The organism is Pedobacter sp. N36a (assembly GCF_014472395.1).
Lineage (GTDB): Bacteria > Bacteroidota > Bacteroidia > Sphingobacteriales > Sphingobacteriaceae > Pedobacter.
In genome coordinates this window covers 461,370-519,040 of record NZ_JACSZW010000003.1, presented here as the reverse complement: position 1 = coordinate 519,040, position 57,671 = coordinate 461,370, and the positions used below count along the sequence as shown (strand labels likewise).

Below are 57,671 nucleotides of genomic sequence, written 5' to 3'. Positions count from 1 at the left end.
GGGTTACCAGGTATCCGTTTCAGGAAAAGACAGAACTCCTGCTTTTATTTCTGATCAAGCTTTAAGAGAGTACCATTTACCTCCTTTTAAAGCGGCAATTGATGCAGGTGCGAAAACCATTATGATCAATTCTGGCATCATTAACGGTGTTCCTGTTCATGCCAATTACCATATCCTTACGGAATTATTAAAAGAAGAATTGAACTTCAAAGGTCTAGTAGTGACCGATTGGGGCGATATTGAAAACCTTTACAAAAGAGATCGCATTGCGAAAGACGACAAAGAAGCAATTATGCTGGCTATTAATGCTGGTATCGACATGTCGATGATCGCTTATAACTACGAGACTTTCTGCGACAACCTTTTGGCGCTAGTGAAAGAAGGAAAAGTCAAAGAATCTCGTATTGATGATGCTGTAAGAAGAATTTTATGGGTAAAATATGAATTGAACCTATTTGAAAAACCGACTACAAACCCTAAAGACTACCCGAAATTCGGTAGCAGGGAATTTGAAAACGCAGCTTATCAAACCGCAGCAGAATCAATTACTTTATTGAAAAATACAGATCAGATCCTACCATTGGCGAAAGGAACAAAAATCCTGGTTGCTGGTCCGAATGCCAATTCTATGAGAACCTTAAACGGTGCCTGGACTTACTCATGGCAAGGGGAAAAAGTAGAAGAATTTGCAGCTAAATACAACACTATCCTGAAAGCTTTACAAAATAAAGCAGGAAAAGAAAACGTGACTTACTTCCCAGGTGTCAGCTACAAAATGGATGGCAAATATTATGAGGAGTATGCGGATAAAATGGAAGAAACCATTGCTGCTGCAAAAGATGCGGACGTGATTGTGCTTTGTCTTGGAGAAAACTCTTACACAGAGTCTCCAGGTAATATGAACGATTTATACCTATCCGATTTACAAACAGAACTGGCGCATAAATTAGCAGCAACTGGTAAAAAAGTAATCCTGGTATTGAATGAAGGGCGCCCACGTGTGATCAGCAAATTTGAAAAGAAAATGAGCGCTGTTGTACAGACTTACCTTCCGGGTAACTTCGGTGGTGATGCCCTTGCGGATGTATTGTATGGTGTAGTTAATCCTTCAGGAAAACTGCCATATACGTACCCACAATTCCCTAACGCCTTGTTTACCTATTACCATAAACCATCAGAAAATAAAGGCACCACAGAAGGTGTTTACAATTATGATGCAGATTACAACCCTCAATACGTATTCGGAGCTGGTTTAAGTTATACCACCTTCAAATATGACCAGTTGAAATTGAGCAGCAATACCCTGAAAAAAGGAGAAACGCTGACCGTTACTGTAAATGTAAGCAACACAGGTAAAGTAGCTGGTAAAGAAAGTGTATTGCTGTTTACTTCAGATTTATACGCAACCTTAATCACTCCAGATGTGAAACGTTTGAGAGGATTTGATAAAATCGACCTGAAAGCTGGAGAAACGAAAACAGTAACTTTTAAAATTCAGCCCGAAGATCTGGCCTTCATCAACACCGAAAGCAAAGCGATCACGGAAGAAGGAGAATTTACCCTTCAGATTGCGGATCAGAAAATCAATTTTAACTACATCCCTTAATTAGCCATATTATCTATGAGATTATTAAATTTAAGCGTGATTGCTGCACTGGCCTTGAGTTCATGCGCCAGTAAGAAAGAGGCACCAGTAACTACAGGTGTAGAATCATGGATCACGAGCGGCGACCGTTCTGCCCTATTGGAAAAGCAGAAAACGCCATTACATTTCTCTACAGCGATGAATAACCACATCAATATTGTAGTAGATGAACAGCAGACTTTCCAAACTATGGATGGCTTTGGCTATACCTTAACTGGTGGTAGTGCTACCCTGATGAACGGACTTCCAACTGCTGAGAAAAAGGCAATGTTAAAAGAGATTTTCTCTACGGATGGAAATGGCATCGGCATTAGTTACCTGCGTTTGAGTGTTGGTGCTTCAGATTTAAGTGCGGAAACCTTCACTTATAATGAAATGCCTAAAGGACAAACTGACCCTGAACTGAAAAACTTCTCTATTGCAAAAGAGATGACAGACCTGGTTCCAATGTTAAAGGAAATCATTGCCATCAATCCAAAGATTAAAATCATGGGCTCCCCATGGACAGCACCAACCTGGATGAAAGACAATCAAGCTTACCGCGGTGGTAGTTTAAAGCCAGAATATTATCAGGCTTATGCCAGATATTTCGTAAAATATATTGAGGCAATGAAAGCACAAGGCATTGTTATTGATGCGTTAACGATCCAAAACGAGCCGTTACATCCGGGCAATAACCCAAGTATGTACATGACACCGCAAGATCAAGCCAACTTCGTGAAGACTGCTTTAGGTCCGGTATTTAAAGCTGCAGGCATCAAAACTAAAATTATCATTTATGACCATAATGCAGACCGTCCGGATTATCCAATTACGATCTTAAAAGATCCGGAAGCTAACCAATATATCGATGGTTCCGCATTTCACTTATATGGCGGACAAATCTCTGCCCTATCACAAGTGCATGAAGCCTTCCCTAATAAAAATATCTATTTTACTGAGCAATGGGTAGGTGGCCCCGGTGATTTCGCCAAGGACCTAAAATGGCATGTGGAGACCTTAATGATTGGTGCCCCAAGAAACTGGAGTAAAACCGTATTGGAATGGAACCTGGCAGCAGATCCACAATACCGTCCATTTACACCAGATGGTGGCTGTACCAGCTGTTTAGGTGCAATTACCGTAGATGGTAAAACCTGGAGCAAAAACATCGCCTTCTATTCTATCGGCCAGACTTCTAAATTTGTACCGACTGGTTCTGTACGTATCGCTTCAAATCAAGACGACAAAATCCAGAACGTAGCTTACAAAACACCAGAAGGAAAACTAGTATTAGTGACGATGAACAACAGTGACGAAGCACAAACCTTCAACATTAAATACAATGGTCAGGTGGTGAGTACAACACTTGCCGCAGGTGCTGCTGGAACTTATATCTGGAACAGCAAGCCAAGAGCTAAATAATATGGGCTATAGGCCTATTTTAATAGGCCATACCATCATCAAATCAGTTTAGGGGGTGTATCATTTAATTATGGCCAGCCCCCTTTCTGTATCCGCCGATGTGATCAGCCTCGGTTAGGTTGTCCTTACTTGTGTGTTTTTTGGCAGGCCAATTGCAGTAGGCTATGCGTATCAAACCATAAAACAATGAACAAATATCTCTTATTATTTGCAGGATTGACCGCCATGATGGCCTCCTGTAACAGTAATCAGGCAGATAAAACATTAACAGATTCTTCTGGAATGATTGCAGTCGACACCAGCTTTACCGCAACAAACGAAAAGCCTAAACGTTCCATTAACTGCTATCAGTATATTAAAAACAAAGATACCGCCTCCATGCAACTGCGAACCAATGGAGAAGAAATCACTGGTTTTCTGGACTACCACATTTGGGAAAAAGATGCCAATAAGGGCACGCTTTCCGGAGAAATGAAAGGCGATACGCTCCTTGCAGAATATACTTTTGACTCAGAGGGATTAAGGTCTGTGAGAGAAATTGTGTTGCTTAAAAAGGATGATAAATTCTACGAAGGCTACGGGCCGGTCAAAGAAAAAAATGGAAAATACAGGTTTGAGAACCGCGCACAGCTGAAGTTCGACAATAATGTTGTCTTTAGTCCTAAACCTTGTCAATAAGCCTTAAAGGGCATAAAAAAACCCAATAAGTGAAGACTATTTAAAACGCATCAGCTTATTGGGTTTTACCGCAGCAGAACTGCCTAGATATTACATATTTTCAAACTTTTCCCAGAAGCCGTCCACCGGAAGCTTTGCGAAGATGTTGACAGGTTCCTTTTTTACCGGATGAAGAAACTGCAATCTGCGGGCATGAAGGCATATACTGCCTTTTCTACTCCCTCTTGGGTAACCATATTTGTTATCCCCTACAATCGGACATCCTAATGTAGAAAGCTGTACCCTAATCTGGTGAGACCTTCCGGTTAGCGGATCTACCTCAATCAGGTAATAACCATTCAGTTCTCCAATCAAACGATAGCTGAGTTCCGCACGCTGACTGCCAGCTACTTCTACATGATGCGGTGTCACCACATTCTTTTGTGGATTCTTAACCAGCCAATGCACTAAAGTTCCAGAAATCTGCGCTGGCTTATTTCTCACCACTGCCCAATAAGTTTTCTTTACCTCTCTGTTTTTGAAAAGAGCATTCATCCGTTCCAGGGCTTTACTTGTTTTTGCGAACAAGATGACACCACTAACCGGGCGGTCTAAACGATGTACTACTCCAAGGAAAGCACTATTTGGCTTATTATAGGTTTTGGCCAGGTACTTTTTTACCTTTTCATCCAGAGGCTCATCCCCTGTTTCATCTACCTGTACAATATCACCTGCGCGTTTACTGATCGCAATCAGGTGGTTGTCTTCATAAAGTATATCTTTTGCTGTTATTGGCATCTGTAGGTGTGGAGCTGGTTAAAGCCCAGATTATAAAACTTAATACTGCTCTTTTTCGTTCGGGAAATCACTCGACTTCACATCTTTAATATAAGACTGTGCGGCATTTAAAATACCATCGTAAAGGTTTACATATTGGCGTAAGAAACGAGGTTTAAACCCTTTCGTTAAACCAATCATATCATTTACCACCAATACTTGTCCGTCACAATCCGTTCCTGCACCAATTCCTATCGTAGGGATGATTAAAGATGCTGAAACTTCTTTCCCCAATTTCGCTGGGATTTTTTCCAATACTACGGCAAAACATCCCGCTTCCTGTAAAGCAAGCGCATCTGTTTTCAATTTCAAAGCTTCCGCTTCATCTTTGGCCCTTACCGTGTAGGTACCGAACTTATATATAGACTGGGGAGTTAAGCCCAAATGTCCCATTACAGGAATTCCAGCAGTAATGATTCTTTGTACAGATTCAACGATTTCCGTTCCACCTTCCATCTTCACGGCATGAGCACCAGATTCTTTCATAATTCTGATGGCAGAAATTAAGGCTTCTTTAGAATTGCCCTGGTAAGATCCAAATGGAAGATCTACCACGACTAAAGCACGTGAAGCACCTCTAACTACCGATTGCGCGTGATAGATCATTTGATCTAAGGTAATCGGCAAGGTAGTTTCATGACCCGCCATTACGTTGGAAGCTGAATCTCCAACCAATAAAACATCTAAACCAGCATCATCTAGGATGGTTGCCATAGAGTAGTCGTAAGCAGTTAACATCGCGATCTTTTCACCATTTTGCTTCATTGCTTGCAAAATATGGGTCGTGATCCGTTTTACTTCTTTATTTACAGACATCTTTTTTTATATTTTAATTTGGGCAAAATTACTTTTTACATCTGAAATAAAATGAGTTTAATTGTTTTTGTGACAGAATGTGAAAAAAATCCTTGATTTAAAACCTCAAAAATGTATCTTTGTATCCCGAAATGAAGGGGTTACTTAACAGCACATTTGTTAACTACAGAAGTGATATCAAAATCACGCATGATCCATCGTTTTTCTCTTTTTTCACCATAATTTCTCATTTTTATACACACAATGACTAACTACACCAAGTTACCTGCAATCTTGTTATTGGCTGATGGCACCGTTTACTACGGAAAAGCTGCGGGAAAAATCGGCACAACGACCGGAGAAATCTGTTTCAATACAGGAATGACTGGATATCAGGAAATTTTCACTGATCCTTCTTACTTCGGACAGATCATGGTTACCACCAATGCACATATTGGGAATTATGGAATCCACAGAGAAGAAATTGAGTCTGACAGCATCAAAATCGCAGGTCTGGTTTGTAAAAACTACAACATCGGATTTAGCCGTAAAGAAGCATCAGAATCTATTCAGGACTATTTTCAGAATGAAAACATTGTAGGAATTTCAGATATTGACACTCGTGCTCTAGTGCGTCACATCAGAAATAAAGGAGCAATGAACGGCATCATCTCTTCAGAGATCACAGATCTTGAAGAATTGAAAGCTAAATTAGCAGCAGTTCCATCTATGGACGGTCTGGAATTATCTTCTCAGGTATCTACTAAAGAACCTTATTTCTATGGCAACCCAGATGCAACTTATAAAATTGCAGCACTAGACCTTGGAATTAAAAAGAATATCCTTCGTAACTTCGATGAAAGAGACATTTTTATTCAAGTATTCCCAGCTAAAACCAGCTTTGAAGAAATGAATAAATGGGGTGCAGACGGATATTTTATCTCTAATGGCCCTGGTGATCCATCTGCTATGCCTTATGCAATTGACACTGTAAAACAAATTCTTGCAGCCGATAAACCATTGTTCGGAATCTGCTTAGGTCACCAGTTATTAGCGGAAGCTAATGGTATTGGTACCATGAAAATGTTTAACGGACACAGAGGATTAAACCACCCGGTTAAAAATATCATCAAAAACCACTGTGAAGTAACTTCTCAGAACCATGGTTTCGGTGTAATTGCTGAAGAGGTGAAAAAATCTGATAAAGTAGAGATCACCCACTTGAACCTGAACGACCAAAGTATCGAAGGTATTCGTGTGAAAGGTAAAAAAGCATTTTCTGTACAATATCACCCGGAGTCTTCTCCAGGTCCACATGACTCTCGTTACTTATTTGATGATTTTATTGAGATGATCAAAGGCGAATTGGCCTGGTAATTAGAGACAATTCTCTTCAAAACATCATTTTACCGTTATATTCGAAGGTTTAGCAGGATTAGGTTTTCTAATCTTCTAAACCTTCTTACATTTATAGTATGGACAACACCAATGCCATCATTAGTGTAAAGAATCTCGTAAAAAAATACGATGACTTTACCGCAGTACAAGGCATCAGCTTCGATGTGTATGAAAACGAAATCTTTGGACTTTTAGGTCCGAATGGAGCCGGAAAAACGACCACTTTAGAAATCATAGAAACCCTTCGCGGGAAAACTTCAGGAGAGATCCTAGTGGATGGTTATGATGTCGATAAAGAAGCCAATAAGATCAAAAGAATCATTGGCGTACAGTTACAGGCTGCCGGATACTACCCTAACTTAAACCTGGTGGAATTAATGGAGCTGTTTTCCGGACTATATGGCGTAGACATCAATCCGATGGAAATGCTGGAAAAGGTGAACCTGCAAGACAAGGCGAAAGCCAAATACAAAGCCCTTTCCGGTGGACAAAAACAACGATTTTCTATTGCCACCACCTTAATTAATGCCCCAAAAATTATCTTTCTGGACGAGCCAACTACTGGTTTGGATCCACAGGCCAGACGTAACCTTTGGGACTTGATCATTGAGATCAGAAAAAACGGGACTACCGTAGTTATCACTACGCATTATATGGATGAAGCAGAACAATTGTGCGACCGCGTTGCTTTTGTAGAACGTGGAGAAATCATAGCATTAGACACGCCAGACAACCTGATAGACCAGTTGATCAATACTGGTTTTGAAAGAAAAAAAGAAGTTAAGAAAGCCAACCTCGAAGATGTTTTCATCCAACTGACTGGTAAAGAATGGCGCGAAGACAATTAATAAGAACATGAGCAAACCTTACAATCATACTAAAGCTACCATGGCACTTGCGAAAGCAAGTTTCCGTTCGATCATGCGTAGCCCATCGGCCGTGGTATTTACACTGGCTTTCCCACTGGTTTTTATCCTGGTATTTGGATTTCTTGGCAAAGGGGGCATAAAAGTAGATCTGGCCATTGCACCAGGTTCAGACCTTCACAATCCGATCATGGTGGCACTAGAAGAAAATCCGGTAGTACACCTGATCAGGGATAAAGATGCAGCAGAAATTAAAACAGACCTGGAGAAGGGCAGCATTGATGGCCTCATCCACGTGAAAAAAAATGCAGCAGAAAAACCTGCCTACCTAGCAAAGGTGGAATATACTTCCGCTTCTATAGATAAAGGGAATGTCCTGAAATCAGTGATCCATAACCTGATGTACAACTTAAATTCTAAAGATATGATGCCAACTGTGGCAGAATTGAACGAGAGCACTGTACAAGGCCGTATTTACCGTACCATCGACTTTATTCTACCTGGACAGCTTGGTTTCTCTCTATTGAGTACCGGCGTATTCGGAACTGCATTCGTATTTTTCAATTTACGTCAGACCTTAGTGATCAAACGTTTTTTCGCCACACCAGTGAGGAAATCCAGCATTGTTTTTGGTGAAGGAATTGCCAGAATCGGATTCGCTTTATTGGGTGCCATATTTATTATCATGATTGGTCATTTCTTTTTCCATTTCACTTTGGTAAATGGCGCAATTACCGTCATCAATATGTTGATCCTGGCCATCATCGGCCTGATCGTATTTATGGGTTTTGGATTTGTAGTCTCAGGAATTGCTAAAAGTGAAAGTACCATCCCTCCTATTTCCAACATTATTACCTTACCGCAATTCTTATTGTCGGGTACCTTTTTCTCTATTGATGCTTTCCCTGAATGGTTACAGCCCATCAGCAGAGCATTACCACTTACCTACTTAAACGATGCGATGAGAAAAGTTGCTTTTGAAGGTGCAGGACTATGGGATGTAAAACACCAGATTCTGATCATGATCGTATGGGGCATCGGAATTTATGCCCTAGCCGTCAAAGTATTTAAATGGGAATAACTGACCTGTAAAATCTAAAAACAGATTTTCAAATCTTTTCAAAATAAAACATACTCAGCGTTCTTCCGAAAGGGGGAACGCTTTTTTTGTGAGTAAACCTGTCGGAGCAAGGCAAAAATATGCAATAATTTCAAGCTGAATTCTCCTAAATCCATCACCAGAATAAGCTCAAAAAAAGCAAAAAAACGGCCCTGCCATAAAGAAAAATAAAGGCAATAGCCAGCTGAACCTCAACCTTTTATCACTAAAATAATCCTATTAGGAATATTAAAAACATGTTAGTAATTTCCTTATAAATTAACGAACAACAAAAATCTTTAAAAAAATGAAAAAACTAGCTGCAGAATTTATTGGAACCTTTTGGCTGGTTCTTGGCGGTTGCGGAAGCGCCGTACTGGCCTGAAATTTTCCCGGCGCCGGCATCGGCTTCCTAGGCGTTGCCCTGGCTTTTGGCTTAACGGTATTGACAATGGCTTATGCTGTTGGCCACATCTCAGGTGGACACTTTAATCCTGCTGTATCCGTAGGATTATGGATGGGCGGCCGTTTTGATGGCAAAGACTTGATTCCTTACCTCATTTCACAAGTTTTAGGCGGCATTTTAGCCGCAGCTGTACTCTATGTGATCGCTACAGGCAATGGCAGCGAAATCGGGACTTTTGCAACGAACGGTTACGGAGAACATTCGCCCGGCAAGTACAGCATGGTTGCCGCACTTGTTTGTGAGGTAGTCATGACCTTTATCTTTTTACTCGTTATTCTGGGCGCTACAGACGACAGGGCTCCTAAAGGCTTTGCTGGTTTGGCGATTGGATTGAGCTTAACGCTAATCCATTTAATCAGTATTCCTGTGACGAATACTTAAATCCTGCCAGAAGTAACAGTCAGGCGCTATTTGTAGGTGGAGAAGCAGTAAGTCAATTATGGCTGTTCTGGGCAGCCCCAATTGCTGGCACCATACTCGCCGGATTAGTCTATAAAGCCATTTTTGCCGCTAAACCATAACTAATCCTTTTTTTAAGTCGCTATAAACTAATTATATAACATTTTAAAAGCCGTAATTAAATTAATTACGGCTTTTTTGTGTTTAATTTTTAACTTTGGATATCGCCATAGTAATTGTAAGATTTACACTAAGGCTGACTAACAAAATAAAATCCAATAAAAATGAGTTTAATAATTGATGTTCATGCCAGACAAATCCTCGATTCAAGAGGGAACCCTACTATTGAAGTAGATGTAATGACCGAAAATGGCGTTCTTGGTCGTGCTGCAGTACCTTCTGGTGCTTCAACAGGTATGCATGAAGCGGTAGAGCTTCGTGATAACGACAAGTCTGTGTACTTGGGTAAAGGTGTTTTAAAAGCCGTTGCCAACGTAAATGATAAAATTGCTGATGAATTAAGAGGTGTTGATGTATTTGAACAAAATGCAATTGACAACTTAATGATCAAGCTTGACGGAACAGACAACAAAGCAAACTTAGGCGCAAATGCGATTTTAGGTGTTTCTTTAGCGGTTGCTAAAGCAGCAGCTCAGGAGAGCCGTCAGCCTTTATACCGTTATATCGGTGGTGTGAATGCGAACATTCTACCTATCCCGATGATGAACATCGTGAATGGTGGTTCTCACTCTGATGCACCGATCGCATTCCAGGAATTCATGATCATGCCAGTTGGCGCGTCATCATTCTCTGAAGCATTGAGATGGGGAACAGAAGTTTTCCATAACTTAAAAGCAATCTTACATGGCCGCGGTCTTTCTACTGCGGTAGGTGATGAAGGTGGTTTTGCACCAACATTCGACAGCACAGAAGATGCAGTGGAAACCATTATTCAGGCGATTGAAAAAGCAGGTTACAAAGCAGGAGAGCAAATCTTCTTAGCATTTGACTGTGCGGCTTCTGAATTCTTCGTGAACGGTAAATATGACTATACTAAATTTGAAGGTGAAAAAGGCGCAATCCGCACCAGTGCTGAGCAAGCAGAATACCTTGCGCAGTTAACGGAAAAATACCCTATTATCTCTATTGAAGATGGTATGGATGAGAATGACTGGGATGGATGGAAAATGTTAACAGACAGAGTTGGCGACAAAGTTCAGTTGGTTGGTGATGATTTATTCGTAACTAATGTCACTCGTTTACAAGACGGTATCGACAAGAAAACTGCAAACTCTATCTTAGTAAAAGTAAACCAAATCGGTACTTTAACAGAGACTATCAATGCAGTTAGCCTGGCACAAACCAATGGTTATACTTCTGTAATGTCACATAGAAGTGGAGAAACTGAAGATACTACGATTGCAGATTTAGCAGTAGCTTTAAACTGTGGTCAGATCAAAACAGGTTCTGCTTCACGTTCAGACAGGATTGCAAAATACAACCAATTGTTACGTATTGAAGAAGAATTAGGTTCTGCAGCACGTTTCATCGGTAAAGATTTTAAATATTTCAAAAAATAATTGAATAGAATCATCAGCCTTTCGGCTGGATTACATTGTTTTTAGCAGGATTGCTGAACAAAATAATTCTTTTCGTCCTCAAAATCTTTTGAAGAAAAGATTTATGGGTACTCAAATGACCTTTATTTTGTGCGCATGTAAAAAAAACTGCAAATCATACCATAGGACATCCGGAGCGTTAAACCTTCGGATGTTTTTATTGTTTTTAAGGCTGCCGGCTTTTGTTTTTCCGGGTTTATCACATTCTTATGCACATTATGTTCATATTTTCATAGGTTTGTACTTTCATATCTTTATATCTTTGTATCATGGAACGTTTACTGGAACTTATACGCAATAAATACTTCCTGTCTGTGGCGGCCTTTATCGTGTGGATGTTGTTTTTCGACAGGAATGACATGGTATCTCAATACGAATTCCGGTCTGAGGTGCACAAACTTCAGGAAGAAAAGGATTTCTATGAAAAGGAGACTGCGCAGGTAAAGAAAGACTTGAGCGAACTCAGCACCAATTTAAACATGGCAGAGAAGTTTGCACGCGAGAAATACTTCATGAAGAAAGACAATGAGGATGTTTTTGTGATTGTAAAAGAAGCGCCTAAGAACTAATACCCGAATTTAGGCAGGGTGAGTTTGTATTTGACCACTACCACCCTGAATATAAAGATAAAGGCAATCACGGAGATATTGGCCATATCATCTTCCATTTTAAAATGCTTGAGTCCAAAATAGAGAGAGCCGCCCAAAATACAGGCAGTGGCGTAGATCTCCTTTCGGAAAATCAATGGGATCGTATTTAAGAACGTATCTCTGATCACCCCACCGAAACATCCGGTAATAGTTCCTAATGCGATACAGATCCCTGGACTCAATCCAAATGCAATCCCTTTTTGAATACCCAGCATGGTAAATAAGCCCAATCCAAGGGAATCAAACAGGAATAGTGTAATTTTAAATTTTCTGATGTGCGTTTTAAAGAAAATAGTCGCCAGAGAAGTGAACAAAATCAGCAGACAATAATTGATATCCCGCATCCAGGCCACCGGTGTATCGCCCAGCAGCATATCCCTTACTGTACCGCCTCCAATGGAAGTCACGAATGCGATAATTAGCACGCCAAAAGGATCGAGTCTGCGTTGCATAGCCGCAAAAGAGCCCGAGATTGCAAAGGCAACCGTACCCAATACCTCAATGGTTTCCATTGTACCAATCTGCATATCCTGTGGGAATTAAATTTCGCCGTTTCTCTTTCTGAAAAACCACTCCAAGCTAAGCAATAAGATGATCATCGCAAACAACCATTTAAAATTTATCAGGGCTTCATATTTCAGCTCTTCATAACTCAGCGTTTTAATGTTTTCGTTCTTTTCAATATCCTGCTGGATTTTCAAAAGATCTGAAGGCATATATAGCTTTCCATTGGTCTGGACAGCCATACTATTCAGCAATTGGTGGTTGGCAATGGTTTGCTGATATTCAGCAATCATCGCGTTCACATAGAAAGCCCCCTGAACCTGATGTTTCTTGTCGCCGAGTGTAGTGCTGGCTGTAAACGTGTAATTCCCCGCAGGTAACATCCCCGCATCCAGCTGATAACCAGCCGCTGTTCTTGAAAAAAGAAAATTATAAACCTTTCCTTCTTCATTTTTTAACTGCAGGCTCACCTCTGGTGTATTCATTGCTGCGTAGCTATCATTGTACAGCACCGCATTGATCAATACATGCTCATTTTCTTCAAAAGTGCTTTTTGAAGGGTAGACTTTGAACTTACGCTTATCATCTTTCACTGCCAGATATTGCACTGTTTTAGCAATCAGATCGTCCAATACCGGGGTCGTCAAACCATCTTTTGCTGCTGATAATTTCCAGCGCCATAGCCCTTCCCCGATCAGGTAACCGCCTTTGCGGCCATTGTCATTCACAAAAAATAACAGAGGCGCCTCCGTTTTAATTTTTCCGATCCGCTGTTTCAAAGCTACAAAGCCAGTTCCATTGATCACCACCTGGCCAAAAGGAGCCAGTAATGGATCAAAATCATTGATTACTTTAGCGGCAGCCGCATCAATATCGAAAGTCGTAAAAGCTGTATTCACAGTAGGAAAAGCTTCCTGAATTGCACTGTTGGCTCCATTAATGCTGACCAATTTTTGCAGCGCATTAAAGCGGTTAATATCCGATTGTGCCCCAACAATATACCAGGCCGGAACAGTGCTCTGCTGCAATTTACCCATAAAAGCAGCTCCTGTTCGCTGCACATCCGGCAATTGATATAAGATCAATAAACCATAATCATTCGGATTCAGTCCGTTTAAGTCCTCTCCTACAACCACTTTTAGCTCATAATTTTTATTGGCACTCAATGCCTGCCTGATCACCGTGAGGTCTGGATGTACCCCACCGGAAGCAATCAGTACCTTCTGACCTGCATCGATCACCTCTATAAAAATCTGCTGTGTATTGTTTTTCTCTGATACCTCATTGGCCAATGGGCTCAGCTGAACCATATATTTTTGCAAACCCAATTTATTGGCCTTCAGTTTTACGGGAATCGAAGCCGCAAAAGCATTGCTGCTGATGGACACCGGCTGCTCCGCTACCTGTTTCCCGTTTTCAAATACTTTCAATTTTGCCAGTTCGCCCTTACTTTCAAAAGCCTCAACCTGCACTTCTATCGTAAAATCATTGTTAAGATAAACCAGGTTATTGTGGTTCACATTTGCTACCCTCAGATCTCGTTTTGGAATCGTATCTCCCAAAGCGATGGTGTATACTGGTGCTTTTAATTTGTTTAAATCATACAACGGACTCCCACCACGATTAAAGATGCCGTCTGAGGCCATAATGATCGCACCGACGTTCCTATTCAGGTATTCATCATTTAATCGGTTAAACAGCACCGTAGCGTTGCTCAGCTTGCCTTTATTACTAAAATCAAAGCCTGTTTTTACACTATCACTAAAATGATAAACTTTTACCTCATAGTTTCCGGAGAGTTGGTCCCTTAATTTCTGTAAGTCCGCTTCATACTGCTGTTTGTTAAAACCGGCTGGCTGCACATGGTCTACAGAAAGCGAATTGTCCTGCGCAATAATGATCGATGGTTTCTCCAGCTGATAACTTAAACGCTTCATCAATGGCAAAAACAGCAGGGCACAAATCACCGCCACCACAACCGCCCTCAATGAAGCCAGAAAGCCTCGCAATCTGGGATCCAAATGCGCAGTTTTACGATAAGCGACATAAGCAAACAGCAGTCCTAATAAAAGACAGCCCACCAAAGTCAGTATCGTATAAAAATTAAAAGAATTGCCCATAAGTATAAAGCTAAGATGCTAATTTTTAAAAAACAAAATCAAATTATTTAACAGCAAAGCCCATCACCTTACAGATTTTTACGCACAAAAAAGGAGTATCTGTGTGAAGGCCTAGGAAATTTTGCCCTTTCAGGCAAAAGGTTCCAGCCAGAACACCGATACTCCTTTTTAAAAGTATTTTGAGCTTCGAAAAGAAAACCTTTACAACATACCTCCGCAAACCGACAATACCTGTCCTGTTACGTAAGCACTCATGTCAGAAGCTAAAAACACGCAAACATTTGCCACATCTTCTGGCTCTCCTGCTCTTTTCAAAGGAATTCCTTCTTCCCATCCTTTTACTACTTTAGGATCCAATACCTCAGTCATTTCTGTACGGATAAAACCTGGCGCCACCACATTCGTTCGAATGTTACGTGAACCCAGTTCTTTCGCTAAAGATTTAGAAAAACCGATGATACCCGCTTTAGAAGCTGCATAATTCGCTTGTCCCGCATTGCCTTGAACACCTACTACAGAGCTCATATTGATGATAGAACCTTTACGGGCTTTCATCATCACTTTAGAAGCAGCTTTAGAAATGTTAAACACAGATTTAAGGTTTACATTGATCACATCATCCCAGTTTTCTTCGCTCATGCGCATTAGTAAACCATCTTTAGTAATTCCTGCGTTGTTCACTACAATATCTAAAGTACCGAAGTCGGCCACAACATCATTGATCAATTGATCTGCTTCAGCAAATTTCGAAGCATCTGAGCGGTAGCCTTTCACTTTGGTACCGAAGCTTTGCAGCTCTTGCTCTAATGCCTCACCTTTTTCAACGGAAGACAGGTAAGTAAAAGCAACGTTTGCACCTTGCTCCGCAAATTTCTCCGCAATCTTACGGCCGATTCCTTTTGAAGCACCGGTGATCAATGCTGTTTTTCCTTCTAATAATTTCATTATAAATATGTTTGGTTAATATGATTGTAACAATTAAACTGCTGGCTCCTGCTGACTCAAGCAATGAAAGCTGCCCAATCCCCAGATAATATCTGTAGAATCGATGCCTACTACCTTTCTATCCGGGAAAACGTCCTGAATAATTTTCAATGCTTTCTCGTCATTCACATCCCTGAAAGTAGGAACGATCACTGCCGCATTGGCAATATAGAAATTTGCGTAAGAAGCTGGCAAGCGTGTATCCTCATGAATTACTGGCGAAGGCATTGGCAATTTCACAATATTCAAAGGCCTGCCATCCAATAAGCGCATTTCTTTTAGTGCTTCCAGGTTTTCCTGTAAAAGGATATAGTTTTCATCCAAGGGATTGCTTTCTACTACTGTTAATACGGTATCTTCATTTACAAAACGGGTAATGTCATCGATATGACCATCAGTATCATCGCCAACAATACCATCACCTAGCCAAAGGATTTGCTCAGCACCATAGAACTCCATTAAATAGTGTTCTATCTGTTCCTTTGTCAGATGAGGATTTCTGTTATCATTTAACAGGCAAGCGGTAGTGGTTAAGATTGTTCCTGCACCATTAAATTCAACCGAACCACCTTCCATTACAATTTCAGGAAGGTATAGCGGCAACTCATAATGCTGGGCAATTTTGGTTGGGATCACATCATCCAGGTCGAATGGCGGATATTTGCCACCCCAGGCATTATAACCCCAATCTACTATTGCTTTCTGATCTTTTGCTGCATTCAATAAAAATGCAGGACCATGGTCTCTGCACCAGGCATCATTAGTCGGGTTCATGAAAAACTCCACCTGACTTAAATCGGCATCTACTTTTTCCAGTTCTTGAATGGCAAACGCTTTAGTTTCTTTATCATTGATGTTGATTCTTACCTTCTCGCCTGTGGCTACAATTTTAATGAACTCGCAGTAAGGGCCATAAATTGTATCCAGTTTTCCTGGCCATGAGGCTTCCTTATGTGGCCAGCTCAACCATGTTGCTTCGTGTTTTGCCCATTCCGCAGGAAAACTGTATCCTGCTTTTTTGGGACTATCATTAAATAGATTCGTCATCTATATATCTTTTGGTGATTTGTGAATAACTATCGATGCGTCTGTCGCGTAAAAACGGCCAGTGCGTCCTGTAACTGTCAGATTTTGACAAGTCCAGTTCTACTACTTTCAATTCTTCTTTACTATGGTCTGCCTGGTACAATAACGTTCCAAAAGGATTGGAAACAAATGATCCGCCCCAGAAAGCAACACCAGCTTCTTCTCCTACGCGGTTGATGCTCACTACAGGAACACCGTTCGCGATTGCATGAGCGCGCTGAATCATTTGCCATGCATTGTATTGTTCTACATTGGTAGCTTCATCCTGAGTAGTTGCCCATCCAATGGCGGTTGGATACACCAGGAAATCTGCACCCATTAATGCGGTTAAGCGGGCAGCTTCCGGATACCACTGATCCCAGCAGATCAAAACGCCAATTTTAGCGAATTTAGTTTTGAATACTTTATAGCCTAAATCACCAGGGGTGAAGTAGAACTTCTCATAAAATCCTGGATCATCCGGGATGTGCATTTTACGATATTTACCCAGATAAGCACCATCAGCGTCTAATACGGCTGTGGTATTGTGGTAAAGGCCTTCTGCTCTTTTCTCGAATAAAGAAGCTACGATCACTACATTCAGCTCAGCAGCCACTTTCGACAGCACATCTGTTGATGGGCCTGGAATTGCCTCTGCGAGTTTAAAGTTTTCATAATTCTCTTCATCGCAGAAATACAATGAAGTAAATAATTCCTGCAGACACACGACCTGTGCGCCCATAGCGGCGATTTCTCTGATCTTAACGATCGCCTTATCTAGATTCTCTTGTTTATTACCGGTACAACTCATCTGCACCAATCCAACCTGTACTTTAGCCATTCTATGAAATTTTGTGATACAAAGTTAGCAGAAAATAATTTCCACTCTAATTGTTATTTGAAAGATGTGCGGGCCATGAAATTATGCGGATACCAGGTCTCTATATTCCTGCTGAAGTTCGAACAAGCATTTCGCACAAAGACAGCTTTCATAATGCTCGCTGATGTACTGTACTTCATTCAGGTTTAGCTGGACTGCGCTGCACTGACATTTCGTGTAGGCGTTGGCCTTACACTCTATAGGTGCACCGCAACGTTCGCATGGAATAATTTCGTGTTTGGCCATTATTTCACAAAGATACGAGATCGCAGATTAAGGTGTATAAACGTTAATAAATATGACAAAATCCTTATTTACAAGTAAAAAGCATGTGGATAACCCTGTGTAGAACCTGTGGGTAATGCGTTAGCAACCTGTTGGCAGTCGGTGGACAACCTGTTTGTAACTCATCCCCTGCTGTGGACAACTTGTGAGTAATTTTCAAAGATGTGGATAACCTTGTGTAAAACCTGTTAGTAAGCTGTGGGGAACACGTTAGGAACCTGTTGACAATTTCATAAAAATCGTGGATAACCGTGGAAAAACTCACTATGATTGTGCAAAATCCCAGTGTAAACTGTGAACAAGCTGTGTAAAACCAAAAATAAGAATGTGGATAACCTCAGTTTAAGAGGCCTCAAATGGTCAGAAAAAAGGGGCAAGTTTTGAAGCTTACCCCTGATGGTTTATGCGTTTAGATTGTAATTAACCAGAGCAGCTAATGCAGCCTTCTTCCATTGAACAAACCGGACCGTCAGTAATCTCTTCTACTACCTGCTCAATATGCTCAGGAATGACTGGCTCCATGTTTTTACCAGCTTGATTCTCTACTGTAAACTTAACTGCTTGTGAAGCCGCTTGTGTACGCAGGTAATACATACCAGTTTTCAATCCCTTTTTCCATGCGTAGAAGTGCATTGAAGTTAGTTTCGAAGTGTTTGGTGCATTGATAAATAAGTTTAGTGATTGCGACTGGCAGATATAAACACCTCTGTCGGCAGCCATATCAATAATGCTGCGCATTTTGATTTCCCAAACTGTTTTGTACAATTCTTTAATATAGTCAGGGATCTCAGCGATGTCCTGAATCGAACCATTCGCTAGAATAATTCTGTCTTTCATTGCTGGAGTCCAAAGGCCTAAAGCAACCAGATCTTTTAGCAAGTGTTTGTTAACGACTACGAATTCACCGCTCAATACCCTTCTGGTATAAATGTTAGAAGTATAAGGCTCGAAGCACTCATTATTTCCTAAGATTTGAGAAGTTGAAGCAGTAGGCATTGGCGCTACTAATAACGAGTTATACACCCCGTTTTTAACTACATTTTTGCGCAATGATTCCCAATCCCAACGGTTACTATCCGGCTGTACATTCCAAAGGTCGAACTGGAACTTACCCTTAGACAAAGGAGAACCTTTGAAAGTCTCGTAAGGACCATTCACTACCGCAAGGTCATGAGAAGCAGTCATTGCCGCGAAGTAAATCGTTTCAAAGATTTCTTTATTCAACTGACGTGCACCTTCACTTTCGAAAGGCAAACGCATCAAAATAAAGGCATCAGCTAATCCTTGTACACCCAATCCGATTGGTCTGTGACGCAGGTTAGAGTTTTGCGCCTCAATTACCGGGTAATAGTTGTAATCGATGATCTTGTTCAGGTTTAAAGTAGCCTGATAAGTTACATCATATAATTTTTGGTGGTCAAACTCACCGTTAATTACGTATCTAGGTAAGGCTAATGAGGCTAAGTTACATACGGCAACTTCATCTTTAGAGGTATACTCGATGATCTCTGTACACAGGTTAGAACTTTTGATGGTACCCAGGTTTTGCTGGTTAGATTTGCTGTTAGCCGCATCTTTATACAATAAATAAGGCGTACCTGTTTCGATTTGTGAATCCAGGATGGCGAACCATAATTCCTGGGCTTTGATCGTTTTACGCGCTCTTCCTTCTTGCTCATAACGCTCATAAAGTGCGTCAAATTCTTCACCAAAGCAATCTGCTAACCCTGGTGCTTCATGCGGACAGAACAAGCTCCAATCGCCATTTTCTTCCACACGTCTCATGAATAAATCACAAACCCATAGTGCATAGAACAAATCACGCGCACGCAATTCTTCTTTACCATGATTTTTACGCAGGTCAAGGAAACTGAATACATCTGCATGCCAAGGCTCTAAGTAAATCGCAAAGGCTCCTTTACGCTTACCTCCACCCTGATCTACATAACGTGCCGTATCATTGAATACTTTTAGCATTGGAACAATACCGTTACTGGTACCATTAGTACCACCGATATAAGAACCTGTAGCACGGATATTGTGAATACTCAATCCAATACCCCCAGCACTCTGAGAAATTTTTGCCGTTTGTTTCAGCGTATCATAAATTCCTTCAATACTATCATCCTGCATCGTCAATAAGAAACAAGAAGACATCTGAGGTTTTGGTGTAGCCGCATTAAATAAGGTTGGTGTCGCATGTGTAAACCAACGCTCACTCATCAGGTTGTAAGTTTTAATCACACTGTCGATATCTCCTTTATGGATACCTACAGAAACCCTCATGAACAAATGCTGAGGGCGTTCTACAATCTGTCCTTCAATTTTCAGCAGGTAAGATTTTTCCAGTGTTTTAAAACCGAAGTAATCGAAACCAAAATCTCTGTCGTATATAATGGTACTGTCCAGAATATCTGCATTTTCTTTAATCACCTCCCAGACATCGTCTGCGATCAGTGAAGCTGATTTTCCAGTCTTGGCATCTATATATAAATACAGGCTTTCCATCGTTTTTGAGAACGATTTAGTCGTGTTTTTATGTAAGTTAGATACCGCGATACGGGAAGCCAGCAAAGCGTAATCCGGATGTTTCGTAGTTAAAGAGGCGGCGGTTTCTGCTGCTAGGTTATCCAGTTCAGAGGTCGTTACTCCATCATATAAACCTTCAATTACCTTCTTGGCAACATCAATCGGATCTACCAGTTCGACATTAAAACCGTAACATAACTTCTCAATGCGAGCCGTTATCTTATCAAACCTAACCGCTTCTTTGCGGCCATCTCTTTTTATTACAAACATATTTTTCAGCTTTTTAAGGGTGCTGATCGGGAGGTGGTAAAGATCCCGGCAAAGGCACCAAATTTCAATTATTTATTTTAGGTTACTGTCCTTGCAAAGGAACCAGTATTTAAAAGTCGTCATCTAAAGAGAAAGCTGCTGCTTTATCTTCTGCTGAAGTCAGGACACCGCTCTTCTGGTAATCTCCTACTCTTTTCTCAAAGAAGTTGGTTTTTCCCTGCAAAGAGATCATCTCCATGAAATCGAATGGGTTAGTGGCATTGTAGATTTTGGTATACCCCAATTCCTGCAGCCATCTATCCGCAACAAATTCAATGTATTGAGACATCAGTTTGGCGTTCATTCCGATCAGTGCTACCGGTAAAGCATCCGTTACGAATTCTTTCTCGATTTCTACCGCATCACGAATGATACCATGAACCTGCTCTTCGCTTAATCTGTTTTTCAACATGCCATATAATAAACATGCGAATTCACAATGTGAACCTTCATCTCTGGAAATCAATTCATTACTGAAGGTCAATCCTGGCATCAGGCCACGTTTTTTCAACCAGAAAATTGAGCAGAAACTACCACTGAAGAAGATTCCTTCTACGGCAGCAAAGGCCACTAAACGTTCTGCAAAGCTACCATTTTCAATCCATCTCAATGCCCATTCTGCTTTTTTCTTCACACAAGGAACGGTATCGATGGCATGGAATAACCTGTCTTTTTCATCAGGATCCTTGATATAGGTATCAATTAATAAAGCATAAGTTTCTGAGTGAATGTTTTCCATCATGATCTGGAAACCATAGAAGCAGCGTGCTTCAGGCAGCTGCACTTCGCTCATGAAGTTTACGGCAAGATTTTCATTTACGATACCATCACTTGCCGAGAAGAAGGCAAGAATATGAGAAATGAAATGTCTTTCGCCATCATTCAAGTTGTCCCAGTGTTTCTGATCATCGGAAAGATCAATTTCTTCCGCAGTCCAGAAGCTAGCTTCACTTTTTTTATACATTTCCCAGATTTCAGGATATTTAATTGGCAAAAGAACAAAACGATCTTTGTTTTCTCTTAATAATACTTCTTCTTCTTGCATAAGCATCTTTTTAATAAGGATAAATGTATAGAATAATTTAAAAGCGTCTTAGAATCCAGCGGACAGGCTATCCATACTTAGTTTTTAAATTAGATTGGAATAAAATTCACCATCAACATTAAATCACTAAATACTAAAGCTTTAACTAAAAATCCTGATGTGGTTTACTAAAGAACTTTACTATAACAAATATAAAGTCTGGCACTCTGATTCCCCTATAATAGTTGTTAACAAGAGGTCATATTTATCAACACGCTGAAAAGAAATTGACACACTAATTACCTTGAATTTTAGTATTCATTTCTTTTTATCGTTTACAATACTTTGTAAACGATGTGGATAAATAGAGATTAAACCGAAAAGTTAAGGAATGTTATTCTGATTCAAGCTGGTAGCTGATTTCAACTTTTGAATGGCCTTTACTGTAGAAGCCTAGTTTTTTTGCTGCACCTGCGGAAAGATCAATGATGTATTTTTTACTGTGCGGGCCTCTGTCGTTCACTTTAACGTGGACTGTTTTCCCGTTGGAAAGGTTGGTTACTTTAACCATGGTTCCGAAAGGTAGACTGAGGTGAGCTGCGGTCATTTTACTCGCCCGGTAACGGTGGCCGCTGGTGGTCCGGCGTCCTTCAAATTTCCTGGCATAATAAGTAGCATAACCTGTCTTTGTGCGTACCGTTGTATCCGCTTCTATTGTTCCGTTGGTATTGTCGACCACGGCAGAAATGCCTGTGAAAGACAACATCAAACATAAAAATAAGCAATACTTCATATTTACAATTGTTGGTGAAGCGACAAACATAAGCAAACTACCTCCGGATAAACAAGAAATGCCCAGCAAGTTATCACTGAGCATTATGGTAATTTCCAGAAAAATTCTATTATTTCTTATCAGGAACAAAGGCCATAGAAATGGAGTTCACACAGTTCCTTGTATTTTTGTTAGTGAATCCTTCTCCAATAAATACGTGACCCAGATGTGCTTTACAATTTGCGCATACAATCTCAGTACGCATACCATCTGCATCTGGAATTCTCAAGACTGCTCCTTTGATTTCATCATCGAAGCTAGGCCATCCGCATTCAGACTCAAATTTATTCTCTGAGCGGAACAATGGAGCGTTACATCGGCGACAGATATAAGTTCCTTTTTCTTTATTATTCAGCAGCTTTCCCGTGCCAGGATATTCTGTTCCTTTACCCACGATTACGTCTTCTTCAGCTTTGGTTAATTTATTCCATTCCATAAGATTCTTGCTTGTTTTTTGGACTTGTTCTTTTTTCTCTTTTTGTGCACAGGCGGTTAGACTAGTAACTACCAGTAAACCGGCCAATATAAATGCTTTGTTGATCAGGGCTTTCATCTGTGTCTCCTTAATTTTATACAATATACGGCTAAATAGTTTTTAGAGTTTTCCAAAACTGCCATAATACCGTCATCCTTAAATAAAAAAAGCTCCGATGAAAAATTCACCAGAGCTTTTGATTTATACAAGAAGATCTTATTATTTCTTCAATAAAGCAGCCATTGCTTCACCGATTTCAGCAGGACTTTCTACTACACGGATACCACATTCAGCCATAATTTTCATTTTTGCAGCAGCAGTATCATCTTCGCCACCAACGATTGCACCAGCATGGCCCATTCTACGTCCCGGAGGCGCAGTCTGACCAGCGATGAAACCAACAACAGGCTTAGTACCATGTTCTTTGATCCAAAGCGCTGCTTCAGCTTCCATACCACCACCAATTTCACCAATCATGATGATACCTTCAGTTTCTGGATCGTTCATTAACAATTCAACTGCTTCTTTAGTAGTGGTTCCAATGATTGGGTCTCCACCGATACCGATTGCAGTAGTAATACCTAAACCTGCTTTCACTACTTGATCCACTGCTTCATAAGTTAAAGTACCGGATTTTGAAACCACACCTACTGTACCTTTTTTGAAGATAAAGCCTGGCATGATACCGATTTTTGCCTCATCAGCAGTAATGATACCTGGACAGTTTGGACCAATTAAACGGCAATCTCTGTCAGAAATATATTCTTTTACTTGAATCATATCCTTTGTTGGGATACCTTCAGTAATACAAACAATCACTTTAATACCTGCTTCAGCAGCTTCCATAATGGCATCTGCAGCAAAAGCTGGCGGAACAAAAATGATAGATACATTGGCACCGGCTTGATCAACCGCATCCTTTACCGTATTAAATACGGGCCTTTCCAAATGAGTCTGGCCACCTTTGCCTGGGGTTACACCACCAACAACGTTAGTTCCGTAATCTATCATTTGAGAGGCATGATAAGTACCCTCATTTCCAGTAAAACCCTGAACAATAACTTTTGAATCCTTATTTACTAAAACACTCATGTATCTATTTTTTTTTGTGCAAATCTAAGCTAATTGGAATGGATTGTCAAATTCATTACCATTTTTATTACAATCCAATTTTATTTTTAATTGTGACCCATTTTCATTTTTGACAAGGCCTGTTTTGATTTCCTTTTGAATCATCAAAAAAATACCCATTTCTACTATAAGCCCATCATTATCACAATTTTTTTGATAATCCTGACAAATACCACTTTCTTTACAAAAAAAACTTCCTGCCATGACCCCCCTGAGTATCGTATTTAAAATCACCAACATAGGAAACGGAAAGTTCCTGACCACCAAAAACGAAGTGAACAACCTAATTGTAGATGTCATCAACAGAAACCCAACACAGCCTTCTAATATTTTAAGAGCACTTACGATTAAAGAATTCCAGGAGGCTCCAGCCGCAAAGAAGGTGCTGACCAGCAATGAATATTTTTTCATTAACGAAATCACAGATGTAGAAATTGCCATTACCTACCTTCCTAAAGAAAAAGCACTTTCAGACCAGTTTTATACCCAGTGGAGATTTGTACAGCTGTCTGAACCTTATCAGCTGATTCAATACCTGGATGAAAATAAAGTAGTGGTTTACAGCGAAAGGACAAAAGTAATCCACACCATTAAGCTGGATAAGACGATTAGTGTGGTAGTGAAGAACTAAGGGAGAACTGTCCTCTTCTCATCGCGTTCTAACCAAGTGCTAACTAAACCATGCCAAGCAAATCGGCCCTAGCAGGGCCCTACCATCCCCCTGCCTGAGCCCTGCTAGGGCCCAATAAGTACGCCGGACTGAAGGTCATCATTTTGAATAATTTTTCTTTTTTTTAGGCAGATATTATTCCACCAGAGTGGAATTGAAGGTCATATAGCCGCTTGTAGTAGCCATCCAGTTTCAATAATTCCTGGTGTGTTCCCATTTCCTTAATCTCCCCTTTATCCAGCACCAGAATCTGATCTGCTTTCTGAATGGTAGACAAGCGGTGGGCGATCACGATCGAGGTCCTTCCTTTCATCAGGTTTTCAATGGCTCGCTGGATCAGCATTTCCGTTTCCGTATCCACCGAAGAAGTGGCTTCATCCAGCACTAAAATAGATGGATTATAAACCAATGCGCGGATAAATGAAATCAACTGTGCTTGTCCGGCAGAAAGCGTAGCCCCCCGTTCCATCACATTATATTGATAACCACCAGGCAATCTTTCTATAAAATCATGAGCCCCTACTTTCTTAGCCGCATCCAGCACTTCTTCCATTCCGATTTCCGGATTGTTTAAGGTGATGTTGTTAAATATCGTATCTGAAAACAGGAATACATCCTGCAGCACTGTGGCAATATTTTTTCTAAGGAAATCCAATTTATAGTCCTGAATCGGCACCCCATCAATTTTAATCTCCCCTTTCTGAATTTCATAAAATCTATTCAGAATGTTAATGGTAGAAGATTTACCGGCACCAGTAGCCCCTACCAGGGCAATGGTTTTTCCTGCCTGCACCTCAAAAGAGATGTTTTTCAGTACATAATTTTCATCAATATAAGCGAACCATACCTGATCAAAAGTAATAGAACCGGCCATTTTTGCAGGCGCGAAAGTTCCTTTATCCTCGGTATGCTCATCGGTATCCAATACTTTAAACACCCTTTCGGCACCAACCATCCCCATCTGCAGGGTATTGAATTTATCTGCAAGCTCCCTGATCGGACGGAACAGCATACTAATGTACAGAATAAACTCAGCGATGGTTCCGGGTGTCACATCGATTGGTTTAGCCAGGATACTTTTAGAGCCATACCAAACGAGCAAACCCAATGACATCGCAGAAATGATCTCTACTACCGGGAAAAATATAGAATAATACCAGTTAGAGCGGATATTGGCATCACGGTAACGGGCATTGATTTTAACAAACTTTTTATATTCCTGCTGTTCTCTGGCAAAATACTGGATAATGGACACACCTGAAATGTGTTCCTGCAGATAAGTATTCAGGTTAGAGACTTCAGTTCTGATTTCCTGAAAGGCAGATTTAATGGCCTTTTGAAAAACGGAAGTTGCGATCATGAGTAAAGGCATCGGCAGCAACACCACAAAAGTCAGGGCCCAATCTCTGTAAATCATGACACCAATGATGACGATGACCATCAGAATATCGCCTATGATCACAATTAATCCCTCGGAAAAGATCTCTGCAATGGTTTCCAGATCGGAAACGGTACGGGTAATCAATTGTCCGATTGGCGTATTGTCGAAATATTTCAGGCGTAATTTAGTGATGTGGTTGAACACATTGATCCTGAGATCTCGGATGGCCGACTGTCCCAGGGTATTGGTCAGTAGGGTTTGGCTAAATTGAATTCCTGCCTGAACCACCAGCAGCACCAGCATCAGGATGGTCATGTTGAGTAAACCACCGTACTCCCCTTTCATTATATAGTGATCCAGTGTATATTGGATTAGGAACGGTCTTGCAGGAGCAATTAAAGCCAGCAATATCGTCAGTACGATTGCCCAGATAAAGATCGTACGGTAAGGTTTTACATATTGAAAAACTCTTCTCAACAGGCCAACATTTAACGCATCACCACTTATTTTAGACATATCAATAGGTTACATAAGGATAAACAACACTCACTAAATAGAGTCCGCATGCAGGAACTGATTGTCCGGCGTTACTTCTATTTTTCTGTTCCATAATTTCCTGGAAATCCTTTTTACTGATTTCCTTTTTACCCACACGAATTAAAGTACCCACAACCGCACGTACCATATTTCTCAGAAAGCGGTCTGCGGAAATCGTGAATTTCAATCCGCCCTCTATTTCTTCAAAATAAGCGGCTGTCACTTTACAGTTATTCGTAAAGGTCTGGGTATTGGATTTACTGAAGCAGGAAAAATCGGTATGCTCCAGAATCAGCTTTGCGGCTTCATTCATAGCGGGCACATCCAGCTCTCCCTTAAACAACCAGGATCGATCCAGTTTAAAAGGGTCTTTATGAAAATGGAGGTAATAATTATACGCTCTTTGCGTGGCATGAAAACGGGCATGAGCATCTTCCGCGACCGGAAAAACTCTTTTCACTGCAATCTGGTAAGGCAGCAGGGAATTGATTCCGGCAATGGAGCGCTCCACCTCAACTGGCTTTTCCGGCAGGATTTCCAGGTCGAAATGGGCAAAAAACTGAGTGGCATGAACACCTGCATCGGTACGGCCGCAACCTAAAGAGGCCACTGGCTGGCGGAAATAAACGGACAGTGCTTTGTCCAGACATTCCTGTACGGTGACTGCATTCGGCTGAATTTGCCAGCCGTGGTAAGCCGTCCCATTATAGGACAATTCCACAAAATATCGTTGTATGTTCGGTTTCAATGGGGCAAATTTAAACTTTTGGATCAAGATATTGATTGCTTAGTATGGCCCTTTTAATATATTTGTTGAAATTATTGAAAGATATGATACAAAGAGTACAATCAATTTGGCTGCTATTGGCGGGCCTGACTATATTACTTTTATTATTTGTTCCGATTGTGAGCAGCCAGTCTAAGGGTTCAGAATATTGGATTCTTGCTACAGGTTTATACCAGAAAACAAATGGTGTTGAGGGAAAAATCGAGTATTTCAAGCCTTTATTTATGAATACGGTAGCAGTAAGTATGCTGTGTTTGGCTACAATTTTCACTTTTAAAAATAGAGTCGGACAAAAACGACTAATTATTTTTGCGATGGTTTCTACGCTTTTTTTAGGATTTTGGGTCTTTGATGCGGCACAAAATATGCCTGGTGGCATCGCTGCTGTAAAGCTTGGTATTGGTGCTTTCTTACCCCTTATCAGCCTAATATTTTGTGCATTAGCGATCCGGGGAATCCGAAAAGACGAGCAATTATTGAGGTCGGCGGATAGGCTCCGATAATTAATTACCTCATTTTTATTTAGTTACGCACAAGTAAAATACCAATAATTAACTGTATCTTTGCGGCTTAATTATAATAAATACATGATAAACCCATTTAAATTATTGGGGATAAGTGATGACGTTGTTAATGCTGTAAAGGATTTAGGTTTCGAAAATCCAACACCTATTCAGGAACAAAGTATTCCTGTACTGTTAGAGGGCAATAACGATTTTGTTGGTTTGGCCCAAACAGGAACAGGGAAAACAGCCGCATTTGGCTTGCCGCTGTTAGAATTGATAGACTTTAAAAGCAATAAGCCTCAGGCATTGATTTTATGCCCTACGAGAGAGCTTTGCTTGCAGATTACTAATGACATCAAGAATTTCTCAAAAAACATCTCTGGTGCTAGTGTAGTTGCCGTTTACGGTGGCGCTAACATTATGCAACAGCTGCGTGAGATTAGAAACGGTGTACAAATTGTTGTGGCTACACCTGGTCGTATGTTGGATATTATTGGCAGAAAAGCTATTGATTTCACAAATGTGAAATACGTAGTTTTAGATGAAGCTGATGAGATGCTGAACATGGGCTTCCAGGAAGACATCAACGACATTTTGTCTACCACTCCTGACGACAAAAAAACTTGGTTATTCTCCGCTACTATGCCTCCAGAGGTTAGAAGAATAGCGAAAAACTACATGGACTCTCCAGTAGAGTTAACCATGGGTACCAAAAACACTGGTAACGTAAATATTGAGCATGAGTACTATATTGTACGTGCTAGAGATAAATACGCTGCTTTAAAACGTATCGTAGATTTTAACCCAGAGATCTTTGCGGTAGTGTTCTGTAAAACCAAAATGGATACACAGGATGTTGCTGAGCACTTGATCAAAGACGGTTATAATGCAGATGCTTTACACGGAGATTTATCTCAGCAACAACGTGATAAGGTAATGCAGCGTTTCCGTGAGCGTAACATGCAATTGTTAATTGCTACTGATGTTGCGGCACGTGGTATTGACGTTCAGAACGTAACACACGTTGTGAATTATTCATTACCTGACGAAATTGAAAGTTATACCCACCGTTCTGGTCGTACTGGCCGTGCTGGTAAAACGGGTATTTCTATCTGTATCGTTAACTCTAAAGAACTTGGAAAAATCCGTCAGATTGAAAGAATCATTGGTAAACCATTTACCAAAGCTACTTTACCTACAGGTTTTGACGTTTGTGAGAAGCAATTATTTGCTTTGGTACACAAAGTTCACAACGTAGAAGTTAACGAATCTCAAATTGAGCAATACATCCCTAGAATTATGGATGAGTTTGCTGAATTGAGCAAAGAAGAAGTGATCAAACGTTTTGCATCTTTAGAGTTTAACCGCTTTTTAGAGTATTACAAAAACGCTCCAGATCTTAATTCTTCGGCTGATGATCGCGGTGAGAGAGGTGAACGTGGAGAGCGCGGTGAAAGAGGTCCAAGAAACAGTGAAGGTTACACACGTTTGTTTATCAACTTAGGTTCGGTAGATGACTTTACAAGAGGTGATTTATTATCTTTTGTTTGTAACAACGGTAAAATCAGTGGAAAAAGCATTGGCAAAATCGACTTAAAAGGTGTGTATTCATTCTTTGAAGTAGAAGATGCGACTGTAGAATCTTTATTCAATAATTTCAAGGGTGTTGAATTCAACAACCGTGGTGTTAGAATTGAGAAAACTGCTGATGGAGACGGTGGCGGCGAACGTCGTGGTGGCGGTGAGCGTCGTGGCGGATTCGGTGGCGGTGGCAGACGCGAAGGCGGAAGTTACGGTGGCGGAAGAAGCGGCGGTGGCGATAGAAGAAGCAGCGGCGGTGGCGGCAGACGCGAAGGCGGAAGCGGCGGCGGTGGTTTCAGAGATTTCTCTGGAAGAAGCCGTGAAGATCGTGGCGGAAACGCTGGTGGTGCAGGCAGACGCGAAGGCGGAAGCGGTGCTGGCAGTGGCGATAGAAGACGTAGATCTTAATCCCATATCATACAAAAAAGCCGGTTTCCATAAGGAAACCGGCTTTTTTATTGAATCAGGTTTTTGTCCTGTATACTGAACCTTATTAATTCTTCTTTTCTGGTCTGGTTTTAATCTGTGATTCTTTCAGATAAACCCTGTTTCCTTTTTTATTGATATAGTATTTCTTGTTTTTACCGTTGATGTATACATCAGAGCCATCCGGTGCCATTTTTCCTTTATAAGTCTTATCTGCAACTTTTGAAGCTCCTTTTACGGCTACTTCTGCAGTCTTATTCCCTACCTTGGTAGCGGTTTTACCGATGGCCTGTCCAACGGATTCTTTTTTCTCCTGCGCAGTGGCGTTAAAAGCGAATGCCGTAAAGCATGCCAATGCCAGTCCGGCAACTAAAATTTGTTTTCTCATAGCACTGTGTTATTTTTATGATCTGATAACAAATGACTTGAGAAATTGTTTTTAATTGAGCTGTTCGGTAAGCAGCTGCATTTCCAGCTGTGGTGCATGCTGTTCATAAAGAATCGCATATACGGCTCTGCTGATCGGCATGTCTACTTTATACTTCAGGTTGATGTGGTGCATACATTTTACCGCATAATAACCTTCGGCCACCATATTCATTTCCAGTTGTGCAGATTTCACCGTATAGCCCTTCCCTACCATATTGCCAAAAGTACGGTTCCTGCTAAACTGAGAATAAGCGGTAACTAATAAATCTCCCAGGTAGGCAGACTCTTTAATGTCGCGGTCAATAGGATGTACTGCATCCACAAATCTTTTGATTTCTCTGATCGCATTGGAAATCAATACGGCCTGGAAGTTATCTCCATAGCCTACACCGTGACAAATGCCACTGGCTACTGCATAAATATTTTTCAATACCGCAGCGTATTCAGTTCCAAAGATATCGTCTGAAACATTAGTTTTAATGTATCTATTGCGAAGTAATCCGGCAAAAACTCCGGCGAATTCTTCGTCTAAAGAGGCAATAGTAAGGTAAGATAGTTTTTCCAATGCCACTTCTTCTGCATGACATGGGCCGCTAATGACCACAATATCTTTCAATGGCACCTGATATTTTTGCTGCAAAAATTCGCCGATAATCTGGTTTTCATCAGGCACAATACCTTTGATGGCAGAGATGATTTTTTTTCCTTTTAACAGTTCCGGTGTAACTTCTTTGAGTGTTTCTTTTAAAAACGCAGCAGGAACATTTAAAATGATGTAATCCGACTGCTGAATGATGTGCACGATCTCGCTGGAGATGTGGGCATCCGGGAGCCTAATTTCTACAGAACTCAGGTAATTTGGATTGTGTTTATATTTTTGAAGGTGATCGATGGCGATTTCATTACGCATCCACCAATAGATTTCTTTTGGTGTTTCATTGTCTGAAAGCATTTTTACAATAGCAGTAGCCCAACTACCCCCACCAATCATTGCAACTTTAGGTATCATACAGTATTAAATAAAAAAACCCCGGTTATTGTTTTAACCGGGGCAATTTACTCATTTAAATAGGATTGAAAAAGTTTACTTTTTGTCTGGATTGACAAACAATTGATCTTTAGTCGTTTTCTCTACTTTCATTCCATCTTTCAATTTATTCTGAATGGCAGAGTATGGACCGGATACTACTTCTTGTCCAGCTTTCACACCACTTTTAATAATGATATACTGATCGTCTTGAATGCCAGTAGTTACTTCTACTTTTTTAACTGTTCCGGCATTGAAAATATAGACGAATTGTTTCACCGTTTTATCGGTTAGTTTCGTTTTTTGCTTGTCTGCATTCTGGTCATCACCTTGTGGCTTATCATCCGCTTTTTTACTTTCTGTAAATACCGATTGGATTGGAATGGCCAGGCCTTTTTCTGACTGACTCATAATGTCTACGGTTGCCGATAAACCTGGTCTGAATGGAGAAGGAAGGTCTTTGGCACCACCTTTTACGCCTTCGTAAGAGTCTGCAAGGATTCTGATTTTCACTACGAAATTGGTCACCTGATCTACAGAAGTGGTTGTAGAACCAATGTCTTTAGAAGAACTCGCAATTTCTGTCACTATCCCTTTGAATTTTTTATCTGCAAAAGCATCTACTTCGATTTTTGCACTGTCGCCTACATTTACCCTGTTGATGTCATTCTCATTTACATCCACGTTTACTTCCATCGTAGTCAGGTTAGAGATCCTCATGATTTCCGTTCCTGCCATCTGTGCAGTACCCAAAATACGGTCGCCCAATTCTACAGATAATTTCGAGATCACCCCATTTACCGGGGCATAAATTGTTGCTTTTGCTAAGTTCGCGTTCGCTTCCTGAACATTTGCTCCCGATTGCTCCAATTGGAATTTAGCGGCGGTATAGTCTTCTTTAGATCTTGCAAGATTTGTTTTAGCAGTCAGATAAGCAGCTTTAGCGGCATCGAACTCTGAAGCAGAAATCACTTTCTTATTGAACAGTTCTACATTACGTTTGTAAGTAGCCTCGGCATTCACAAAATTACCTTCGTTTTGTTTCATCACCTGTAAGGCAGAAGCCACACTTGCTCTTTGTGAGCTGTAAGAGGCTACGGCTCTGTCATAACCCGACTTCAATACATCCGGACGAACTTTAATCAGCAGCTGACCTTTTTTAACCACGTCACCTTCTTTTACTAATAGTTCCGTCACCTCACCGGAAACCTCAGAACTTAATTTCACTTCGGTTTCAGGCTGCACTTTTCCACTGGCAGTTACCGTTTCTGTTACGACACGTTCCGCAGCTTTTTCAATCGTCACTTTTTCAATCTTCTCACCACCAATAACGCCCGTAAGCTTTAAAGTAACGACTACAGCAATGAGGATGCCTAGTGTAATGAGTATCGGTTTTAGTTTCATTTGTTTTTGTTTATATATTTATATCAATCGGATCTTGTGAAGGCTTAAAAAACGATCTGTTTGCCCAGGTAATAATCAATTACTTTAGCCCTGAATATTAAATCGTATTTTGCCTGTATCATGTCGACCTCTGCTTTATTCATGTTGGACTGTGAAGTACTGAAATCTAAAGAATTAACCAATCCAACTGCATAACGCTGCTCAATTACATGGAAAGCATCTTTTTGTGCGATAAAAGTATTGGTAGTTGCGCTTAAACGGCCTTCTGCGGCTTTTAAATCGGCAACTGCCTGATAAATCACTTTGTTTAAATTGTTTTTTGTTAACTGCTCATCAGCCAGGCTTTGCAGGTGGGTAATTTTTGCTTTTCTTACGCTGGATCGTGCCTGGAAGCCATTAAAGATTGGAATTTGTAAGGAAAGACCTACATATTGACCAAAGTTATCACGGATCTGATCATCGAAATGATATTTTTCACTAAGTGTTCTAAATATAGGTGTATTCACAATCGCACCACTACCTTCCACAGCCCCTACTGGTGACATGCCAATGATTTCATTGGTACGTGTAATTTGGTTTCTGCCACTTGACCAGTTCGTGCTTAAACCTGCACCAAAAGATAAGGTAGGATAATATTTTCCTTTCGCCACTTCAATGCCTCTTTTTGCGGCTTCGGCACGCAAACCCGCTAGTCTAATGTCAGGAAAAAGCTTCATGGAAGACTCATATATCTCCTCGGCATTGCCGCTGGAAGCAACAGGTGTAATAAGATTAGACATTGGAGCCTGTACTTCATACTGTGTAGCAGAAGGTACATCCATCAATTGCGCTAGTGTCAGGTAAGAAATGCTCAGTGCATTGACTGCATTCGTCACCGTCAGATCAGCTGTTGCCAATTGAGATTTTGCCTGAGAAAGATCTGCCAGTGTTTTATTACCCACGTCTAACAGTTGCTGTTCTCTATCCAGCTGTGATTTAGCGACCGCTTGCTGCTCTTTGGCTGCTTTTAGAAGGTCTTTATTGTAAAGAATCTGCAGGTATCCTGTGACCACTTGCAGGACAAGGTCGTTTTTAATCTTTTCGGTATTGGTTTTATCGGCACTCAGTAACAGCATATTCTGCTTGATCAGATTGACCTTCTGAAAGCCTTGAAAAACATTCACTCCTGCGGATAATCCGGCATTCAGAGAGGAGAACTTGGAGCTGTTAAAGGCATTGGTGGATGGATCCACACTACGTCCGAAATTCACATTGTAACTGCTGTTACTGTTTAAGGTAGGCAGTAACGCATTTTTAGATTGTTTTAAATTTTCGTCAGATAGACTCTCACTAAATTTAGATTGTTTTACCTGAAGGTTATTGTTCAAGGTTTTATCAATCGCATCCTGAATGGTAATCACTTCTTGTGCGTTGGAGCGCTGCACAGAACCTGTAATCAATGCTAATGACAAAACTAAGCTGAGCTTGGGTAACGCATTAAAACTGGTAAACTTTCTCATAATTTTAATTTCACAATAATAATATAAACAACTAACTGATTTTGCAAATTTCGCAGGTACACCAAGTGTATTTTGTTACATTTGGGGATGTATCTGGTTAAATCTCCGTTATTATTGAAATGGTATTACCCATCTCTGGTTTGGCACAAAACCCGAGCTCAACGCGTCATTTATTTAACCTTTGACGACGGACCTATACCGGATGTTACAGCCTTTGCACTAAAAACATTAAAAAGCTTTAATGCGAAAGCCACCTTTTTTTGTATTGGCGATAATATTCAAAAGCATCCGGCGATCTTCGATCAGCTGAAAGCGGATGGACATGCAATCGGCAACCATACCTTTAACCACTTAAAGGGCTGGAAATCGGATGATGAGACCTACCTTGAAAACTTCCGGGCTTGTCAGCGGCTCACCAATACTAATTTATTTCGCCCGCCTTATGGCAGGATTAAAAAGTCACAGATCGCGGGCCTTCGGGCGGAGTTCCCTGAGCTTCAGATCGTGATGTGGGACGTACTGAGCGGCGATTTCGACGTACAGCTTAGCCCAGAAAAATGTTACGAAAATGTGATCAGACATACCCGGAACGGCGCTATTATTGTTTTTCATGATAGCCTGAAGGCTTTCGACCGGTTAAAATATACTTTGCCGAGGGCCTTACAATATTTCAGCGATCAGGGCTATCAATTTGCCACTTTATAATTTCTGAATGGCTTAAGCCAAGCTTAGGCCAAGAATAAAACCAGCGATATTTTACTGTTTCCCTGCACCTTAGCACCTGATGGTGATTTTTTACTGTTCATTACTGAACAGCGCTGTTCGTAAATGACCAGTATCAGCGAATACTGGTATCGCTTTACTTTATTTAGAATATGTATAAATAATATAATGATCCACAGATGATGGCCTGCACCTGTTTTTTTTCGTAAATTCGCTACAAATAATAAAAATACTTACCCTTTTAACACATATTATCAATGGCTTTTGATATAGAAATGATCAAAAAGGTGTATGCAAACTTTGGCCCCCGTGTAGAGGCGGCCCGTAAATTAGTAGGCAGACCTTTAACACTTTCAGAAAAAATTCTTTACACCCACCTTTGGGATGGTAATACAAATACTTCTTATGTAAGAGGTACTGATTATGTAGATTTTGCTCCTGACCGTGTGGCCATGCAAGATGCTACTGCACAGATGGCTTTATTGCAATTTATGCAAGCGGGAAGACCAAGAGTAGCTGTTCCATCAACAGTGCATTGCGATCACTTAATTACTGCAAAATATGGTGCTGAAGTAGATTTACCAGCAGCAAATACAGAAAGTAAAGAAGTATTTGACTTCTTGGCTTCGGTTTCAAATAAATATGGTATCGGCTTCTGGAAACCAGGTGCGGGTATTATTCACCAGGTAGTATTGGAAAACTATGCTTTCCCAGGTGGTATGATGATCGGTACTGACTCTCACACTGTGAATGCAGGTGGATTAGGGATGGTAGCGATTGGTGTAGGTGGTGCTGATGCATGTGATGTAATGGCAGGCTTACCATGGGAGCTTAAATTCCCTAAATTAATCGGTATTAAATTGACCGGTAAATTGAGTGGATGGGTTTCTGCCAAGGATGTAATCCTTAAAGTTGCGGGTATCCTTACTGTAAAAGGTGGTACTGGTGCAATTGTAGAATATTTTGGTGAAGGTGCCAGCAGCATGAGCTGTACTGGTAAAGGAACCATTTGTAATATGGGTGCTGAAATTGGCGCAACTACCTCTACATTCGGTTACGATGAGAGCATGGAGCGTTATTTACGTGCAACTGACAGAGCAGATGTTGCGGATGCAGCAAATGAAATTAAAGAACATTTAACAGGTGATGCAGAAGTTTATGCAGAGCCGGAAAAATATTTTGACCAGATCATTGAGATCAACTTATCAGAACTTGAGCCTTATTTGAACGGCCCTTTCACTCCGGATTTGGCTACGCCAATTTCTAAAATGAAAGAAGTAGCTGCAGCAAACGGATGGCCAATGAAAATTGATGTTGGTTTGATCGGTTCATGTACGAACTCTTCTTACGAAGACATTTCACGTGCAGTAAGTATCGCTAAACAAGTAGACGAAAAAGGCTTAACCGCTAAAGCAGAATACTGTATCAATCCAGGATCTGAGCAGATTCGTTTCACGATTCAACGTGACGGTTTCTTGGATGTATTCGAGAAAATCGGTGCTAAAGTATTTACGAATGCCTGCGGACCATGTATTGGTATGTGGGACAGAGTTGGTGCGGAGAAACAAGAGAAAAACACGATCGTTCACTCTTTCAACAGAAACTTTGCGAAACGTGCGGATGGTAATCCAAATACTTTTGCTTTTGTAGGTTCTCCAGAATTGGTAACGGCATTGGCTATTGCTGGTGATTTGAGCTTTAACCCATTAACAGATACGTTAACAAATGCAAATGGTGAGCAGGTAAAACTTGATCCACCACAAGGATTTGAATTGCCTCCAAGAGGTTTTGACGTAGATGATGCTGGTTATCAGGAACCAGCTGCTGATGGTAGTGCGGTAGAAGTATTGGTTTCTCCAACTTCACACCGACTGCAATTGCTTGATCCATTCAAAGCATGGGAAGGTACAGACCTTAAAGGTTTGAAATTACTGATTAAAGCAAAAGGTAAATGTACTACGGATCATATCTCTATGGCTGGTCCATGGTTGAAATTCCGTGGTCACTTAGACAATATCTCTAACAATATGTTGATCGGTGCGGTGAACTATTTCAATGAGAAAACTGACAACGTTAAGAATGAACTGACCGGCGAGTACGGCCCTGTTCCAGCAACTCAACGTGCTTATAAAGCAGCAGGTATCGGATCTATTGTAGTTGGTGATGAAAACTATGGGGAAGGATCTAGCCGTGAGCACGCGGCAATGGAGCCTCGTCACTTAGGTGTTCGCGCGGTATTGGTGAAATCTTTTGCTCGTATCCATGAAACTAACTTGAAAAAACAAGGGATGCTTGGTTTGACGTTTGCAAACAAAGAAGATTATGATAAAATTCAGGAAGATGATACCATTGATATCGTTGGATTGACTACTTTCAGCCCTAACGTTCCATTAACATTGGTGTTAAACCATGCTGATGGTACTAAAGAGGAAATCGTTGTCAACCATAGCTACAATGCGCAGCAGATCGAATGGTTCAAAGCAGGTGGTGCGTTAAACATCATCCGCAGAGAAGCAGCAGAGAAAAACGCTTAGTAGTTTCTTCGGAGCTTCCATATAAAACGGACTGGTCATTTCAAATGATCAGCCCGTTTTTTTTTATAAATGATATTGAGTAATCTGATGAGGTGCTGATATCGCATATCAAGTGATGCTGCTATTTTTCGAACTCGTGTTCACAGTCGAAACAATGGTAGGTTTTATTGACATGAAAAGGGTAAACGAACAAGATAAAAGAAATAAAGACAGTGAGGATGCCGAAACGTTTTTTCGTAGCCTGTACATAGCCAACGTGAGTTGATCCACAATTGGGGCAGGCCTTATTCAGCGTTTCCACTTCCTTTATGGGTACTTCTTCTTCTCCCCCGTCCGAAGTCATGGTAAAGCCAGGAGAAAATCCTTCTTGTTGAAGCAAAGCAGTCGCTTGCTCGAGGTTTCTTTCAAAAATATGGAGCTTAATTCCTCCTAAGGCCTGCGTGTAGAGCGGGTTCATACCTATTGTATGTTCATCTGTTAGGAAACACTGAATTCCACTGTCCAATAGCCTTGATTTTACAATATTTGCTTCTATGGGGTTGTAAAAAGTCTCAAATACGATGATCTTATCCATCTAAATAAGATAAAGAAAAATTACTGCTTTAGCAAGACAAAAACTGCTGCCACCAATAACCGGAGTCTTTTATCGTCCTGATTTGTGTTTTAAAGTCGTTATGCACCAGGCCAAAACGGGCGTTAAAACCTTCTGCCCATTCAAAATTATCCAGCAGTGTCCAGGCCATATATCCGGTGATATTTAGTCCTTCATTTTTAGCTTTCAACAAAGCAGTCAGGTATTCCTGAAAATAGGCAATCCTTTCCTGGTCATGTATCGCTCCATTTACGACCTTATCCGGATAAGCGGAGCCATTTTCTGTGATCACCAGGCTTTTGATCTTAGGATAAGCGGCAAATTGTTTGATGATGTTATAAAAGCCATTTCCGTTTACCTCCCATCCCATTGCTGTATGCGGCATTTTACGGCTTTTTGCCTTCACTTCCCAGGCCTGGATCACGGGAATAAAAGCGTTGTATTTAATCGTCAATGGAAAGTAGTTCTGGATACCGATAAAATCGAAGTCGAAGCTGAGGCGTTCGGTATGGCGCCAGGTCGAATGCTGAATAGAGAATTTCTCCATCACCTCCCATTCGGTACCAGGATAGCCCATTCCTAAGGTGGGTTCGATAAACAAGCGGTTCATCAGGCAATCGACTCGCTGTGCCGCCAGCAGATCAGATTCGCTTTGGGTATAAGGCACCACTTCACAGCAGGAGAAGCTGGTGCCAATATTGGCATTGCTGACTTCCGCCCGCAGTATTCTTCCGCCGTCTGCTTGTGCAATGGCGGCATGGTGCACCGCAGAGAAGAAATTGGTGAGGCCGGTTTTCCCTGGCGCATGGATACCCAGCATGTAACCCAGGGAGGTGAATCCGAATGGTTCATTGAGCACAATCCAGTTTTTCACTTTGTCTCCGTAAGTTTTCGCACAGATGGCGACAAAAGCATTAAAAGCACTGTTGATGCCAAAGGCTGCCCAGCCTCCCTCCGTTTCCAGTGCATCCGGCAGGTCCCAATGGTATAAAGTGATGTAAGGCGTAATGCCCTGACGCAGGCATTCATCAATCACATCATGGTAGAAACGAATGCCTTCTTCATTGACGATTCCTTCGCCATAAGGCAAAATCCTTGGCCAGGAAATAGAAAAGCGGAATATGGAAAAACCCAGCAGTTTTACGAGTGCAATGTCTGCTTTATAATGATGGTAAAAATCACAGGCGATGGCCGGAGTATGCCCCTTTTTGATCCTTCCTGAGCGCAGCGCATAGGTATCCCAAATGGAGGGTCCTTTGCCATAGCCATCGGCAGCGCCTTCTATCTGTGCCGCAGCAGTAGCGACTCCCCAGGAAAAATCATTTCCGAAATCTGATGCTTTTATCATAATTCTCCTTTAACTACTGTATTTCTATTGAAATCAGGGTTTAAATAAGGATTTCAATTTTTTCCTGAGCTTCCGATCTGATCAGAAATCAGGTTTCAATTGAAATCCTCATTATCATAAAGGCTAATATGGGGATAAGCTGTTAATTTAACGTTAAGCCTATCTCCTTTAATAGTAAAGCGGCGTTAAAAGTAGTACAGGGGCCATGTTTTAATTTATAATCGAAGTTCATTTCCCCTTCATTGATCTGAATGTCAAAATGATAGTTTCTCAGCTGTTCTGGATAATCGGCAATCATTTCGGACAGCTGCAGATCGTGGGTTGCAAATAAAGCCGGTGTTTTTTGTTCGATTAACTTTTCAATGAACACTTTAGAACCAAGGAATTTGTCGCGGCTATTGGTTCCTCTCAGCATTTCATCAATCAATACCAGCGCATTTGAAGAAGTACTGATGGCATCTAATATCATTTTTAAGCGTTTCAGCTCTGCTTTAAAGGTTGAGGTCTGGTCATTTAAAGAATCTTTAATGCGCATATAAGACAGCAAATGAAAGATGGAAACAGACATTTTATCCGCGCATACCGGTGTTCCGGCAAAGGCCAGGACCATATTGATTCCTACAGTTCTTAAAAAAGTACTTTTTCCGGCCATATTAGAGCCTGTTACAATATCTACCGTAGGTTCTACCATCAATTGAAAATCGTTTAACACACGCGTGCTTTCAGGAATCAGCGGATGCCCGAGTGCTACCGCTTTCAGATGAAAATTATCTTCCAGGTCCGGGTAAGTCCATTCCGGTTGGTTGTAAGCCATAGTAGCACAGGAAATCAGTTCTTCAAATGCATTAACGCGTGCCAATCCGCTCATCACCGGCTTTGCATATTGACTCTGCCATTTGACCAGGTACATGCAGCATTTCAAGTCCCATAAAAAAAATAGATTGAGAAAGCCTCCAAGAATCACATTTAACCGTGCATCAAAGGCCTGAATAATTTTTGCGAGTTGTTTGATTTGTGCACTTACCGCTATTCCCTCTTCTTTTTCGGCAAAGAGGTTTTTAATGTAGGTGCTCTTCCATTCCACTTCTTCTGTCCATTTGATGATCCCAGAGAAGGCTGTCAATAGGTTTGCACCACCTGTAAAGCCATAATAAACTTTATTGATGTGGTGTAAATTCAAAAAGGATAGTGCAGCATGGAAAGTGGCAAATAAACCGACGATCTGCCATAATACACCGCCAAAGATCAGGGCAGCCGCAAATAGGGCCATGGATAAGTAAGGAACAATTTTCACATAGAATTTCAGCCATGCTTTATTGGTAAAGCGCAATTGCTGTGGTAAATCATGGAGCAATTTGCGTTGAATGGTCCGCAGCTGTTCCGGTTGGTGGTTTTGTAATTCTGCGCGGAAATGGAAAGTTTGATCGATGTGGCCTGTCAGTTCTTTGATCGCTTCCTGCCGTGCTAAAATAGTGGCCTTATCATTCGCTTTACCTAAATTTTCTGCTAATAAGTCCATCCCTCTCTCCGTGTTACAACGGTTACTGAAAGCATATAAAGAACCAGCTCCGTAGATATCAAGGTCTGAAGCGTAAGGATGAAGTTCATCCTGGTACTGCTCCCCACTATCATACCCATTTTTTCCTGTCAGTATTTGATTGGCTTCATTCTGATAGACCCATAAAAGTTGTCCGGCATAAGTTAACGCGACCTGGACCGCGCTTTGCTTTTTCACGAGCATTAGAAACAGTATAAATGGAATGACCAATAAGCAGGTTAATATCGGATGAAAGCCTATATTGATGATGGCTGCGATGATCAAAATTTCCGCAACGAACAACCCTAATCTGGAGAAAGAGATGTTGTTGAGTTTCTTTTTAAGGCCAGAAATCCGTGTTTCCTGTGCCGCAATGTTATTTTGGTAGTCCTTTAAAATACTATCTTTTGTTTTTACCATTATCTTTGGATGTTCTCTTATTGGATAAATATAGGGATTAGAATTATACACTAAGGAAAGCAGGGCCAGTTTAGCGTGTTTATTCACGATTTAACGTCTTCATCTCCTTTTAACAGACTGTAATCACAAATAGAGTTGCTGCTCCGCTGAAGAACAGGATGAGCAGTTATTGTAGGTTTGTGGATAAACAATATTAAACAAATGAAAATTACATTATTGGTTGTAGGTAAAACCGAAGACAAATACCTGATTGAGGGAATTGACAAATATTTGAAGCGGTTAAAACATTACATCAACTTCAGTCTGCTGGTGATTCCTGATGTCAAGAACACGAAAAATCTGACAGAAGCACAGCAGAAAAGTAAAGAAGCAGAGCTGATTTTAAAACAGATCAGTAACCTGGACACGGTTATTCTGATGGACGAGAAGGGGAAGAAATATACTTCGGTGCTATTTTCCAATTACCTGAATAAACAGATGATTGGTAGTGTGCAGCACCTTATTTTCGTCATAGGTGGTCCTTATGGCTTTGATGAAAGTGTGTATCAGCGTGCCACTGGCAGTATGTCATTATCAGACATGACGTTTTCACATCAGATGGTGCGCTTGTTCTTTGTAGAGCAGCTTTACCGCGCCTTTAGTATTTTAAAAGGCGAGCCTTACCATCACGAATAAATCTGTCGTTTTGTGTTGTGGAAAACCAGTACATTGATCATCATTTATAAAAAGGAGTTATTATGCAATTGCCCAGTGATTTTAAGAGAAAATACAAATACAGGAGCAATCCGAGAAGAGACCGCCTGAATTACATCATTGCCATTGTCATTTCAACAATCGCTTTCCTGTTGATCTGGTTTTACCTGTAGTTTATCGACTAAAGTATTCATCCCCGCTGATGACAGCTAAAAAAAAGCCGGATCTATAAAGATCCGGCTTTTGTATAACCTATTGTGTCCAGTATAAGGACTAAACGCCTTTTTTGCTAGTCATGCTCGCTTTTTTAGCTGGCTGAGCTGCTTTGCTTGGTGCTTTTGTATTAGATGGTTTCGGACTTGCTTTTACTTTCTTATCCGATTTATCTTCAATTTTAACGCCATCCTGATCTACAATTGCTTCAGGAGCTGCTTCCGTAAAAAGTGGCAATTCCTTTAACAAATGATACCAAGAAACAATTTTCTTCATATCAGAAGTATAAACTTTCTCTTGGTCATGACCTGGGGCTACTTCTAAAAAGAAAGCTTTCAAGTCTTTTGCGTCCGCTTTTGCATCAGGAACATTTTTAGCAGCAACGATATTTGCAAAAACATCCAATAACTTCAAATCGTCATCTTCGCCGTATACGGTAATGTCTTCTAATGACGCTAGTTTAGTTGTAGTAATGTTAGCTACAATTTTAACTTTTTGTGCATCCAGACTTTCTAAAACGTATCCGCCTTTATTTTGTCCTACCAGCTTAAATAGACCTGGTCTTCCAGATACTGCAACGATTCCTCTTAAATTCATAATATTTTGTTTTTGAGAAGTAAGAACTAGTCTTCAATTACTTCTATCCCTATAATCTTATCTCCTTGTTTGATATCGTCAACAATATCAACATTTTCTATTACTTTTCCGAAACAAGTGTGTACTCTGTCTAAATGAGCCGTATTGTCTCTGCTGTGACAGACAAAGAATTGTGAACCTCCAGTATTTCTACCAGCATGTGCCATAGACAATACACCACGATCATGGTATTGGTTTTCGCCAGTTAATTCACAATCAATTTTGTAACCTGGGCCGCCAGTACCTGCTAAATGTGCTTTAGACGGGTCTTTAGAGTTTGGACAACCACCTTGAATCACGAAATTAGGAATTACCCTGTGAAAAGTAACGCCATCATAGAATCCTTCTGAAGCTAATTTCTTAAAGTTAGCAACGGCATTCGGTGCATCCTGATCGTAAAACTGAACAGTCATGTTACCTTTATCTGTTTTTATTATTGCTTTGCTCATGATAATTTTGTGTAAATGCCAAATTTAGTAAATTGAAATGACTCCTGAATATTAATTGCAGGTAAAAAAGCCATGGATACTGATTATCGTCTATAAACGTTTATTCAGTACAATAATTTTATTATAGGTTTATAAAAAATTACATTCGCATATACCCCAATAAAGTATGTCCCTTAAAAAAGTATGCCTGCTGTTGTGTTTAATGGTTTTCAGCCTCGGCTTAAAGGCCTCATCTATTCTTGTTTATATGGATGAAGACCAGAAGAACCACCTTAAAGCTTATGGTATTGCCTACTGGAGTATCCAGCAAAAGGCAGAAGTGAGCTGGTTACTGAATTATAGAGGCGGAAGTTTTCTCCTGCAGTACCACAAAAACATCGAAGATGAATGTAAGACCCGAGGTGTTTCTTACCAGGTATTGGCCGATGGAAAAGTAACGGCAATCCTCAATGAAATCAGTGATCCGGAAGTCAATATGGAAATGGTTAAGCTGGAGAAATCACCAAAAATCGCCGTTTATTCGCCAAAAAGTAAACTTCCATGGGATGATGCGGTCACGATGGTATTGAGGTATGCGGAAATTCCTTATGATGTGGTGTATGATGATGAGGTGCTAAAAGACAAACTGGCGGGCTATGATTGGCTGCATTTGCACCATGAAGATTTTACGGGACAATACGGCCGTTTCTGGAGTTCTTTCCGCAATGCGGGATGGTATCGGGAAGATGTTAAAAATCAGGAAGCCGCCGCCAAAAGAAACGGCTTCAATAAGGTGTCGGAAATGAAGCTGGCAGTGGCCAAAAGGATTAAAGAATTTTGTGCTGGCGGAGGATTTTTATTCGCCATGTGCTCCGCCACAGACAGCTACGACATTGCGTTGAGCGCTGAGGGGGTAGACATTTGCGAAAGTATGTTTGATGGTGACGGCGCAGATCCACAGGCGCAATCGAAAATAGACTATAAGAAAACCTTTGCTTTTCAAAACTTCAAACTTGACACCAATCCTAATAATTACGAATTTTCAGACATTGATGCTACTCAAACCAGAACGCTTGTTCAGCGCAACGATTTTTTTACCCTATTTGAGTTTTCTGCGAAATGGGACCTGGTACCTACCATGTTAACTCAGAATCACGAAAAGGTGATCAAAGGATTTATGGGGCAGACGACCGCTTTCCGAAAATCCGTGGTAAAGCCAAATATCACTGTATTGGGGGAAAATAAAGGTGCAGAAGAAGTGCGGTACCTGAATGGGGAGATTGGCAAAGGGCAGTTTACCTTTTATGGAGGCCATGATCCGGAGGACTATCAGCATGCGGTAGGTGATCCGCCGACAGATTTAAACCTGCATCCCAACTCAGCGGGCTACAGACTCATTCTGAACAATGTTTTGTTTCCTGCGGCTAAAAAGAAACCGCAGAAAACATAATATTTATTTGACTTAATCGTAGAAGCTCCAGCTTACCCCAAATTTAATCAGTACCCTATCCATCATCGGATAACGGTTTACGGAATAATATCCTTTAGAGAGTAATCCCTGATTGGCATAATCTGTTTTCACAAAGACATTCGCCTTTCTCAAACTCGCTTTTACCCAGACATCCAGAATTGGTGTAGAATCGAATGTAGTACCTTCCCCTACGTAAAACTGTCCTGCTGGTGCAGAATAAGAATAGTTTTTATAAGGTGTATTGTAACGGACGTCAAAACCTACATTTGTTTTTAAGGCTTTAAAGAAGGTGTGGTCCAGGAAGAGACTGGCAAAAGCGTACAGCTCCGGAGTTCTCAAAATATTCGGGTTATCAGTCTTCTGATAAACCAGGTAACTGTCAAGGTTGAACTTACCGAATTTCAGTTTTTTACCCAACGTAATTTTCAACAGGTTAATGCTGCTGAGCTGAGCAGGTATGATGTTATTTGCATTTTTTGCGAAAAACACACTATCCAATGCTTCACCATTTGCGGGAGGAGGATTGGTGAAATACAGGTAATCGCTAATCCTAAAATACGCTGCAGTAGCTTCAAAATTCAGTGGATCATTTAAGTATTTAAAGGACAGATTAATGGTTTTTGTACGGTTGAAATCTTGTTTCCAGTTGTAATGGTTGCCAAAATATCTGATATAAACTTCTTCTGGTGACTTATTCTGAAAATACCCCCCTAATACGATTCGCCCTACGGACTTGCTCAACAGGACGTTACTTTTCGCTTCATATAGAAAATCTCCGCTGTTTCTGCCCTGAAATATCTGCTGTAAATCGACATTCAGGTCAATACGATTACTAAACCGATAACCTGCATTACCTAAAAGCGTGATGTTCTGAAAGGTAGAGTTGTAATTATAATACGTGGAGATTTTATCTCCATAAAACACGCCTTGATAGTACTTATAGAAGTCATGTCTGATTCCGGCATCTACTTTCAGCTCATTCTTGATGATAGAATTACCTTTTCCACGAAGGAAAAAGCTGTACATAAACTCATTTTGTACATTCATATATCGGGTACTGTCGTAGGTAAGTGACAGGTCAGCGATACCCGTAGGGACAGCTGTTTGATCACCCGCTACCTTCTTTTCAAAAACATAGGCATTCTGATCGTATTTAAAGGTGTAAGCTATTTTATTGGTTGGTAAAATCTTGTCAGAAATCTCCTGAGCCAGACTATCTATCCTTCCTACAAAATAGGTTTGCTTGATCATGAAAGAATTAGAACGGTAAATACGCCCCGCCCCCGGGTCCGGCAGTCTAACTGGTTCAGACAGGTGGTCTAAGCCAAAGGAATTGTTGTTGCTCCCAAAAATATTGTTATTGGTAATGGAACCGTTTTCACGTGCTTTCAGCGTATTAAAAATCGCGGCAACCCATAAGTTATATCGCTTATTCGGGCTTTGATACCAGGAAAAAAGATCTGCGTTTAAGTGGTCTCCTCTTTGTCGGGGGTAGTAACCATTGGCCCCGATCCTATTGTAATTTGCCCCAATATTCCAGTTTTTTTTGATATTCTGAGAATGGGTTACTTTAAATATCGCCTCGGTTTCTCCGGCAGAGATGAAGTAAAGATTGGTGTATGGTGTTCTGGCCTGATAATATTTGATATCATCCTGACCAATGGCATAAAAATCCAGCGTGTGAAATCCGGCATCAAATCCAATGGTTTTTGAAGGTTCGAATAACATAGGCATAGCCGACAGGCCAAGGTTCCCTGTACCTACAGTTGGTCTTCGAGGCTGGGCAATCATACTGAAATTTTGGAATCCAGCAAGCGTGGTATCCAATGGCAAAGTCTGAATGCTGTCTTTCGTCAGCTTCAAAGTGGTATACCTGATAAATCGGGAAGTAAAAATCACCGAGTCCTTTCCCGATTCTTCTTTCTTTCTTAAGGAATCCAGTAATTTATTGTCGTTGACCGTCGTTTTTAAATCCTGAGCAAATAAAGCCCCACTCCCTAACAGGAAAAAGCAAAAAACAAATAAAGCAATGCTTTTATACATTATAACGTAGAGATTAATTGGCTCAGTATTTTTGTCATTCTTGGTTCTGCAACTCTTGCAGTTTCAATGATTTCTTCGAGACTTACGGGTTGTAATTCTTCCGGAAAACCTTCGTCAGTTAATACAGAAATCGCAAATACCGGGATACTCATGTGTCTGGCCACAATCACTTCTGGAACAGTGCTCATGCCTACGGCATCACCGCCGATAATGCGTAAATATTTGTATTCTGCCTTAGTTTCCAGGTTTGGCCCAGTTACCGAAACATACACGCCCTGGTGGCAAACAATATCATTGTCTTTTGCGATTTGCAGCGCTGATTTAATGAATGACCTTTCGTATGGCTGGCTCATATCCGGGAAACGGGGTCCCATATCACTGTCGTTTCTTCCACGAAGCGGGCTTTCTGGCTGCAGATTGATGTGGTCATTGATGATCATCAGATCGCCTTTTTTAAAATCAGGATTTAAAGATCCTGCAGCATTAGACACGAAAAGATGTGCAATTCCCAAGGCTTTCATCACGCGGATTGGAAAAGTAATCTGCTGCATGCTATAACCTTCATAATAATGCAGTCTACCTTGCATCGCCACAACTCTTTTCCCGTTTAATGTACCGAATATCAATTTACCGGAATGGAATTCCAAAGTAGAGATCGGGAAATTAGGGATATTGGAATACATCAACTGATGTGCGACTTCTATTTCGCCTACCAATCCACCCAGACCAGTTCCTAAAACGATACCAATTTCTGGTTGGAAATCATTCGTTTTACGTTTTAGATATTCAACGGTTTCGTGTATGACTTGAAACATAAGCTATAATTTTTTGATCAAATATAATTTTATCTTTTGCGCTTAACCCTATTTTTACGGGCAAATAAAAGATTGGTAAATTTAGCAGTAATTCTTTTAAACTACCATCTAATAAACGTTGCGCATCCTTTTCTGTTGTGATGATGATTTTTTCTGTGGCAGGGTCATTTTTATAGGCAGCCACTAGCTCATTTATGTTTTCCTCGGTAAAGCGGTAATGGTCTGGATAATCATGGTGCCTGATTTTGGTGGTATACTGCCCTAAATACTGCAGCAGTGGTTTCGGATTGGCGATTCCTGTCCATAAAAACAGACTGGTATTTTTAGTAATTGATTCGCAGATCCGGCTTTCACCGGAGATCAAAGGCACCAGATCTTGATAGATTAAGGACGAAAAAACAGCTTGATGCTGCCAGTGATCTTCAAATTTGCCAAGGCATTTTAAGGCCTGATCAGGACTTATGCTTTCTGGAGATTTGGTGATCAGAATGGATTGCGCTCTTTTATACCCGGAAAAACTTTCCCTCAGGTTTCCGGCAGGCAGCAGAAACTGTGGTTTCAGTAGCTTTTCAAATTCAAACAACAAGATATTATAGCCTGCAGAAATGGCGCGGTGCTGATAGGCATCATCCAAAATAATCAGGTCATGATCTTGTTGTAATCGCCCAGCACCAAACACCCGATCTTCACAAACGGCCACAGTAACCTGCGGAAATTTTCGATAAAACTGCATCGGCTCATCTCCTATAGTTTCGGCTGTTGCCTGATCATCCGCGAGGATAAAACCTTTGGTCTTACGCCCATACCCTCTGCTTAAAATGGCCATCTTTCGGTCTGGAAAAAGGCGCACCAGGTATTCTGTGACCGGGCTTTTCCCGGATCCGCCAACTACCAGATTCCCTACGCAAATGACCGGAATATCAAAGCCTGTAGCTTTAAATACACCAATATCATAGAGCTTGTTTCTCACAAAAACTACGATGCCATATAAGATGGAAAAAGGAAATAACAGGTAGCGTAAGTATTTTATCATGCTGTGCTTCAAAAATAAGAATTATAGCGCGTATTGCATGAAGTTTATACATATTGAGCGTTACCGGGCAACAAAATAAAAGGCTATCTTTGTACAAACAATATCTTATATCATGCTTAAAGGATTTTTTAACGTACCAACTCCGGTTAACGAGCCTATTTTAGGTTACGCTCCGGGAAGTAAAGAACGTGAACTTTTGAAGGCCGCAATTGCCGAAGCCCGCGCTAAAAAAATTGACATCCCGATGTACATTAACGGAAAGGAAGTCCATACTGACCATAAAGGAACCGCGACTCCTCCACATGATCATCAGCATATTCTTGCTGAGTACAGCAAAGGAACAAAGGAACACGTTAGTCAGGCGATTGATGCTGCTCTTGCAGCCAAATCAAAATGGGAAAATTTAGCATGGGAGCACCGTGCAGCGATCTTCCTGAAAGCAGCTGATCTTATCGCTGGTCCATACCGCTATAAATTAAACGCAGCAACGATGCTGGGTCAATCAAAAAATGCTTATCAGGCAGAGATTGATGCTGCTTGCGAGCTGATCGACTTCCTTCGTTTTAACGTAAGTTATATGTCGGAAATCTATAAGCAACAACCTCCGGTTTCTCCAAAAGGATCATGGAACAGAGTGGAGCAGCGCCCATTAGAAGGTTTTGTATTCGCTTTAACACCATTTAACTTCACCGCAATCGCTGGTAACTTACCGACTTCAGCAGCAATGATGGGGAACGTAATCGTTTGGAAACCTGCAAATACTCAGATTTATTCTGCAAATGTATTGATGCAGATTTTCAAAGAAGCTGGTTTGCCTGACGGCGTAATCAATCTGGTATATGTTTCCGGACCGGAAGCAGGTGAGGTCATCTTTAACCACCCTGATTTCGCTGGTATCCACTTTACAGGATCTACAGGCGTATTCCAGGACATCTGGAAAACGATCGGAAATAACATTCATAAATTCAAAACTTACCCACGTATCGTTGGGGAAACAGGTGGTAAAGATTTTATCCTTGTTCATGGTTCAGCAGAAGCAGAATCTTCCAGCACAGCGATCATCCGTGGTGCATTCGAATATCAGGGACAAAAATGTTCTGCTGCTTCACGTGTTTACGTAGCGAAGAGCATCTGGCCTAAAGTAAAAGAATACATGTTACGTGATCTTGCTGAATTCAAAATGGGTGGTACTGAAGATTTCGGAAACTTTATCAATGCGGTAATTGACGGAAACTCTTTCGACAAATTAGCGAAATACATTGACGAAGCTAAAAAAGACAGCAGTGTAGAAATTATTGCTGGTGGTAACTACGACAAATCTAAAGGATACTTTATTGAACCAACAGTTTTGGTGGTTGATGACCCTAAGTACGTCACCATGAGCGAAGAGTTATTCGGTCCGGTATTGACCTTATTTGTATATGAAGATGATAAATTCGATGAAATTTTAGACATCGTTGACCGCACTTCTATCTATGCCTTAACAGGTGCCGTGATTGCTCAGGATCGTTATGCGATTGAAAAAGCAACCCATCGTTTGAGAAATGCAGCAGGTAACTTCTACATCAATGATAAATGTACAGGAGCAGTTGTTGGACAGCAGCCATTTGGTGGTGCCAGAGGTTCTGGTACAAACGATAAAGCAGGTTCAATGATCAATCTTTTACGTTGGGTTTCTCCACGTACGATCAAAGAAACTTTTGATCCACCTAAAGATTTCCGTTACCCATTCTTGTCTAACGACTAGTGGCTTTGATTGGATCTTTTGATCCATCATATTATAGAAAAAAAGCGGAGGTCCTGAATGGATTCTCCGCATTTTTGTGAAATAGCACTGCTCCTCGCCGCGCTACAATGACCTATTTTAATTTTTCAATTCCGTCCATTCTAAAGACAGAATTCAGAGTACTATTATTTTCACAAGTTACACCAAGGTCAGAAATGAAGCCATTTTCCAGGCTATAAGCCCAGCCATGCAAGCTTAATTTCTTGCCATTAGCCCATCTATTTTGAACGATAGAAGTTTTGGTCAGGTTAAATACACCTTCAATTACATTCAGCTCCACTAATCTTTCACTTCTCTTCTTTTTATCAGAAATCATGTCCAATTCATGGTAATGCAATCTGTAAGTATCTTTAATGTTTCTTAACCAGTTATCGATAATGCCATACTGTTTATTACCCATGGCAGCTTCTACCCCACCACAGCCATAGTGACCGCATACAATAACATGTTCTACTTCTAATACATTTACCGCATAATCCAGTACACTCAGCAAGTTCATATCCGTATGAACTACCACATTGGCAATGTTACGGTGAACGAAGATATCACCAGGATTGGTATTCGTGATCTGGTTTGCAGGTACACGACTGTCAGAACAGCCTATCCAAAGAATCGGTGGTTTTTGTCCTGCAGATAAACGCTCGAAATATTTAGGATCTTCCGCTAAAGTGGCAGCCACCCAGTCTTTGTTTCCTTGTAATAATCCTTCGTATGTAATTTGATCTCTATCTTGTTTTTCTAATTTTGCGCACATAATAATCTACTTATTAATTTCTTCTATAATTTTACTGTCCAATTTTGGCACAGTATATTGTTTCTTAATGTTCTCTAATATCACTATCGTTCCTTTGGTATAAGCGTTGTGCTTAAAGTTGAAAATTGTTTCCAACACATCCGGATCAATATATCGGGAATTCGTTCCGTCGATAATGACATTTGTTTCTTTGGGAATATTATTTAGCATCACCTGAATGGCTGCTTTATTTAAAAATGACACCTCTTCGGCTAATTTAATGCGAAGATTTTTCTTATCACCTTCTTCCTGAATTTTGTAGAAAAAAGGATTACGCATATTCGTACGTAACAGGTAGAAGATGGAGAATAACATCCCTACGGCCACACCTTTTAACAGGTCGGTCAATAACACGGCAATAATAGTGATTACAAACGGTACAAACTGGTCCCAGCCTTTATGGTACATATGTTGGAATAAAGCAATACGTGTTAACTTATAACCGGTTACCAATAAAATTGCTGCCAAACAGGCCAGTGGAATCATATTGATCACACCCGGTATAAATAAGAAAGACAAAAGTAACCATCCTCCGTGAAAAATCGCAGACATTTTAGTTCTTCCTCCAGCATTTACGTTTGCGGAACTCCTTACAATAACGGAAGTAAGGGGTAAACCACCCAACATACCACTAGTCATATTACCTACACCCTGAGCTAATAACTCTCTATTTGTTGGAGAAGTTCTTTTGATCGGGTCGATTTTATCTACGGCTTCAATACTCAATAAGGTTTCTAAACTGGCTACTACAGCAATTGTTGCAGCAACCACCCATACTTTACTATCGGTAATCGCGGAGAAATTAGGCAAGGTAAATAAGGCGGTCAGATCTGACCAACCGTTTACTACCGGAATTTCTACCATTTGTGAGGTATTCAAGGCGTAGCCTGTTCCCTGGAAAGCGATACTTAATATAATTCCTAAGGCTACCACGACCAATGGTGCAGGAATGACATTTACTTTTTTCAGCTTCGGCCAGTATAATAATACGGCAATAGACAACCCACTGATGATCATCGCAGCCAATGTAAAATGACTAAACGCATTTCCTATAGCGGAAAAGGTGTTTTGATTGTCTCCCTGAAAAAAGCTTTCATCACCAAAGAAATCAGAATCAACGCCTAAAGCATGAGGAAGCTGTTTCAGGATTAAGGTCACCCCAATCGCTGCCAGCATTCCTTCAATTACACTGGAAGGGAAATAATTACCGATCATCCCGCCTTTCAGCAAGCCCAATACGATCTGCATCGCCCCTGCCAATACAACTGCCAACAAAAACGTTTGATACCCCCCCAGTTGACCAATCGCACCAAGCACGATTGCGGTAAGCCCTGCAGCAGGACCACTCACGCTCAATTGAGAACCACTAAGACTTGCAACTACAATACCTCCCACAACACCGGTAATTAAACCGGCGAATAATGGTGCTCCTGAGGCCAGGGCCACACCTAAACATAAAGGCAGTGCCACCAAAAATACCACAATACTGGATGGCAAGTCACGCTTTAGGTTCTTTTTTAATATATACTTCTTCACTTCCAACCTTGAGAAGATCGAGTTACTATTTTGCATAAAACAATGTTTTAATTCTTGTTAACTAATTTAAAAAATTGCACAGCTATCCTGATAAAAGGTTAGTTATACGAGTAAATTAGGCCAAGTTAGGAGGAGGGGTCGGTACAGAGGGATGAAAAGGCTCCACATGACGTTTAAAGTGATCGATATAGCTGTTGCTGATACCGAAATGGCTCAGAACCGCGTTAAAATCCATTGTGTAGTGGTTATCGATCATTTTATAATCCAGGAGGTTCACTTTAGCTTTACCGCTGTCACCGTCGGAACTATGCTCAACTTCGATCTGCATGATCACCAGTTGAATGCTTTCCTTTTGAATATCGTTGAAAAATACGGGCGCTCCAGAAATCATCATCTTTACACAAAAGATGCCTAGAAAGGTAATAATGATTAAAAGACGGTATTTCCGTAATGACATTTTGACTATTTAGTTCAAGCTTAACCGTTCAAAAATAGCTCCAAAAAACCCCAACTAACAAATTGTCATGTAAAAAAAATGTAATTTCCTTCATATTCTATTCAAAAACAGGAGATTAAATTTTAAAACGGAGGTTTTCTATAGATAAATGAAGCATTAAGCGTAATTTAGGCAGCTCAAAATACGTTTATCTTATTCATGAGAAAATTATTACTATTTATCGTCATGCTGGTACCTTTCTCTGTACTTGCACAAAGCAATAATGCGCCTTCCTCTTATGCACCGCATGAAATAAACATCACCGGGTATTTACAAACACAATTCCAAAAAGCACAATCTGGAGGAATTAATTCTTTTTCCGGAGGAGATTTTTCAAAAAATTCAGATTCCCGTTTTATGATCAGAAGGGGCCGGTTGAAGATCGACCGTGCTGATAAATATTCCAGCATAGTTTTCCAGCTTGATGCCACTCAGAATGGTGTGCAGCTCATGGATGCCTTTATTCAGTTTCACCAGGAAGAAACCAAACAGTTTCTTTTTACAGCAGGTTTATTCAATCGTCCGTTTGGCTATTCCATCGTATATTCATCAGGATACAGAGATTTCCCGGAACGCGCAAGGGTGTTTCAAACCCTGATGCCGAGAGAACGTGACCTGGGCGCCATGATTAGTTTTCATCCTGACTACAAACCTTTAAGTTTTCTTTCAGCTGACCTTGCAGTAATCAATGGAAGTGGATTAACTGCCAGAGATTATGACTCAAAAAAAGATATTGTGGCGAAAGTAGATTTCACCTTTGATAGCCTTGCCAATAAAAAATTAAACCTGGGTTTCGGAGCTTCTTACTATAAAGGCTATGTACGCAGTGACACAGAAACCTTTTTTGTCAGGAACGGCAGTGCTTATGTCAAAGACACCAACCCAAGTCATGTGAATTCTTATGCTAACCGCGATTATTATGGTGCAAACTTACAGTTAGCGTATGACAATTCTTTTGGTACTACTTCATTTAAAGCAGAATATGTAGCTGGAAAACAACCTGGAATAGCTGCTGCCGCCGACATTACCGGCCCTGCTGCAAGTACCAGTTTTTCTACTCAGCCAAAAACAGACCTTTACCTGCGTGAATTTAACGGATACTATTTCTGGTTAACACAGCGAATTGGCAATTCCAAATTCAATGCCTTACTTGCTTATGATGTTTACGATCCGAACATTCATGTAAAAGAAAAGGAAATCGGTGCGCCAAACAGCAATACTACTGCGGGAGATATTAAGTTCAGTACCCTGGGTTATGGTCTTACTTATATGATGAACGGCCGCTTAAAACTGACACTATATAATGAGCATGTGGTAAATGACGATACACAGCTACCTCTATATACCAAAGACCTTAAGGATGATGTATTTACTGCCAGACTACAGTACCGCTGGTAATCACCAGCTATTTAATAAATATTGCTATTTTACGAAATCATCGTAGCAGACCCTAAATCTCAGTTAAATGATGGCCTTAAAATCTGTATTTAACTGAGATTGTGGTTTAGAGACAAACCAACAAGAGATCAACCAAAAAATATTCCAATGAAAACCAAAATAGATTTACTTCAGGATAAAGTTAAACAAGCCCATACCGGCGGCGGAGCAGCAAGAATTGAAAGCCAGCATAAAAAAGGGAAACTGACTGCAAGAGAAAGAATTCATTTCCTAATGGACGAAAACTCTTTTGAAGAAATTGGCATGATGGTCACCCATAGAAGTACCGATTTTGGCATGGAAAAGGAAATATATCTTGGCGACGGTGTAGTGACGGGATATGGAAATATCAACGGCCGACTGGTTTATGTATTTTCACAGGATTTCACTGTTTTTGGTGGTTCACTTTCCGAGACTCATGCTGAAAAGATCTGTAAGCTTATGGATATGGCCATGAAAAATGGTGCTCCTGTTATCGGTTTAAACGATAGCGGAGGCGCACGTATTCAGGAAGGTGTGGTTTCCCTTGGTGGTTATGCCGATATCTTTTACAGGAATGTACAGGCTTCAGGAGTAATCCCACAATTGTCAGCCATTATGGGTCCATGCGCTGGTGGAGCAGTTTACTCTCCTGCTATCACCGACTTTATTTTAATGGTAGAAAACACTTCTTATATGTTTGTAACCGGCCCTAACGTGGTGAAAACGGTGACACATGAAGTGGTGACTTCCGAAGAATTGGGCGGTGCATCTACTCATGCTACAAAATCTGGTGTCACACATTTTGCCTGTTCAAATGAACTGGATGCTATTAACCATGTGAAAAGATTACTGAGCTATATGCCTCAGAATTGTGAGGAAATACCTGCTGCACTTCCTTATGAAACAGCAAACGAGGAACGTACTGCTTTAAATAGCCTGATGCCTGTCAACGCAAATCAGCCCTACGATGTCAGAACTGTGATTGATGAAGTGGCAGATGCAGACAGCTTTTTAGAAGTACACAGGGAATATGCAGAAAATATAGTGGTTGGCTTTGCACGCCTGGCCGGAAGAAGCATCGGCATTGTAGCCAATCAGCCTGCCTATCTTGCCGGCGTATTAGACAATCATGCTTCCACAAAAGCAGCTCGTTTTGTTCGTTTCTGCGATTGCTTTAATATCCCATTATTGGTGCTTGAAGATGTTCCAGGTTTCCTTCCCGGCACTGATCAGGAATGGAACGGTATCATCAATAACGGTGCAAAATTATTATATGCCTTTAGTGAGGCGACGGTTCCCCGCATTACGGTGATCACCAGAAAAGCTTACGGTGGTGCTTATGATGTGATGAACTCTAAACATATTGGTGCGGATATGAACTATGCCTGGCCTACCGCCGAAATTGCCGTAATGGGTGCTAAAGGAGCTGCAGAAATCATTTTTAAGAAAGAAATCTCTACCGCAAAAAACCCGGAAGAAAAATGGCTGGAAAAAGAAAAGCTTTATTCTGATACTTTTGCAAACCCCTACCGAGCCGCAGAACGTGGCTTTGTAGACGAAGTCATCGAGCCTGCGCAAACCAGGATAAAGCTCATTAAGGCATTTAAAATGCTGGAAAATAAAGTGGTCAATGCCCCACGAAGAAAACACGGAAACATACCTTTATAAATGAAATTGAGTCGTACAGATGTGATGCTCATGGCCTTTTGTACCGGCCTGATTGTCGCGAATATCTATTATTGTCAGCCTTTAGTGATCCTGGTGGCACAGGAATTTAAAGTAACGGAAAGTCATGCCGGTATGATCACTTACCTGACCCAGGCAGGTTACGCTTTGGGTTTATTTTTGGTGGTGCCGCTTGGCGATATGTTTGAACGCCGAAAGCAAATCTTAATCATCACCGGACTGGCAGTGGCTTCTTTGCTGCTTGCTGCCATGTCCCACAGCTTTTTGCTCCTGCAAATTGCCAGCATCCTGATTGGCGCAAGTTCAGTTGTTCCCCAATTGATCTTACCGATGGCTGCCAATTTAAGCTCCAACGAAAAACGCGGGGAAACGATTGGCATCATTACCAGTGGCTTGCTCATCGGAATTCTAGCTTCCAGATCCATCAGCGGCAGTGTTGGTTTTTTATGGGGATGGAGGACTATGTATTTTATCGCCGCCGGCATCTGTGCTTTATTGATGCTGCTGATGGCAAAACGTTTCCCTTTAAGCCTGCCTTCTTTTAAAGGGACTTATCGGGAATTGATGGCTTCCATGTGGCATTATGTAAAAACCGAGCCCGTTTTAAGGGAAGCTTCCATGATCAATTTCCTGGCTTTTGGCGTACTCAGTGCATTCTGGACCACAATGGTGTTGTTTTTAGCCAATCCGCCTTTCAACTTTCAAACCATGCAAATCGGCTTATTTGGTATAGCCGGAGCTGCTGGCGCACTCGCCGCCCCATTGGTCGGTAAGCTGAGCAGCGGCCAGAATCCGCGCAGAAATATATTCATCGGCCTAGTGCTACAACTCATCAGCATCATTGCTTTTTACTTTACCGGCAATCAATTGTACTTATTCATCACCGGGATTATTTTAATCGATATTGGCCAGCAGGCGATTCATGTGACCAATCAAACCCGAATTTACGCCTTGATTCCGGAAGCGCGCAACCGACTCAATACCGTATTCATGTCGGTCAGTTTTGTTGGTGCTGCTGTCGGTTCTGCATTTGGATTATGGCTATGGGACCAAGGGCAATGGCCTTTATTCTGCTTTGGAACTACGGCAATCATCCTGCTCAATATTTGTATCTATAAATTCAACAAAGTCAAAAGCTGATGGAAAATACGCATATAGAACAGATCAGACCGGATCTTACCTGGCGCATCAGAAATACAGCAATGTATCCTGATCAGCCTTACAATAACATAAAACTAGAAAATGATCG

At 40.9% G+C, this 57,671-nt stretch carries 54 protein-coding genes (2 of these 54 cut by a window edge); 23 read left to right on the top strand and 31 right to left on the bottom strand.

Going from position 1 to position 57,671, the window contains the following annotated elements; genetic code table 11:
* The 3 genes from H9X96_RS08735 to H9X96_RS08725 form a co-directional block, all read left to right on the top strand.
* On the top strand, positions 1-1,606 hold the 3' portion of the coding sequence (locus tag H9X96_RS08735; RefSeq protein ID WP_187665895.1) for a glycoside hydrolase family 3 N-terminal domain-containing protein. It extends 695 nt beyond the left edge of the window; 1,606 of the gene's 2,301 nt are visible here — the last part of the coding sequence; its start codon lies off the left edge, out of view; it ends in the stop codon at positions 1,604-1,606.
* 15 nt (positions 1,607-1,621) lie between these two features.
* On the top strand, positions 1,622-3,049 hold the full coding sequence (locus tag H9X96_RS08730; protein ID WP_187665894.1) for a glycoside hydrolase family 30 beta sandwich domain-containing protein: 1,428 nt from the start codon (positions 1,622-1,624) through the stop codon (positions 3,047-3,049).
* Positions 3,050-3,235: 186 nt separating this feature from the next.
* Positions 3,236-3,727 (top strand): hypothetical protein, encoded by a 492-nt coding sequence (locus tag H9X96_RS08725; protein ID WP_255431058.1) that lies wholly within the window; start codon positions 3,236-3,238, stop codon positions 3,725-3,727.
* Between the two features lie 90 nt (positions 3,728-3,817).
* Here H9X96_RS08725 and H9X96_RS08720 read toward each other — a convergent pair whose 3' ends face one another.
* On the bottom strand, positions 3,818-4,504 hold the full coding sequence (locus H9X96_RS08720) for an RluA family pseudouridine synthase (RefSeq protein ID WP_187665893.1): 687 nt from the start codon (positions 4,502-4,504) through the stop codon (positions 3,818-3,820).
* Between the two features lie 39 nt (positions 4,505-4,543).
* Positions 4,544-5,359: a 3-methyl-2-oxobutanoate hydroxymethyltransferase gene (gene panB, locus H9X96_RS08715; RefSeq protein WP_187665892.1), complete on the bottom strand. Its 816-nt coding sequence runs from the start codon at positions 5,357-5,359 to the stop codon at positions 4,544-4,546.
* 243 nt (positions 5,360-5,602) lie between these two features.
* On the opposite strand from panB, the gene carA reads away from it, so the two are divergent.
* The 7 genes from carA (at position 5,603) to H9X96_RS08685 (ending at position 11,754) form a co-directional block, all read left to right on the top strand.
* Positions 5,603-6,715, top strand: a complete 1,113-nt coding sequence (gene carA / locus H9X96_RS08710) for a glutamine-hydrolyzing carbamoyl-phosphate synthase small subunit (RefSeq protein ID WP_187665891.1) — start codon at positions 5,603-5,605, stop codon at positions 6,713-6,715.
* Positions 6,716-6,813: 98 nt separating this feature from the next.
* A complete protein-coding gene (locus tag H9X96_RS08705) occupies positions 6,814-7,584 on the top strand; it encodes an ABC transporter ATP-binding protein (RefSeq protein WP_187665890.1) in 771 nt (256 codons plus the stop codon).
* 7 nt (positions 7,585-7,591) lie between these two features.
* Positions 7,592-8,683 carry an ABC transporter permease gene (locus H9X96_RS08700; protein WP_187665889.1) on the top strand — a complete coding sequence of 364 codons (1,092 nt, stop codon included), beginning with the start codon at positions 7,592-7,594 and terminating at the stop codon, positions 8,681-8,683.
* Between the two features lie 463 nt (positions 8,684-9,146).
* Positions 9,147-9,548: an aquaporin gene (locus H9X96_RS22885; RefSeq protein WP_304622250.1), complete on the top strand. Its 402-nt coding sequence runs from the start codon at positions 9,147-9,149 to the stop codon at positions 9,546-9,548.
* The gene (locus H9X96_RS23080; RefSeq protein ID WP_370576727.1) at positions 9,497-9,688 is read left to right on the top strand and encodes an aquaporin; all 192 of its coding nucleotides are present in this window, start codon (positions 9,497-9,499) and stop codon (positions 9,686-9,688) included. The genes H9X96_RS22885 and H9X96_RS23080 overlap by 52 nt, the downstream gene beginning before the upstream one ends.
* Positions 9,689-9,850: 162 nt before the next feature.
* Entirely contained in the window at positions 9,851-11,146 is a 1,296-nt protein-coding gene (eno, locus tag H9X96_RS08690; protein ID WP_187665888.1) for a phosphopyruvate hydratase, read from the top strand.
* Positions 11,147-11,454: 308 nt separating this feature from the next.
* Positions 11,455-11,754, top strand: coding sequence for a septum formation initiator family protein (locus H9X96_RS08685; protein ID WP_187665887.1), 300 nt, complete (start codon positions 11,455-11,457; stop codon positions 11,752-11,754).
* Here the strand turns inward: H9X96_RS08685 and H9X96_RS08680 are convergent.
* The 12 genes from H9X96_RS08680 to H9X96_RS08625 all read right to left on the bottom strand — a co-directional run bounded on the left by H9X96_RS08680 (position 11,751) and on the right by H9X96_RS08625 (position 24,177).
* On the bottom strand, positions 11,751-12,362 hold the full coding sequence (locus H9X96_RS08680; protein ID WP_187665886.1) for a trimeric intracellular cation channel family protein: 612 nt from the start codon (positions 12,360-12,362) through the stop codon (positions 11,751-11,753). The genes H9X96_RS08685 and H9X96_RS08680 overlap by 4 nt on opposite strands.
* 12 nt (positions 12,363-12,374) lie before the next feature.
* The gene (locus tag H9X96_RS08675) at positions 12,375-14,459 is read right to left on the bottom strand and encodes a hypothetical protein (RefSeq protein ID WP_187665885.1); all 2,085 of its coding nucleotides are present in this window, start codon (positions 14,457-14,459) and stop codon (positions 12,375-12,377) included.
* Between the two features lie 201 nt (positions 14,460-14,660).
* A complete protein-coding gene (gene fabG / locus H9X96_RS08670; protein WP_187665884.1) occupies positions 14,661-15,404 on the bottom strand; it encodes a 3-oxoacyl-[acyl-carrier-protein] reductase in 744 nt (247 codons plus the stop codon).
* A 33-nt stretch (positions 15,405-15,437) separates the two neighbouring features.
* A complete protein-coding gene (locus H9X96_RS08665) occupies positions 15,438-16,490 on the bottom strand; it encodes an agmatine/peptidylarginine deiminase (RefSeq protein ID WP_187665883.1) in 1,053 nt (350 codons plus the stop codon).
* Positions 16,474-17,349 (bottom strand): carbon-nitrogen hydrolase, encoded by an 876-nt coding sequence (locus H9X96_RS08660; RefSeq protein WP_187665882.1) that lies wholly within the window; start codon positions 17,347-17,349, stop codon positions 16,474-16,476. The genes H9X96_RS08665 and H9X96_RS08660 overlap by 17 nt, the downstream gene beginning before the upstream one ends.
* A gap of 81 nt (positions 17,350-17,430) precedes the next feature.
* Complete coding sequence (locus tag H9X96_RS08655; RefSeq protein WP_187665881.1) at positions 17,431-17,634, bottom strand: cysteine-rich CWC family protein; 204 nt, start codon at positions 17,632-17,634, stop codon at positions 17,431-17,433.
* A 459-nt stretch (positions 17,635-18,093) separates the two neighbouring features.
* Entirely contained in the window at positions 18,094-20,472 is a 2,379-nt protein-coding gene (locus tag H9X96_RS08650; RefSeq protein WP_187665880.1) for a ribonucleoside-diphosphate reductase subunit alpha, read from the bottom strand.
* A gap of 109 nt (positions 20,473-20,581) precedes the next feature.
* A complete protein-coding gene (locus tag H9X96_RS08645) occupies positions 20,582-21,556 on the bottom strand; it encodes a ribonucleoside-diphosphate reductase small subunit (RefSeq protein WP_062551177.1) in 975 nt (324 codons plus the stop codon).
* 373 nt (positions 21,557-21,929) lie between these two features.
* Positions 21,930-22,301, bottom strand: coding sequence for a septal ring lytic transglycosylase RlpA family protein (locus tag H9X96_RS08640; RefSeq protein WP_255431056.1), 372 nt, complete (start codon positions 22,299-22,301; stop codon positions 21,930-21,932).
* Between the two features lie 136 nt (positions 22,302-22,437).
* On the bottom strand, positions 22,438-22,920 hold the full coding sequence (locus H9X96_RS08635; RefSeq protein ID WP_187665878.1) for a methionine-R-sulfoxide reductase: 483 nt from the start codon (positions 22,918-22,920) through the stop codon (positions 22,438-22,440).
* Between the two features lie 141 nt (positions 22,921-23,061).
* Positions 23,062-23,934 (bottom strand): succinate--CoA ligase subunit alpha, encoded by an 873-nt coding sequence (sucD, locus tag H9X96_RS08630; protein WP_062550384.1) that lies wholly within the window; start codon positions 23,932-23,934, stop codon positions 23,062-23,064.
* A 24-nt stretch (positions 23,935-23,958) separates the two neighbouring features.
* Positions 23,959-24,177, bottom strand: coding sequence for a hypothetical protein (locus H9X96_RS08625; RefSeq protein WP_187665877.1), 219 nt, complete (start codon positions 24,175-24,177; stop codon positions 23,959-23,961).
* On the opposite strand from H9X96_RS08625, the gene H9X96_RS08620 reads away from it, so the two are divergent.
* Positions 24,176-24,604: a hypothetical protein gene (locus H9X96_RS08620; RefSeq protein ID WP_187665876.1), complete on the top strand. Its 429-nt coding sequence runs from the start codon at positions 24,176-24,178 to the stop codon at positions 24,602-24,604. The genes H9X96_RS08625 and H9X96_RS08620 overlap by 2 nt on opposite strands.
* Positions 24,605-24,767: 163 nt before the next feature.
* Here the strand turns inward: H9X96_RS08620 and H9X96_RS08615 are convergent, their stop codons facing one another.
* Together H9X96_RS08615 and truA are read right to left on the bottom strand one after the other, a co-directional pair.
* On the bottom strand, positions 24,768-26,540 hold the full coding sequence (locus H9X96_RS08615) for an ABC transporter ATP-binding protein (protein ID WP_187665875.1): 1,773 nt from the start codon (positions 26,538-26,540) through the stop codon (positions 24,768-24,770).
* Between the two features lies 1 nt (position 26,541).
* Positions 26,542-27,309, bottom strand: a complete 768-nt coding sequence (gene truA / locus H9X96_RS08610) for a tRNA pseudouridine(38-40) synthase TruA (RefSeq protein WP_222943854.1) — start codon at positions 27,307-27,309, stop codon at positions 26,542-26,544.
* A gap of 83 nt (positions 27,310-27,392) precedes the next feature.
* On the opposite strand from truA, the gene H9X96_RS08605 reads away from it, so the two are divergent.
* Both H9X96_RS08605 and H9X96_RS08600 read left to right on the top strand, forming a co-directional pair.
* Complete coding sequence (locus H9X96_RS08605; protein ID WP_187665874.1) at positions 27,393-27,851, top strand: DUF4293 domain-containing protein; 459 nt, start codon at positions 27,393-27,395, stop codon at positions 27,849-27,851.
* A gap of 84 nt (positions 27,852-27,935) precedes the next feature.
* Positions 27,936-29,843 carry a DEAD/DEAH box helicase gene (locus H9X96_RS08600; RefSeq protein WP_187665873.1) on the top strand — a complete coding sequence of 636 codons (1,908 nt, stop codon included), beginning with the start codon at positions 27,936-27,938 and terminating at the stop codon, positions 29,841-29,843.
* A gap of 85 nt (positions 29,844-29,928) precedes the next feature.
* Here the strand turns inward: H9X96_RS08600 and H9X96_RS08595 are convergent, their stop codons facing one another.
* From H9X96_RS08595 to H9X96_RS08580, 4 genes are all read right to left on the bottom strand, one after another.
* Entirely contained in the window at positions 29,929-30,249 is a 321-nt protein-coding gene (locus H9X96_RS08595; RefSeq protein ID WP_187665872.1) for a hypothetical protein, read from the bottom strand.
* A gap of 51 nt (positions 30,250-30,300) precedes the next feature.
* Positions 30,301-31,299, bottom strand: a complete 999-nt coding sequence (locus H9X96_RS08590; protein WP_187665871.1) for an NAD(P)H-dependent glycerol-3-phosphate dehydrogenase — start codon at positions 31,297-31,299, stop codon at positions 30,301-30,303.
* A 75-nt stretch (positions 31,300-31,374) separates the two neighbouring features.
* Complete coding sequence (locus tag H9X96_RS08585) at positions 31,375-32,721, bottom strand: efflux RND transporter periplasmic adaptor subunit (RefSeq protein WP_062550390.1); 1,347 nt, start codon at positions 32,719-32,721, stop codon at positions 31,375-31,377.
* Between the two features lie 44 nt (positions 32,722-32,765).
* The gene (locus tag H9X96_RS08580; RefSeq protein WP_187665870.1) at positions 32,766-34,220 is read right to left on the bottom strand and encodes a TolC family protein; all 1,455 of its coding nucleotides are present in this window, start codon (positions 34,218-34,220) and stop codon (positions 32,766-32,768) included.
* Between the two features lie 87 nt (positions 34,221-34,307).
* Between H9X96_RS08580 and H9X96_RS08575 the strand changes: the two genes are divergently transcribed.
* Both H9X96_RS08575 and H9X96_RS08570 read left to right on the top strand, forming a co-directional pair.
* Positions 34,308-34,925 (top strand): polysaccharide deacetylase family protein, encoded by a 618-nt coding sequence (locus H9X96_RS08575; protein WP_187665869.1) that lies wholly within the window; start codon positions 34,308-34,310, stop codon positions 34,923-34,925.
* A 275-nt stretch (positions 34,926-35,200) separates the two neighbouring features.
* On the top strand, positions 35,201-37,477 hold the full coding sequence (locus H9X96_RS08570) for an aconitate hydratase (RefSeq protein ID WP_187665868.1): 2,277 nt from the start codon (positions 35,201-35,203) through the stop codon (positions 37,475-37,477).
* 121 nt (positions 37,478-37,598) lie between these two features.
* Here H9X96_RS08570 and H9X96_RS08565 read toward each other — a convergent pair whose 3' ends face one another.
* The 3 genes from H9X96_RS08565 to H9X96_RS08555 all read right to left on the bottom strand — a co-directional run bounded on the left by H9X96_RS08565 (position 37,599) and on the right by H9X96_RS08555 (position 41,461).
* Complete coding sequence (locus tag H9X96_RS08565; protein ID WP_187665867.1) at positions 37,599-38,051, bottom strand: DUF2007 domain-containing protein; 453 nt, start codon at positions 38,049-38,051, stop codon at positions 37,599-37,601.
* 28 nt (positions 38,052-38,079) lie between these two features.
* Complete coding sequence (locus H9X96_RS08560) at positions 38,080-39,417, bottom strand: GH1 family beta-glucosidase (protein WP_187665866.1); 1,338 nt, start codon at positions 39,415-39,417, stop codon at positions 38,080-38,082.
* A gap of 142 nt (positions 39,418-39,559) precedes the next feature.
* Positions 39,560-41,461 (bottom strand): DNA mismatch repair protein MutS, encoded by a 1,902-nt coding sequence (locus H9X96_RS08555; RefSeq protein ID WP_370576724.1) that lies wholly within the window; start codon positions 41,459-41,461, stop codon positions 39,560-39,562.
* 114 nt (positions 41,462-41,575) lie between these two features.
* Here H9X96_RS08555 and rlmH point away from each other — a divergent pair, with 114 nt between their 5' ends.
* Together rlmH and H9X96_RS22875 are read left to right on the top strand one after the other, a co-directional pair.
* A complete protein-coding gene (rlmH, locus tag H9X96_RS08550) occupies positions 41,576-42,049 on the top strand; it encodes a 23S rRNA (pseudouridine(1915)-N(3))-methyltransferase RlmH (protein ID WP_187665865.1) in 474 nt (157 codons plus the stop codon).
* Between the two features lie 62 nt (positions 42,050-42,111).
* Entirely contained in the window at positions 42,112-42,240 is a 129-nt protein-coding gene (locus H9X96_RS22875; RefSeq protein WP_255431055.1) for a hypothetical protein, read from the top strand.
* A gap of 100 nt (positions 42,241-42,340) precedes the next feature.
* On the opposite strand, the gene H9X96_RS08545 is transcribed toward H9X96_RS22875, so the two are convergent.
* Both H9X96_RS08545 and H9X96_RS08540 read right to left on the bottom strand, forming a co-directional pair.
* On the bottom strand, positions 42,341-42,877 hold the full coding sequence (locus H9X96_RS08545) for a DUF5606 domain-containing protein (RefSeq protein ID WP_187665864.1): 537 nt from the start codon (positions 42,875-42,877) through the stop codon (positions 42,341-42,343).
* A 26-nt stretch (positions 42,878-42,903) separates the two neighbouring features.
* On the bottom strand, positions 42,904-43,365 hold the full coding sequence (locus H9X96_RS08540; RefSeq protein ID WP_062550399.1) for a peptidylprolyl isomerase: 462 nt from the start codon (positions 43,363-43,365) through the stop codon (positions 42,904-42,906).
* A gap of 247 nt (positions 43,366-43,612) precedes the next feature.
* On the opposite strand from H9X96_RS08540, the gene H9X96_RS08535 reads away from it, so the two are divergent.
* Complete coding sequence (locus H9X96_RS08535; RefSeq protein ID WP_370576726.1) at positions 43,613-44,794, top strand: asparagine synthetase B; 1,182 nt, start codon at positions 43,613-43,615, stop codon at positions 44,792-44,794.
* A gap of 12 nt (positions 44,795-44,806) precedes the next feature.
* Here H9X96_RS08535 and H9X96_RS08530 read toward each other — a convergent pair whose 3' ends face one another.
* Genes H9X96_RS08530 through lpxK form a run of 3 tightly spaced genes read right to left on the bottom strand, consistent with a single transcriptional unit; the run spans position 44,807 to position 48,706 of the window.
* On the bottom strand, positions 44,807-46,858 hold the full coding sequence (locus tag H9X96_RS08530) for a putative porin (RefSeq protein WP_187665862.1): 2,052 nt from the start codon (positions 46,856-46,858) through the stop codon (positions 44,807-44,809).
* Entirely contained in the window at positions 46,858-47,673 is an 816-nt protein-coding gene (locus H9X96_RS08525; protein ID WP_187665861.1) for a purine-nucleoside phosphorylase, read from the bottom strand. The genes H9X96_RS08530 and H9X96_RS08525 overlap by 1 nt, the downstream gene beginning before the upstream one ends.
* On the bottom strand, positions 47,645-48,706 hold the full coding sequence (gene lpxK, locus H9X96_RS08520; RefSeq protein WP_187665860.1) for a tetraacyldisaccharide 4'-kinase: 1,062 nt from the start codon (positions 48,704-48,706) through the stop codon (positions 47,645-47,647). Before lpxK ends, H9X96_RS08525 begins: the two co-directional genes overlap by 29 nt.
* A gap of 112 nt (positions 48,707-48,818) precedes the next feature.
* Between lpxK and pruA the strand changes: the two genes are divergently transcribed.
* The gene (pruA, locus tag H9X96_RS08515) at positions 48,819-50,453 is read left to right on the top strand and encodes an L-glutamate gamma-semialdehyde dehydrogenase (RefSeq protein WP_187665859.1); all 1,635 of its coding nucleotides are present in this window, start codon (positions 48,819-48,821) and stop codon (positions 50,451-50,453) included.
* 112 nt (positions 50,454-50,565) lie between these two features.
* Here the strand turns inward: pruA and can are convergent, their stop codons facing one another.
* From can to H9X96_RS08500, 3 genes are all read right to left on the bottom strand, one after another.
* On the bottom strand, positions 50,566-51,246 hold the full coding sequence (gene can, locus H9X96_RS08510; RefSeq protein ID WP_187665858.1) for a carbonate dehydratase: 681 nt from the start codon (positions 51,244-51,246) through the stop codon (positions 50,566-50,568).
* Positions 51,247-51,252: 6 nt separating this feature from the next.
* The gene (locus H9X96_RS08505) at positions 51,253-52,857 is read right to left on the bottom strand and encodes a SulP family inorganic anion transporter (protein WP_187665857.1); all 1,605 of its coding nucleotides are present in this window, start codon (positions 52,855-52,857) and stop codon (positions 51,253-51,255) included.
* A gap of 79 nt (positions 52,858-52,936) precedes the next feature.
* Positions 52,937-53,278 carry a hypothetical protein gene (locus tag H9X96_RS08500; protein WP_187665856.1) on the bottom strand — a complete coding sequence of 114 codons (342 nt, stop codon included), beginning with the start codon at positions 53,276-53,278 and terminating at the stop codon, positions 52,937-52,939.
* A 198-nt stretch (positions 53,279-53,476) separates the two neighbouring features.
* Between H9X96_RS08500 and H9X96_RS08495 the strand changes: the two genes are divergently transcribed.
* The 4 genes from H9X96_RS08495 to H9X96_RS08480 form a co-directional block, all read left to right on the top strand.
* On the top strand, positions 53,477-54,715 hold the full coding sequence (locus tag H9X96_RS08495) for a porin (protein ID WP_187665855.1): 1,239 nt from the start codon (positions 53,477-53,479) through the stop codon (positions 54,713-54,715).
* 147 nt (positions 54,716-54,862) lie between these two features.
* Positions 54,863-56,404: an acyl-CoA carboxylase subunit beta gene (locus H9X96_RS08490; protein WP_187665854.1), complete on the top strand. Its 1,542-nt coding sequence runs from the start codon at positions 54,863-54,865 to the stop codon at positions 56,402-56,404.
* Positions 56,405-57,562 carry an MFS transporter gene (locus H9X96_RS08485; RefSeq protein WP_222943853.1) on the top strand — a complete coding sequence of 386 codons (1,158 nt, stop codon included), beginning with the start codon at positions 56,405-56,407 and terminating at the stop codon, positions 57,560-57,562.
* Positions 57,562-57,671, top strand: the 5' portion of a protein-coding gene (locus H9X96_RS08480; protein ID WP_187665853.1) for a GNAT family N-acetyltransferase. It continues 310 nt past the right edge of the window; 110 of the gene's 420 nt are visible here — the first part of the coding sequence; its start codon is at positions 57,562-57,564; the stop codon falls past the right edge of the window. Before H9X96_RS08485 ends, H9X96_RS08480 begins: the two co-directional genes overlap by 1 nt.

Bases quoted from the DNA above. Each gene is read 5' to 3' on its own strand.
- H9X96_RS08730 (WP_187665894.1), top strand. From the start codon at position 1,622: ATGAGATTATTAAATTTAAGCGTGATTGCTGCACTGGCCTTGAGTTCA.
- H9X96_RS08725 (WP_255431058.1), top strand. From the start codon at position 3,236: ATGAACAAATATCTCTTATTATTTGCAGGATTGACCGCCATGATGGCC.
- H9X96_RS08720 (WP_187665893.1), bottom strand. From the start codon at position 4,504: ATGCCAATAACAGCAAAAGATATACTTTATGAAGACAACCACCTGATT.
- panB (WP_187665892.1), bottom strand. From the start codon at position 5,359: ATGTCTGTAAATAAAGAAGTAAAACGGATCACGACCCATATTTTGCAA.
- carA (WP_187665891.1), top strand. From the start codon at position 5,603: ATGACTAACTACACCAAGTTACCTGCAATCTTGTTATTGGCTGATGGC.
- H9X96_RS08705 (WP_187665890.1), top strand. From the start codon at position 6,814: ATGGACAACACCAATGCCATCATTAGTGTAAAGAATCTCGTAAAAAAA.
- H9X96_RS08700 (WP_187665889.1), top strand. From the start codon at position 7,592: ATGAGCAAACCTTACAATCATACTAAAGCTACCATGGCACTTGCGAAA.
- eno (WP_187665888.1), top strand. From the start codon at position 9,851: ATGAGTTTAATAATTGATGTTCATGCCAGACAAATCCTCGATTCAAGA.
- H9X96_RS08685 (WP_187665887.1), top strand. From the start codon at position 11,455: ATGGAACGTTTACTGGAACTTATACGCAATAAATACTTCCTGTCTGTG.
- H9X96_RS08680 (WP_187665886.1), bottom strand. From the start codon at position 12,362: ATGCAGATTGGTACAATGGAAACCATTGAGGTATTGGGTACGGTTGCC.
- H9X96_RS08675 (WP_187665885.1), bottom strand. From the start codon at position 14,459: ATGGGCAATTCTTTTAATTTTTATACGATACTGACTTTGGTGGGCTGT.
- fabG (WP_187665884.1), bottom strand. From the start codon at position 15,404: ATGAAATTATTAGAAGGAAAAACAGCATTGATCACCGGTGCTTCAAAA.
- H9X96_RS08665 (WP_187665883.1), bottom strand. From the start codon at position 16,490: ATGACGAATCTATTTAATGATAGTCCCAAAAAAGCAGGATACAGTTTT.
- H9X96_RS08660 (WP_187665882.1), bottom strand. From the start codon at position 17,349: ATGGCTAAAGTACAGGTTGGATTGGTGCAGATGAGTTGTACCGGTAAT.
- H9X96_RS08655 (WP_187665881.1), bottom strand. From the start codon at position 17,634: ATGGCCAAACACGAAATTATTCCATGCGAACGTTGCGGTGCACCTATA.
- H9X96_RS08650 (WP_187665880.1), bottom strand. From the start codon at position 20,472: ATGTTTGTAATAAAAAGAGATGGCCGCAAAGAAGCGGTTAGGTTTGAT.
- H9X96_RS08645 (WP_062551177.1), bottom strand. From the start codon at position 21,556: ATGCAAGAAGAAGAAGTATTATTAAGAGAAAACAAAGATCGTTTTGTT.
- H9X96_RS08640 (WP_255431056.1), bottom strand. From the start codon at position 22,301: ATGTTGTCTTTCACAGGCATTTCTGCCGTGGTCGACAATACCAACGGA.
- H9X96_RS08635 (WP_187665878.1), bottom strand. From the start codon at position 22,920: ATGAAAGCCCTGATCAACAAAGCATTTATATTGGCCGGTTTACTGGTA.
- sucD (WP_062550384.1), bottom strand. From the start codon at position 23,934: ATGAGTGTTTTAGTAAATAAGGATTCAAAAGTTATTGTTCAGGGTTTT.
- H9X96_RS08620 (WP_187665876.1), top strand. From the start codon at position 24,176: ATGACCCCCCTGAGTATCGTATTTAAAATCACCAACATAGGAAACGGA.
- H9X96_RS08625 (WP_187665877.1), bottom strand. From the start codon at position 24,177: ATGGCAGGAAGTTTTTTTTGTAAAGAAAGTGGTATTTGTCAGGATTAT.
- H9X96_RS08615 (WP_187665875.1), bottom strand. From the start codon at position 26,540: ATGTCTAAAATAAGTGGTGATGCGTTAAATGTTGGCCTGTTGAGAAGA.
- H9X96_RS08605 (WP_187665874.1), top strand. From the start codon at position 27,393: ATGATACAAAGAGTACAATCAATTTGGCTGCTATTGGCGGGCCTGACT.
- H9X96_RS08600 (WP_187665873.1), top strand. From the start codon at position 27,936: ATGATAAACCCATTTAAATTATTGGGGATAAGTGATGACGTTGTTAAT.
- H9X96_RS08595 (WP_187665872.1), bottom strand. From the start codon at position 30,249: ATGAGAAAACAAATTTTAGTTGCCGGACTGGCATTGGCATGCTTTACG.
- H9X96_RS08590 (WP_187665871.1), bottom strand. From the start codon at position 31,299: ATGATACCTAAAGTTGCAATGATTGGTGGGGGTAGTTGGGCTACTGCT.
- H9X96_RS08585 (WP_062550390.1), bottom strand. From the start codon at position 32,721: ATGAAACTAAAACCGATACTCATTACACTAGGCATCCTCATTGCTGTA.
- H9X96_RS08580 (WP_187665870.1), bottom strand. From the start codon at position 34,220: ATGAGAAAGTTTACCAGTTTTAATGCGTTACCCAAGCTCAGCTTAGTT.
- H9X96_RS08575 (WP_187665869.1), top strand. From the start codon at position 34,308: ATGTATCTGGTTAAATCTCCGTTATTATTGAAATGGTATTACCCATCT.
- H9X96_RS08570 (WP_187665868.1), top strand. From the start codon at position 35,201: ATGGCTTTTGATATAGAAATGATCAAAAAGGTGTATGCAAACTTTGGC.
- H9X96_RS08565 (WP_187665867.1), bottom strand. From the start codon at position 38,051: ATGGATAAGATCATCGTATTTGAGACTTTTTACAACCCCATAGAAGCA.
- H9X96_RS08560 (WP_187665866.1), bottom strand. From the start codon at position 39,417: ATGATAAAAGCATCAGATTTCGGAAATGATTTTTCCTGGGGAGTCGCT.
- rlmH (WP_187665865.1), top strand. From the start codon at position 41,576: ATGAAAATTACATTATTGGTTGTAGGTAAAACCGAAGACAAATACCTG.
- H9X96_RS22875 (WP_255431055.1), top strand. From the start codon at position 42,112: ATGCAATTGCCCAGTGATTTTAAGAGAAAATACAAATACAGGAGCAAT.
- H9X96_RS08545 (WP_187665864.1), bottom strand. From the start codon at position 42,877: ATGAATTTAAGAGGAATCGTTGCAGTATCTGGAAGACCAGGTCTATTT.
- H9X96_RS08540 (WP_062550399.1), bottom strand. From the start codon at position 43,365: ATGAGCAAAGCAATAATAAAAACAGATAAAGGTAACATGACTGTTCAG.
- H9X96_RS08535 (WP_370576726.1), top strand. From the start codon at position 43,613: ATGGATGAAGACCAGAAGAACCACCTTAAAGCTTATGGTATTGCCTAC.
- H9X96_RS08530 (WP_187665862.1), bottom strand. From the start codon at position 46,858: ATGTATAAAAGCATTGCTTTATTTGTTTTTTGCTTTTTCCTGTTAGGG.
- H9X96_RS08525 (WP_187665861.1), bottom strand. From the start codon at position 47,673: ATGTTTCAAGTCATACACGAAACCGTTGAATATCTAAAACGTAAAACG.
- lpxK (WP_187665860.1), bottom strand. From the start codon at position 48,706: ATGATAAAATACTTACGCTACCTGTTATTTCCTTTTTCCATCTTATAT.
- pruA (WP_187665859.1), top strand. From the start codon at position 48,819: ATGCTTAAAGGATTTTTTAACGTACCAACTCCGGTTAACGAGCCTATT.
- can (WP_187665858.1), bottom strand. From the start codon at position 51,246: ATGTGCGCAAAATTAGAAAAACAAGATAGAGATCAAATTACATACGAA.
- H9X96_RS08505 (WP_187665857.1), bottom strand. From the start codon at position 52,857: ATGCAAAATAGTAACTCGATCTTCTCAAGGTTGGAAGTGAAGAAGTAT.
- H9X96_RS08500 (WP_187665856.1), bottom strand. From the start codon at position 53,278: ATGTCATTACGGAAATACCGTCTTTTAATCATTATTACCTTTCTAGGC.
- H9X96_RS08495 (WP_187665855.1), top strand. From the start codon at position 53,477: ATGAGAAAATTATTACTATTTATCGTCATGCTGGTACCTTTCTCTGTA.
- H9X96_RS08490 (WP_187665854.1), top strand. From the start codon at position 54,863: ATGAAAACCAAAATAGATTTACTTCAGGATAAAGTTAAACAAGCCCAT.
- H9X96_RS08485 (WP_222943853.1), top strand. From the start codon at position 56,405: ATGAAATTGAGTCGTACAGATGTGATGCTCATGGCCTTTTGTACCGGC.